Here is a 57671-nt window from a genome sequence, read left to right as displayed (position 1 = left end):
CGCCTCCCGGACCGGGAACCTGGTCAGCCGCCAGCTCACCCTCACCGAGGAGCTTCAGGACACCTTCGGCGGCGACGAGGCGCTGCTGGCCCAGCTGATGCGATCCGACCAGTTGACGGTGGGTATGCGACGCCAGATCGAGAACCTGCTCATCCTCGCCGGTGGCGAGATCCCCGACCCGCACACCGAGCCCATGCGCGTCGCCGACCTGCTGCGCGAGGCCGCCGCGGAGGTCGAGGAGTTCCGGCGGATCGAACGGCAGGCGCTGGACGAGATCAGCGTGGAACCCCGGGTGATCAGCCAGATCAGCCACCTCCTGGCGGAGCTGCTGGACAACGCCACCCGGTTCTCCCCGCCGCGCTCGAAGGTCGTCATCCGGGCGGAGCTGGTGGCCGACGGCCTGTTGGTCGAGATCGAGGACCGCGGTCCGCGTGTGACGGCCGCGACGTACGAGGAGATGAACGGCCGCCTGCACTCGGCTCCGCCGTACTCCGTCCTCGCGGAGAACGCGCACCGGCTGGGCCTCTTCGTGGTCGGCCACCTCGCCGACCAGCTCGGGGCCACCGTCACGCTGCGCCGCTCGGTGTACGGCGGCACCTCCGCCGTAGTGATCATCCCCCGAGAGCTTCTCGTCCCCACCGAGCGCGAGCGTGAGCCCGTGGCCGCCCCCGCCGTCCCGGCGGCACCGGCCACGCCCGCTCCGCGCCGCACCGACGAGGACAGGCCCGAACTGGTGCTGCACGTGGCGGACCCGCTGCCGGTCCGGCAGGCACCGGCCCGCCATGCGGCCCCCGCCCTCGATGCGGCGCCCCGCCGGGCACCGGCCCTGGAGGCACCGGACCGGCCGGCTCCCGACCGTCCCGCTCTGGACCGGGTGACCCGCGGCCTGACCCGTGACGGCGCCGCGCGCCCGGTCCTGCCCGAGCGCATCCCGCAGACCCATATGGCCGAGCAACTCCGCGAGCCCCGCACGACGGACACAGCGCCCCGTCCGGACGCGGCGACGCCCCAGGAGGTGGCCGACGCCTGGGACGACTACGAACAAGGCACCCGGACAGTGGAAATCGAACTCCGACAGGATCAGCCATGACGACGACGAACGACATGATCTACAGCGTTCTGGACAACAACCTGAGCCGGATCGCCGGCATCCAGGGAGCGGTGCTCCTGTCCAACGACGGGATCAAGCTGAGCGCCTACCTGCTGGACCGCCCCCAGGCGGAACGCATCGCCGCGGCGTCCTCCGGCATCGCGTCGACGATGAAGGCGATATCCCGGGAGATCGACGGCGGGCGGGTGATCCGCCAGCTGGTCGAGATGGACGACCGGTACCTGTGCATCGTCGGCTGCGGCGAGGGCAGCACGCTCATCGTCGTGACGTCCCGCAAGGCACGGCTCGGCGAACTGGGCGGGGAGGCCGTGCGTACCGCGCAGGCACTGGGCGAGTGGCTGGGCACACCGGAGCGCACCCAGGCTGCCACGTCGTAATGTCCGACGAGCCGCAGCGCGGAAGCCGTCGCAGGACGCGGCTGTACGCCTTGACCGATGGCCGTACAGCCGCGCCGCACACCGTTCTCACGATGGACACCACCATCACCGCGGCCGTCGCCGAGGACGCCCACGACGGCCTGCCGACCGAGTGGCAGGCCGTCCTCTCCATGTGCCCTCAGCCGAACGGGCGGGCGGTCGCCGAAATCGCCGCGAGGATGGGGATGCGTCTCACGCCGATGACGCTTCTCCTCGGTGAACTCGCGGACCGCGGGTTGATCCACCACCGGCCGCCCCTGGAGGGGGCCGAGACCACCAATGTCCACCTGCTCATGAGAATCAGGGACAACCTTGCCCGGATATGACACCCCTGCCCAGGAAGCGGCCCCCGTCAAGATCTTGATCGCCGGGGGTTTCGGCGTCGGGAAGACGACCCTGGTGGAGACGGTCTCCGAGATAGAACCCCTGCGCACGGAGGAGCGGCTCACGGCCGCGGGAGTCGGCGTCGACGACCTCGACGGCATCGAGTCGAAGACGGCGACCACCGTGGCGATGGACTTCGGCCGCATCACCCTCGACGACGCCGGGGTCGTGCTCTACCTGTTCGGCACGCCGGGGCAGGAACGTTTCTGGTTCATGTGGGACGAGTTGCTGAACGGGGCGCTCGGGGCGATCGTGCTGGTCGACACCCGGCGCCTGGACCGCAGCTTCGCGGCCGTCGACTTCTTCGAGAGCCGGGGGCTGCCGTTCGTGGTCGGCGCGAACTGCTTCCACGGCGAACAGCCCTACACGGAGCGGGAGATCAGGGCGGCCCTGCACCTGCGCGACCCGCGGACGCCCATCCTCATGCTCGACGCGCGTGCCCGCGCCGACGTCCGGGGCGCACTCCTCGCCCTCCTGGACACGGTCATCGCCAAGGCGAGGACGGCGGCGCCCGCCTGAGCCCGCTGGTGCCGGCGTAACCCCTCGCGCCCTCAGGGACTGTCCACGGCCGGCACCCGCCGGCCGTCCCGCAGGAAGGTGTAGGCCGGAACCCGGACCGGGGTGGTGGTCAAGGCCCCGCCACGGGAGTCACCGAACCGCTCGGACCAGGGTGCGCCGACGCCAGACGCTCGCCCAGCGTGGCGGCGAACTCCTCCGCCCGAGCCAGCTGGGTCCGCAGGTCCGCCACTCGCTGCTGCGCGGCCTGCTGGAACCCGTGCACGCGCTCCAGCAGGTCCTCCCGCTCACCGGCCGCCAGCTGAGTGCCGGAGTCGAGGCGGTCGGTGGCCTCCAGCAGGTCGCGCATCTGGTCCAGGGTGAAACCCAGCGGCTTCATCCGGCGGATCACCATCAGGCGGGCGACGTCGTTCTCGGTGTAGAGGCGGAAGCCGCCCTGGGAGCGTGCCGAGGGGACGACCAGGCCGGTCTCTTCGTAGTGCCGGATGGTGCGCAGGGAGAGCTCCGTGCGCGCGGCGACCTCGCCGATCTGCATGTGCTTGCCGTCCACGCCCGTGCTCCTCCGGCCCTTCTCCTCGTCGGCGTCTCGGCCCGGTGGGCACCGCCGAACTCTACTCTAACGTTAGGGTAGAGTTGCCGGTGGCGAGGGCGGCCAGCCGCTGCCCCGCCGTTGCCGTGTCGGGGCCGACGCCGCCCCCGGTGAAGATCGATTCTGCAGGAGCCAAGCGTGCGCGAGCCCATGACGCCCGACGCCGCCGCCTGCCCGCCGTGACGCGTCGCCCCCGGACATGAGGTGAGGCCGCCCACGCGCAGGCCCCCTCCGCTCCCCTCTCGACTTCCGGCTCCACGTTCATGGAGCCGCCCCGCGGGGTGCCGGCCCGGCCCCTCCGCGTCCTCCCGCACACCCCGGCTGCCATCAGGGGGGTGCCCGAGCACGACAGGTCCCGTCTCCCTTGTCTTCTGCTGCTACTGCTGTGTCCCCGGTCGCGCGCCTGCGCGGCCTGAAGCCCGACTGGATCTCCGATCCGAAGGTGTGGCGCACCGAGGTCCTGGCGGGCCTGGTCGTCGCCCTCGCCCTGATTCCCGAGGCGATCTCGTTCTCGATCATCGCCGGTGTCGATCCGGCGATCGGCCTGTTCGCCTCCTTCACCATGGCCGTCGTCATCGCGATCGTCGGCGGCCGACGGGCGATGATCTCCGCCGCGACCGGCGCCGTCGCACTCGTCATCGCCCCGCTCAACCGTGAGCACGGTCTGGGCCACCTGATCGCCGCCGTCATCCTGGCAGGCGTCTTCCAGCTGGTCCTGGGCGCGCTCGGGGTGGCGAAGCTGATGCGGTTCATCCCGCGCAGTGTGATGGTCGGCTTCGTCAACGCGCTGGCCATCCTGATCTTCATGGCCCAGATCACCGAGATGCGCGATGTCCCGTGGCCGGTCTATCCGCTGATCGCGGCGGGCCTGGCCCTGATGGTGTTCTTCCCGAGGATCACCACCGTGGTCCCCGCCCCGCTCGTCTCGATCGTCATCCTGACCGTCATCACGGTGGCGGCCGGCATCGCGGTGCCGACCGTCGGCGACAAGGGCGAGCTGCCGTCCTCCCTGCCGGTGCCGGGTCTTCCGGACGTGCCGTTCACGCTCGACACGCTGACGACGATCGCCCCCTACGCCTTCGCGATGGCGCTGGTCGGCCTGATGGAGTCGCTGATGACCGCCAAGCTGGTCGACGAGATCACCGACACGCACTCCAGCAAGACCCGCGAGTCCATCGGCCAGGGCATCGCCAACATCGTCACCGGATTCTTCGGCGGCATGGGCGGCTGCGCCATGATCGGCCAGACGATGATCAACGTGAAGGTCTCGGGCGCCCGCACCCGCCTGTCCACCTTCCTGGCCGGCGCCTTCCTGATGGTGCTGTGCATCGTCTTCGGCCCCATCGTCTCCGACATCCCCATGGCCGCCCTGGTCGCCGTCATGGTCATGGTGTCGTTCGCGACCTTCGACTGGCACTCCGTCGCACCCAAGACCCTCAGGCGGATGCCCACCGGAGAGATCGCCGTCATGGTGATCACCGTCGCCTGTGTCGTCGCCACGCACAACCTCGCCATCGGCGTCGTCGTCGGCTCGATCACCGCCATGGTCATCTTCGCCAGGCGCGTCGCCCACCTCGCCGAGGTCACCGCCGTCACCACCCCCGACGGCACCACGGTCGTCTACCGGGTCACCGGCGAGCTGTTCTTCGCCTCCTCCAACGACCTGGTGGGCCAGTTCGACTACGCCAGCGACGCGGACAAGGTCGTCATCGACCTGAGCGCGGCCCATGTCTGGGACGCCTCCTCCGTCGCCGCCCTCGACGCCATCGAGACCAAGTACGCCCAGCGCGGCAAGACCGTCGAGATCACGGGCCTGAACGACCCGAGCGCCGACCTCCACGGCAAGCTCACCGGCGAACTCGCCGGCAGCCACTGACACCGCACGCGCACAGCGGGAGGCCCCCGGGCCGGGCTCCGGGGTCCTCCCCTTGTTCTGCGGTACGGGTCCGGCAGTTCGACCCGGCGGCGAGCGGCCGGGTCGCGTCCGGCGACGTGCCGGCCACGGCGTCGGCTCCAGGTGGGGCGTACCGCTCCAGGGAGCGGACCGAGGCATGGCGGGAGCGGCCCGGCATCGGTGGGCCGGGGCTATGCCGGGCCGCGTGGCCGGGCAGGTGGTGCTCCTCAGAGGCCGACGTCCCTGGTGCGGAAGTCGGCCAGCGACTCGCGGCGGACGAGCAGCCTGGCGTGGCCCTCGGCGACGGCGACGACCGGCGGGCGGCCGACGAGGTTGTACGTGGAGGCCATGGACAGCTGGTAGGCGCCGGCGACCGGTACGGCGAGGAGGTCGCCGGGGTGGATGTCGCCGGGCAGTTCGACGTCCGCCGCCAGGACGTCGCCCGCCTCGCAGTGCCGCCCGACGACGGTGACCGTGCGGGGAGCGGCCGCCGGGAGCCGCCCGACGAGGCGGGGTGCGTAACGCACTCCGTACAGGGCCGGTCTGGGGTTGTCGCTCATGCCGCCGTCCACGGCGACGAAGACGTGCTCACCCGTGTGCTTGACGGCCAGGACCCGGTAGAGCGCGATGCCTGCGGGGCCCACCACGGCGCGTCCGGGTTCGATGAGCAGGCGGGGCACGGGCAACCGGGCTGCGGCGCAGCTGTCCGCCAGGGCCGCGCGGACCGTACGGGCGAGTCGGGCGATGTCGAGGGCCCGTTCGCCGGGGCGGTAGGCGACGGCGTGGCCGCCGCCCAGGTCCAGCTCGGGCAGGACGACGCCGTGGGAGTCGCGGACGCGCGCCATCAGGCCGACCATACGGCGCACGGCCGTGGCGTACGGCTTGACCGAGGCGATCTGCGAGCCGAGGTGGCAGTGGAGTCCGGTCAGTTCGAGCTCCGGCCGGTCCAGGATGCGGGCGATGGCGTGCTGCGCCGACCCGTCACTGATCGCCAGGCCGAACTTCTGGTCCTCGGTGCCGGTCCGGATCTTGTCGTGGCCGCCGGCGCTGATCCCGGGCACCACCCGGACCATCACCTTCTGGCGCCCGTCCGGCCCGAGGGCGGCGGCCAGGCGGGTTATCTCCGAGGGGCTGTCGATGACGACGCGTCCGACGCCGAGCCGCAGCGCGGTGTCGAGGTCGTGCGGGGACTTGGCGTTGCCGTGCAGCACGATGTTCTCGGGCGGGAAGCCTGCGGTGACCGCGAGCTGGAGTTCGCCGGCGGAGCACACGTCGAGGCCGAGGCCCTCGTCGTCGGCCCAGTGCACCATGGCGCGGGACAGGAACGCCTTGGCCGCATAGAACACGTCGGCGTCGGGAAAGGCGTTCCGGTAGACGCGGCACCGCGCCCGCACCTCGTCCTCGTCGAGGACGTACACGGGCGTGTCGAACCGGTCGGCTGTCGCGGTGAGCGGCACCCCGCCCACCGACAGGTCGCCGCCGGGCAGCCGCCGGGTGGAAGCGGGCCAGAGGGAGAGGTCGCTCTCTTCGGGCGTCGCCGTGGCGGCCGGGGGCGTGTCGAGGGTGGTCATGGGCGGTCCTTTCAGCCGGTCCGCAGGAGCCCGGCCCGTGGGGGGACGACGGCGGGTGCGGAGGTCGCCGCGGGTGCGGACACCGGGAGTGCGGGGGTCGCCGCGGGTGCGGAAGTCGCCGCGGGTGCGGTGAACCGGGGGTCCACGGTGACGGCGGTGGCGCCCAGGGGCGCGGTGAGCGTCCGCAGGACGGGGCCGGCCAGCCGAATCCACGCCTGATGGGGTCCGAGCGCGGCCGTGAGCCGGTGCTCGCTGGTGAAGCAGACGGCGGTGCGGCCGCCGGGCGGCGTGCGGAACAGCCGTACGGCGCACCCGAGGGGCCCCGGCCGGACGGGAACGTACAGCGGTCCGGCCGGGACGGGTTCGGATGGCTCAGGATCGTCGGCGCACGGGAGCTCTGCCATGGGTTCCTCCTGGAGGATCCTCGAAACAAGCGGGGGCCCCGGCGCGGGGAGGCCGCCGGGGCGTGCTGTCGACGGTATGCCCGACCGGCGGGGCCGGTTGAACGTCATTGACGTCACGCTGACGGGGCGCCGCCGAGCATTGACGTCATCCTGACGGGACGGCGGGATTGGCTGCTTCTGGGACCGACGTCGCCCGGCGAAGGCTCTACGATGGGCGCCCACGGGCCAGCGGCGGACGGAATGAGTTGCTTTGACCGGGACCGGGATTCTCACGGAACGTCAGCTCACCGCGCACCTCACCGAGCTGGGCGTCGAGCCGGGCGGGTTCCTGCTGGTGCACGCGTCGCTGCGGGCGGTGGGCCCCGTCGCGGGCGGCGCGGAAGCGGTGCTGCGCGCGGTACGGGGGGTGCTCGGGCCGGACGGCACGGTGGTGGTCCCGGCGTTCACGGCCCGCAATTCGGACACCTCGCCCGCCTATCGTGAGCGGGTGCGCGGGCTCGGTGAGGCCGGGCGCGCGGCAGTGCGTGCGGCGATGCCGCCGTACGACGCGGACACCATGCCGTGCGACGAGGGGCTCGGGGTGCTGGCCGAGGCCGTCCGGACGAGCCCGGGTGCGATGCGCAGCGCGCACCCGCAGACGTCGTTCGCCGCGCTGGGGCCGCACGCCGAGAAGGTCGTCTCCGGCCACCGCACGGACTGCCATCTCGGTGAGGACTCGCCGCTCGCCCGGCTGTACGACCTGCGGGCGCGGATCCTGCTGCTGGGGGCCGGGTTCGGCAGCTGCACCGCCTTCCATCTGGGCGAGTACCGGGTGGCACGACCGCCGCGCCGTACCTACCGCTGTGTGGTGCGGGACGACGGTGGCCTGCGACGGTGGTGGGAGTACGAGGACGTCGCCCTCGACGACGGTGACTTCGCCGCGCTGGGCGCGGACCTGGAGCGGTACGGCGGCGGCGCCGTACGGACCGGTGAGGTGGGGTCGGCGCGGTGCCGGCTCGTGGGGGTCGCCGAGGCGGTGGACTTCGCGCGGCTGTGGTTGGCGCGCAACCGGTGACGTGGCGCCCGCCCAGGCCCCGCCCCGCCCGACGGGTGACGAATGACGGGTGACGGGTGACGGGTGACGGGTGACGGGTGACGGGTGACGGGTGACGGGGAATCAGCAGCCCTACGGGGCAGCTGGTTCCCCTCGCAGGCCCCGAATGGTCTACGTTTCCTCATCCGTTCGCGACTGGCCGGTTCGTAGTCGACCCGGGCCGGGCAACTCTTCCGAGACCTGTGGGAGTTGCCCTGGACCGTGGGGGGACTGTGACCGTGCTGCGCGGCCGTGCGTTTCTGATGCTCGTTCTGGCGTCCCTCCTGGGCGCTTCGCTGGCGGGCGCTCCGCCCGCCGCCCCGGCGCCTGTGTGGCAGCGGGTCGCGCCGGGGGTGGAATACCGGTGGTTCGACCTTCCGTCCCCGCGTGGCACCGCGCGCGCCCATCTGCTGTCGGTGGACCTGGGCAACGCGCGTGTGTCGATGGGGCTGCTGTACCCGGGGGTGGTCGCGGCGCGCTCCCCGCTGTCCTCGCTGGCGGACAACGCCGGTGCGGTGGGCGGCGTCAACGGTGACTTCTTCCACCTGTCGGAGACGCAGCACCCGGGCGTGGAGGCCACCGGCGCCCCGGTGGGCCCCGCCGTCGCGGACGGGCGTCCCCTGAAGGCCGCGGTGCCGAACGGGCAGCGTTACGGGCCCGCCCTGCCACCCGGTACGAACACCCGCCACGTGCTGGGCGTCGGTGAGGACGGGCTGGCACGGGTCGGCGAACTGGCGCTGGACGGGACGGTGTCGTCGCAGCAGGGTGAGCTGCCGCTCGGCGGGCTCAACCAGTACGCGCTGCCGGTCGATGCGGTGGGGGTGTTCACCAAGGACTGGGGCGCCGCCTCACGTGTGCGTGCCACATGTGGCACGGACACACAGCGGGACGCGCCGTGCAGCACCGAAACCTACGAGGTGACGGTGCGCGGTGGTCAGGTCGTCGCGGTGTCGGAGAAACCCGGCCGGGGCGCGATCGCCCCGGGCACGGAGGTACTGGTCGGGCGTGAGGCGGGGGCGCGGGAGTTGCGCCGGATGGCGGTCGGTGACCAGGTGAACGTCAGGTACGCGCTCGCGGGCGGCACGTACCGCTTCGCGGTGGGTGGCTATCCGGTACTGCGCGCTGGGGAGCCGCTGAGCGGGATGGACAAGGTGACGCCCGCGGTACGCACGGCGGCGGGGGTCAGGGACGGCGGGCAACGGCTGCTGCTGCTGGCGCTGGACGGTTCGCCGGGGTTCCGCAGCGGGCTGACCGTCGTCGAGGTGGCGGACGCGATGCGGGACCTGGGCGCGTCGGACGCCGTCAATCTGGACGGCGGCGGCTCCTCCACCCTGGTGGCCCGGGAGGGCGGCGCGGCGAAGGTCAAGGTGCTCAACCATCCCAGCGGCGGCGCCCAGCGTGCCGTACCGAACGGCATCGGGATCTTCGTGCGCGGCGAGGAAAAGCCCTAGGGCTTGAAGTTGCTGACCACGTCGGCCGTGGCGGACACGCCGTTGTAGATGGTCGGCGCCAGGCTGGTGCTCGCGAGGAAGAACCCGAGCAGGCCGCACACCAGAGCGTGGGAGACCTTCAGCCCGCCGTTGCGCAGAAAGACCACCGCCATGATCAGCAGAAGCACCACCACGGAAATGGATACGGCCATGCGTCACCCTCCTCGGCCAGTCGCCGCACCTTTTGTGTGGCATTCGGCGGCCAGTCTGGCGGAGCCAAGGCGCCGTCCGGATGTACGGCATGTCGGCCGAACGGGTATTGCCGGACGGTGACCCGTTACTCGCGGTGGGCGCGGAGGAAGCGCGCGAGTCCGGCCAGGTCGTCGGTGTTGATGTGGTCGACGCGGGCGGTGAGCAGTTCGGCCCATACGGCGTCGCGGGCGGGCCCGGGCGCGTCGGGGGTGGCCCAGAACCGCAGGCGCCGGCCCTCGCGGTGGGCGGTGGTGACGAGTCGGTGGAGCGCGGCCCGCTCGGCGTCGGGGAAGGGGCCGGTGCCCTGCCAGCGGAAGGTGTGGGTCCAGTTGGAGCTGACCAGTGGGACGAGGGCGGCGGGGGCGGCGGTGCCCAGGTCGTCGAGGCGGCCGTCGTAGAAGGCGTACCGGAGGCCTTGCGCCTCCATGGGGGCGCGGGCCGCTCGGTCGCCGGAGACGACGGCCGTGACGGCCCCGGTCCGGACCGTGCCGTTGACACAGCTGCTCAGCATCCGCCGGTGGGCGGTCAGTTGGCGGTGCAGTTCCCGGTACGCGGCGACACCGTCGGCCTTGATGTCGATGAGGAGGTGCACGGGCCGGCGGTGGCCGGCGTACACGGAGCCGCGGTTGGCCTCCACACGGGCTGCCAGCGGGTCGAGGTACAGGGAGCGCAGAGTGCGCGTGGGGTCGAGCTGTGCGGGCTCGTGGGCGACGAGGAGCTCGCCGTCGACGAGGAAGACGTCGGCCTCGACGCTGGTGAAGCCGTGCGCCAGGGCGTCGTGCAGGGGCCGTCGGTGCAGGTAGTCGTTGTGCGCGTGGGCCCGGCGGAGGGGCCGCACGTGCGACGCGGGGGCGGGGCGCGCGGCCGCCCGCTGGACGGGCAGGGTGAGGGCGGTGGCGCCCGTGGCGAGGGTGACGACGGCGGAGCGGCGGGACAACGGCGCCATGGCTGCCTCCGGGGCACAGGGGTGGCGAGGACGGGAGGGATGGGAGGGAACGGGGACGAGACCGAGTATGCGGTCCCTGTCCACGAACCACCCTTGTCCTGCCGGGAGTTGGCCGATACGCCGCCGGTTCGTCGCCTCCGGTTCGTGTCACGGGCGCCGGCCGCGTGCCCCGCCCTCCGGAACTGCGTGTGACGGCCGCGCGCGGCCGCCCTCCGGCCGGCGCGGGATCAGCGCCGGCGGGCCCGCCTCACCTCGGGATGGCGGCCGGCGGCGTGCAGGTGCTCGAGCGCGTCGAGTACGACCGTACGGTCGTACCAGGTCAGCCAGCGGCCCACTTGGCGGCCGGTGTGCTCCAGCGCCTTGAGCTGGGCGGCGTGCAGGTCCTGGATGGGTTGCTCGAAATGGGCCGAGACCATTCCCACGCAGCGACCTCCGCTGACCAGCGGCACGCTGTGGGCCGCCCGGCTGCCCGCCTGCAGGATCGTCCGGCGGGCGTCCTCGGTGAAGACCGGGTCCGTGGCGACGTCGCGCACGGTGACCTGTGCGAGGTCCTTCGCCGCCTGCGCGCAGGCGGTTCCGTCCTCGCCGACGAAGTGGAAGAAGTCCACGAAGTCGTCGCTGAGCCCCTCGTGCTTCTCCAGCCACAGGCCGCCTGCCGTGTGGTCCCCGATCTGCACATTGCCCATGTGGGTGGTGGTGACCGCCATCGTCTGCGACAGGACCGCGCTCAGTACGGCGCCCCGGTGGGCGTGCGAGGCGTCGTCGATGGCCAGCGAGTCCAGTGCGGGGGCCGGGTGCTTCACCCGGCCGGGAAACCAGGTGTCGCTCCGGTCGCCGGGCCGTTCCAGCCGGACGACGGCGGCGGCCAGGGTGCGCAGCCTCACGTTGAAGCGCTGTGAGGCGAGCTGCAGCAGGGCGAAGGCGGCTTCGGCGTCCGCCAGGCGGTACCGCTCCTTGAGGATGCCCTGGGCCTCCGCGATCAGGGGCCGGTGACGAGCCTGGGCCTGGAGGTGACGGACCTGGTCACGCAGTCGCGCCAGCTCGTCGCCCGGGTCGCCCGTCTCCCACCCGTCGGCCTTGAACGTCTCGGTCATGGGGTGGCGCCTGCCCCCCGCGCTCCGGGTCACACCCCTCCGGCGGCACAGTCACCCCACTCCGTCGTCCGGTCGCACCAGCGCTCCAGCAGCACACGGTCATGGCCGACCGCGAGGAGGCCGGCCCCGTGGTCGCGGCGGTACGTCTCGACCACGGCGACCAGGGCGGCGGTGGTGGAGGCGTCGAGCATCGCGGTCATCTCGTCGCAGATCAGCCAGCGCGGGCGGAGCGCCAGGGCACGGGCGAGGCAGGCGCGCTGCAGCTGGCCGTCACTGACCTCGTGCGGGCGCCGCCCGAGCAGGTCGTCGGTGAGGCCGACCGTCGAGGCCAGTTCGGGCACCCGGTCGTCCACCTCGTCACGGCGGCCGGTCGCCCGCAGCGGCTCGGCGATCAGGTCGCGCAGCCGCAGCCGCGGGTCGGCGGACATGCGGGGCTGCTGGAACACCACACCGATCGCGGTGCGCAGGCTCCGGGGGGCGCGGTGGCGCCAGCCTCGTACCTCCTGGCCGTCCACGAGGACCCGGCCGGCGTCCGGCCGGTGCAGCAGGGCGGCGACCCGCGCGAGGGTCGACTTGCCGCAGCCACTGGGGCCGAGCAGGCCGACGGCCTCGCCGGGCTCGATGGTCAGGGACGCGGCGCGGAAGACGGGGGTACGGGGGTCGTACCCGGCGGTGATCGAGTCGAGCTCAAGCACGGACCGTCTCCTCGCTGTGGTGGCAGGCGACGCCGCCCTCGAAACGCGGCATCGTGCCGCAGGCGTCGCTCGCCCGGTCGCAGCGCGCGGCGAAGGCGCAGCCGTCGGGAAGGGCGCCCAGTTCGGGGGGCAGGCCCGGGATGGGGGTGAAGTCGCGTTCCGGGAGGGCGGCGAGCAGACCGCGGGCGTAGGGGTGCCGGGGGCCGGGGCCGCCGAAGAAGCGGTCGGCGTCGGTCAGTTCGACGATCCGGCCCGCGTACATCACGGCGACCCGGTCGGCGATCCGCTCGGCGGCCGCCAGGTCATGGGTGATCAGCAGCAGGGCGCGGCCGTCGTCGGCGTGGCGGCGCAGTTCGTCGACCGTGCGGTCGACCAGGTCGCGGTCGAGGCCGGTGGTCGGCTCGTCGGCGAGCAGCAGCGGGGCGTCGCCGATGAGCGCGAGGGCGGTGGCGGCGCGCTGGGCCTGGCCGCCGGACAGCTCGTGCGGGTGGTGGTCGAGGAGGCCGGCGGGGAAGGAGGCCCGTTCGGCCGCCGCCTCGGCCGCGGCGCGGAGGCCGGCGCGGGGGGTGCCGGTCAGCTCGCGCAGGGTCTCCTCCAGCTGGGCGCGGACGGTCCGTACGGGCGTGAGGTGGGCGGCCGGGGACTGCGGGACGAGTCCGATGCGCCGTCCTCGTACCGTACGGGCGAGGGTGCGCTCGTCGGCCGCGAGGAGTTCGATGCCGTCGATCGTCGCCGTACCGGTGGTCTGTGCGTTTCCGGGCAGCAGGCCGAGGAGGGCGGAGGCGAGGACGGACTTGCCGCAGCCGCTCTCGCCGACGAGGGCGAGGCACTCCCCCGCGGCGAGGTCGAAGCTCGCGCCGGTGACGGCGGCGATGTGGCGGCCGCCGCGCATCCGGAAGCGCACGGACATCTCTCGTACGGACAGAACGGGGCTCACAGCATCAGCTCCGATCGGCGGCGTGGGTTGAGCCGTTCCCGCCAGGCGCCGGCGAGGCCCGCGAGGGCGAGCGTCGGAATGATCAGGAACAGGCCCGGGAAGAGCGTCGGCCACCAGTCGCCGGCGAGCAGCGAACCGCGTGCCGTCTGCACCAGGTTGCCGAGACTGGCCTGGTGGGAGGGGAGGCCCAGGCCCAGGAAGGACAGCGCGGACTCGTGCCACATGGCGTGCGGCACCATCAGCACGGCTGCCAGGCCGGCTTGCGGCAACACCGCGGGCAGCAGGTGGCGGACCGTCACCCGCCACCGGGACGCGCCGCCGGAGATCGCCGCGTCGATGTAGGGGCGGGAGCGCAGCGAGAGCACCTCGGAGCGGACGATCCGAGCGGTGGACAGCCAGTGCGTGAGCGCGACGGAGACGATGACGGGCCATACGCCGGGGCGGAACATCGCCACGATGAAGATGCCGAGCAGCAGGTGCGGTACGGACGAGAAGGTGTCGACGAGCCGCATGACGAGCCGGTCGGTCCAGCCGCCGAAGGCCGCGGCCGCCGCGCCCACGGCAGTGCCGATGACGGTGGCGACGAGGGCCGCGACCAGACCGACGAGGAGGGAGACGCGCAGGCCGTAGACGCAGCGCAGCAGCAGATCGCGCCCCACGTCGTCGGTGCCGAACGGGTGCGCGAGCGACGGTGGCCGCAGCTTCAGCGACAGGTCGACGGCCTGCTGGTCGAGCTGGACGAGCGGCGGTACGACGAGCACGGCGATGACGACCGCCGCGACGATGACGGCGGAGACGGACACCCGGACGGTACGGGTGGAGCGGCGGGTGCGCCCGTGGGAGCGCCAGACGAGGTCAGCCATCGAAGCCCACCCTCGGGTCGGCGAGTCCGTACAGCAGGTCGGAGAGGAGGTTGCCGAGCAGAACCGCCGCCGTGGCGAGCACGGTCAGCGCGGCGAGCAGCGGGAAGTCGACGGAGGTGGCGGCCTGGACGGTCGCGGCGGCGATGCCGGGCCAGCTGAAGACGGTCTCCACGAGCAGCGCGCCGGTGATCAGTTCGGGCACGCGGGAGCCGATGAGGGTGAGCATCGGCAGCATGCCGGAGCGGAGCGCGTGCCCGAGGAGCACGGTGCGTTCGTTCAGGCCACGCGCGCGTGCGCCCCGCACGGGGTCCTCGTCGAGCGCGTCGGCGACGCCTTGGCGCACGTAGAGGAAGAACCACGGCAGTTGGGAGACGCCCAGGACGAGGGCGGGCAGCGCCAGGTGCGACACGACCTGGCCGAAGGTGACGGTCTCACTGGCGGTGTCGGTGAGGCCGCCGGCCGGCAGGACGTCCAGCTCCAGGGCGAAGAACCAGATGGCGAGCAGCCCGAGCCAGAAGGCGGGGGCGGCTTCCAGGGTGTACGCGGCCGAGCTGACGCACCGGTCGAGCCAGCCGCCCGGGCGGCGGGCGGCGAGGACGCCCAGCGCCGTACCGAGGAGGACGGCGACGGCGAAGGCGGTCGCGGCGAGCAGCGCCGACCAGCCGATGCGCTCGCCGATGACGTCGGCGACGGGCTGGCGCATGACGCTGGAGTCGCCGAGGTCGCCGGTGAGGACGGAGGTCAGCCAGTTCCACCAGCGCGGGACGAGCGGCTGGTCGACGCCGAGGTTGGCGCGCAGCTGGTCGAGGTTCTCCTGCGAGGCGGTGAGCCCGGCGGTGCCGGCGTACGCCTTGACGGGGTCGAAGGGGGAGGCGGCGGCGACGGCGAAGACGCCGAAGGTCACCACGAGGAGGACGGGGACGGCGAACAGGGCCCGCCGTCCCGCCATCCGCGCCATCGCCCCGAGGGGCAGGGCGCGGCTCACTTCTTCGGGGTCCAGTCCTCGACGTTCCACCACGGGCCGGCGGCGAGGCCGTGGTCGTGCGGCTCGACCTGGGTGGACAGCCCGTTCCACGCGTCGTCCACGACGTACACGTGGTCGATGTGGGTGAGGAAGGTATACCCCGGGTTCTTCACCAGCTCGCGCTGGACGGTGTCGTACGCGGCCTTCCGGGCTGCCTTGTCGTTGGTCGTGCGGCCGGTTTCGAGGGCCTTGTCGACGGCGGGGTTGTCGTACCAGGCCATGTTGTTGAAGCCGTCGCCGCCGAGGGAGGACGTGAGGAGCAGGTACTGGTCGAAGTCGGGGTCGCCGGGCGAGCCGCCGCCCGCGAGGACCGCGTCGTGCTTCATGCGCGGCTCGATGACCTCCCAGGTGCCGGCCTGGGTCTTGATGTCGATGCCGGCCTTCTTGGCGTCGGAGGCGTAGGCGAGGGCGTGGTCCTGGCGGAGCTTGTCGCCGGAGAGGTACCACAGGGGGAAGGTCGCGCGGACGCCGTCCTTGACGCGGATGCCGTCGGGGCCGGGCTTCCAGCCGGCGTCGTCGAGGATCCTCTTGGCCTTGGCGAGGTCGTGGGGGCGCTCGGTTCCCTTGGTGAACCACTCGCTGTCGGTGGGGACCGGGCCGTAGGCGGGCTTTCCGGCACCTTCGAGGATCTGGTCGACCATGGCCCGGCGGTCGACGGCGACGTCGAGGGCGCGGCGGACCGCGGTGTCGCCCGTGACCTTGTTGTGGGTGGGCAGGGTCACCAGGCGGTAGTCGTAGGTCGTCGCCTCGTAGGTCTTCTTGGCGCTGTCGCCCTTGAAGCCCTTGGCGAGGTTCGGGGGCAGGATCGCGCCGTCGAGGTCGCCGGAGCGGAGGCGGGTGGCGCGGACGTCGTCGTCCTTGATGATCGCCATGGTGAACTTCTTCACCTTGGGGGCGCCGCCCCAGTAGTGCGGGTTCGCCTTGAAGCTGATCTTCTCGCCCTTGGACCAGCCGGTGAGGACGTACGGTCCGGTGCCGACGGGCCTGGTGGTGAACGGGCCGCTGTTGACGTCCTGCTTCGCCGCGATGTGCTCGGGCGCGATGCCGAGGACGGTGCGCTCGGCGAAGGCGGCGTAGGGGTACTTGAGGGTGAAGACGACGGTGTCGTCGCCGGCCGCCTTGACGTCCCTCAGGGCGTCCAGCTCGGTCTTGGAGGCGTTGTTGGTCTTCTTGTCGAGGATGGTGCGGTAGGTGAAGACGACGTCCTTGGCCGTGAAGGGCTTGCCGTCGCTGAACTTCACGCCCTTGCGCAGCTTGTACGTGTACGTCAGGCCGTCCGCGCTCACCCGGGGCAGCGCCACCGCGAGGGCGGGCTTCAGCTTCATGTCGCCGTCGAAGGCGAGCAGCCCGTCGAAGATCTTGGAGTTGCCGTCCTTGCCGTAGCCGAGCAGGGGGCTGAGCGACTCGGGCTCGTACGCGATGCCGACGACCGCGCTCTCCCCCGCGGCGGAGCCGGCTCCGGAGGCGCCGGGGTTCGAGCAGGCCGCCGCGGTGATGGCCAGGGCACCGGCCAGCGTGGCGGCGGCCATGCCGCGTATGGATCGGGCGGTCATGGTTCCACACCCCTCGTGAAGCTAGTGAAGATCAGCTGCTGTTGCGAACGATTCGCAATTAAACAGCATGTAGAGGGGTGTGCGCCTCTTCCGGTCCTTACCGGATCATGCCGGGGCGGGGAGATCGGCCAGGTCGGCAACGGTGCGCTTGTGGTGCGCCACCGATCCCAAGGCGATCTGGCTGGATTTGGCCCGCTTCAGATAGAGATGCGCGGGATGTTCCCAGGTCATACCGATGCCGCCGTGCAGCTGGACGCACTCCTCGGCGGCGTGCACCGCCACGCGCGAGCAGTACACCTGCGCGACGGCCACGGCGAGCGGCGCCTCGGTGCTGCCGGTGGCGAGCGCGTCGGCGGCGTTGCGGGCGGCGGCTCGGGCGTTCACCACCTCCAGCCAGAGCTGCGCCATGCGGTGCTTGAGCGCCTGGAAGGAGCCGACCGGCCGGTTGAACTGGTGACGCTCGCGGGTGTGCCGGACGGTCTCCTCCAGGCACCACTCGGCGAGCCCGAGTTGCTCGGAGGCGAGCAGCCCGGCCCCGGCGAGCAGGCCCCGGCGCACCGCCTCGCGGGCGGCGCCGGAGTCCGCGAGGCGGGTGCCGCCGTCGTCGGCGGTCACGGTCGCGAGCGGGCGGGTCAGGTCGAGCGGGGTCTGCGGGGTGATCGTGGCGTCGGCGGCGTCGACCGCGTACAGCCCGTCGGGGCGCACCACGAGCAGGACGTCGGCGCGGTCGGCGTCGGCCACGCCGGTGACGGTGCCGGTGGCCGCCGGCTCGTGACCGGGCCCGGCGGAGAGCGGGACGGCGAGCACCGCGACCTTGCGCCCGGCGGCGAGCTCGCCGAGCAGGTCACCGGCCTGGACGGCCAGCAGCGTCTCGGTCGCGACGACGCAGCTGGTGAGGTACGGGACCGGCGTCACCGCGCGGCCGAGTTCCTCCAGCACGACGGCGGCCTCGCGGTGGGACGCGCCCTGGCCGCCGAGCTTCTCGGGGACGAGGAGCCCTGCCGTGCCCATGTCGGCGGCGAGCGCCTTCCAGAGGGCGGGGTCCCGGGAGCCGGTGTCCTCGACGCGGCCGGTCAGGTCCGCCGGGTCGGCGCGGCCGGCCAGGAGGGAGCGTACGGCGGCACGCAGGTCGCCCTCGGCCTCGAAGTACAGCAGGTCCGTCATCGCGCCAGGTCCTTCCATGCGACGTCCTTGTCGTTGCGCGGCTCGGCGGGCAGCCCGAGGACGCGTTCCGCGACGATGTTCAGCAGCACTTCGCTCGTACCGCCCTCGATGGAGTTGCCCTTGGAGCGGAGGTAGCGGTAGCCGGCATCGCGCCCGGTGAAGTCGACGTGCTCGGGGCGGCGCATGGTCCAGTCCCCGTACAGCAGGCCCTCCTCGCCGAGGAGTTCCACCTCCAGGCCGCTGATCTCCTGGTTGAGGCGGGCGAAGGCGAGCTTCATGCCGCTGCCCTCGGGGCCCGGCTGGCCCGCGACGAGCTGCTGGCGCAGCCGCTCGCCGGTGAGCCGGGCGACCTCGGCGTCCACCCACAGGTCGAGCAGCCGCTGCTGGAGGTCGTGGGTGCGCAACTCGGGCCGTTCGCGCCAGGTGCGCGAGACGGGGCCGATCATGCCGCCCTCGCGCGGGATGCGGGCGCCGCCGATGGCGACGCGCTCGTTGTTCAGCGTGGTCTGGGCGACCTTCCAGCCGTCACCGACCTCGCCGAGGCGGTGTGCGTCCGGGATGCGCACATCGGTGAGGAAGACCTCGTTGAACTCGGCCTCGCCGGTGATCTGGCGCAGCGGCCGGACCTCGACGCCCGGGTCGGTCATGTCGCACAGGAAGTAGGTGATGCCCCGGTGCTTGGGCAGGCCGGGATCGGTACGGGCGATGAGGATCGCCCAGCGGGCGACGTGGGCGCTGGACGTCCAGACCTTCTGGCCGTTGACGACCCAGGTGTCGCCGTCCCGGACGGCGCGGGTGCCGAGCGCGGCGAGGTCGGAGCCGGCGCCGGGCTCGCTGAACAGCTGGCACCAGACCTCCTCCCCCACCCACAGGGGGCGCAGGAAGCGCTTCTTCTGCTCCTCGGTGCCGTACGCGAGGATCGTCGGGGCCGCCATGCCGAGGCCGATGCCGATGCGGCGCGGGTCGTTGTCGGGGGCTCCGGCGGCTTCGAGTTCGGCGTCGACGACGGCTTGGAGGGAGCGGGGCGCGTCGAGCCCGCCGAGGCCCACGGGGTAGTGGACCCAGGCGAGGCCGGCGTCGAAGCGGGCCTTGAGGAAGTCGGTGCGGTCGGTGCCGGCGGGCGGGTACGCCGTGAGCAACTCCTGCGTACGGGCGCGCAGTTCCGCGGCGTCCGTCATCGTGCGGCTCCTTCCGTGACGGCCGGGGCGGCCGGGGCGGCCGGGAGGACGACCAGGCGGCCGGTGGTCGTGCCGTCGGCGACGCGCTGCACGGCGGCCGCCGCGCCCTCGAAAGCGACCCGGTCGCTGATCAGGGGCTTGATCAGGCCCTTGGCCGCGTACTCGGTGAGGGTGTCGTGGCAGCGGCGGATCGCCTCGGGGTCCTTCTGGTTGTACAGGCCCCAGTGCAGCCCCATGATCGAGTAGTTCTTGACGAGGGCGTGGTTGAGGGCGGGGGCCGGGATGTCACCGCTCGCGAAGCCGACGACCACGATCCGGCCCTCGAAGGCCACGCACTTGGCGGACTTGGCGTACGCGTCGCCGCCGACCGGGTCGTAGATCACGTCGGCGCCCCGGCCGCCGGTGGCCTCCTTGACGGCCGCGACGATGTCGTCGCCGCGCCGGTCGATGACGACGTCGCAGCCGAGCTCGCGCGCGACCTCCGCCTTCCCGGCCCCGCCGACGACCCCGATGACCTTCGCGCCGGCCGCCTTGCCGAGCTGCACGGCGGCGCTGCCGACACCGCCCGACGCGGCGTGGACGAGGAGCGTCTCGCCCTCCTTCAGGGCCGCCCGGCGGTGCAGTCCGAACCAGCCGGTCTGGTAGCCGATGTGGAGGGCGGCGGCCTCGGCGTCGTCGAGCGCGTCGGGCGCGGGCAGGACCGCCGCCTCGTCGGCGACCACGTACTCGGCGAGTCCGCCGTGGGGCAGGGCGGGCGTGGCGATCACCCGGCGGCCGTCCTCGGTCTCGCCGCAGACCTCAACGCCCGGAGTGAAGGGCAGCGGCGGCCGCACCTGGTAGTGGCCGCGGCACAGCAGCGCGTCGGGGAAGTTGATGTTCGCGGCCCTGACCTTGATCAGGAGCTGCCCGTCGCCGGGCGTGGGCCGGTCCACCTCTTCGCGCCGCATCACCTCGCTCGGCTCGCCGTTCCGGTGTACTCGCCATGCCTGCATCGAGGGCCTCCACAAAGAGTCGGGCAGTACCGCGCTGGGTCGCACTGGTCCGCATACTAAGCGGTCGCTTGCCGAGAGGGAACATGTTCTGGAGATCCCCGGGAATCGTCGGGGCGCCGGTGAGGTGCTCACCCCCGTGGTTGAACGTCGTCCGACCCGGATCCGTATGGATCGGCGGTCCGCACTCCCCCGTGCGGGCCTTCCTCGGGCAGGGAGGGCAGTTCCATGGCCGGCGACATCACCACGCTTTTCCGGGCGTCCACCGCACACAGCCCCTCGATCGCCATGCTCGACCGGGCGGGCGGCGGGGGCGCCGGCGGGGCACCCGGCCGGATCATCGACTTCTGTATCCCGTGCAACCCCTACTTCCCCACGCCCGCGATGTTCGAGCGGCTCGGCGGACGCCTCCGAGAGATCCTCACGTACTACCCGAGCGGTGCGGACACCATCACCGCCGAGCTCTGCCAGACCCTGGGACTCAATCCGCAGACCGTCGCGATGGGCAACGGCTCCACCGAGCTGATCACCTGGATCGACCACCTGCTCGTCCGGGAATCGCTCGCCGTACCCGTGCCGACCTTCGGCCGGTGGACCGATCAGCCCATGGAGACCGGCAAACGCGTCGACATGATGCTGCTGCCCGAGGCCCACGGCTTCCGGCTCGATCCCGACGCCTTCGTACGGTTCGTCCGCGCCAGACGGTCCCGAACGGCGGTCATCTGCAATCCGAACAACCCGGACGGCGGGCTGCTGGCCAAGGACCAGGTACTGGCGCTGTGCGACATCCTCCAGGACCTGGACCTGGTGGTGGTCGACGAGTCGTTCCTCGAATTCTCCGACGCGGCCGCCGGGACGAGCATCGTCGAGGAGGCGGTGCTGCGGCCGCATGTGATCGTGCTGCGCAGCCTCGGCAAGAACTTCGGTCTGCACGGCGTGCGTTTCGGGTACCTCGTCGCCAACCCGGCGCTCGCCGGGCGGATCCGCTCGATGCTGCCGAAGTGGAACCTCAACTCCTTCGCGGAGGCGGTGGTGTTCATGCTCAAGGAGCACCGCCAGGAGTACGAGGAGAGCCTGCGCCGGTCCCGGCAGGACCGGCAGGACATGACGGCCCGGCTCTCGGCCCTGCCCGGGCTGACCGTTTACCCCTCGCAGGGCAATTTCGTCTACGTACGGCTGCCGGTGGGCGTGGACGGGGTGGCGTTGCGCGACCGGCTGCTGACGGAACACGCCGTGCTGGTGCGCGAGTGCGGCAACAAGGTGGGCAGTTCCAGCCGGTTCCTGCGGCTGGTGGTCCGCCCGCCGCAGGAGGTGCGCCACCTGGTGTCGGCGCTGGAGCAGGTGTTGTACGGAGGCTCCGCGCAGCCGGCTCCCATGCCGGTAACGCCGCTGTCCGCACCGGCGGTGGCGCCGGTCGCGGGCGCCCCGCACGGTCTGCAACTCGTCCCCGCCTCGGCACCGGTCCTGGCGCCCGCGCGGGCGCCGATGGCCCCCGCCGCGACCGCCGCCGCCGTGCCGGTCGTGGGTCCCATGGCCATGGCCAGGGGGTACACCTCCTCCGGCACCGCGGCCGTCGACCGGCTCGTCAGCGGCTGAACAGCTCGAACGTCACGGCCCGACGCCCACCGAACCGTGGCGCCGCCGCCTGGGCGTTGCCGGTGAGGAAGGTACGGCAGTATTCCTCCGGGTCCTGATCGGTGAGCACCTCGATGTAGGCGCGGTGTTCCAGCAGCGACTGTACGGCCCGCTCCAGGCCGGGCGTCGCGTCGACGGCGTGCGTCGGGGAGGACGAACCCGCGACGGCCACCCAGCGCACACCGTCCCACGGTTCGAGGCCCTGCTCGATCAACTCCGGGAAGATCCAGCGGTTCCCGGCGTCGCCGGCCGCGTCCAGGGTGGCGCGGCCGACGGCCACGTGGTCGGGGGTGTTCCAGGCGACCCCGCCCCAGGTGTCACGGTGGTTGAGCGTGATGACCAACTCGGGCCGGTGGCGCCGGATCGCCGCCGCGATGTCACGGCGGAGCCCGAGACCGTACTCGATGACGCCGTCCTTGTAGTCGAGGAACTCCACCTCCGACACCCCGACCACCGCCGCGCTGGCCCGCTGCTCCCGCTCGCGCAGCGGCCCGCAGGTGGCGGGGTCGATGGTGTCGATGCCCGCCTCGCCGCGGGTCGCGAGGAGGTAGGTGACCTGACGGCCGTCGTCGGTCCAGGAAGCGACGGCGCCGGAGCACCCGTACTCCAGGTCGTCGGGGTGCGCGACGACGGCGAGCGCGCGCTGCCAGTCGTCGGGCATCGGCTGGAGCTGGTCGTTCTCATGATCGGTCATGGCGGCAGGATACGGTCGTGATCACCGCCGGGGCCCGGGTTTCCGGCTCCGGCCCGGGCGAGGGCGGGCCGCCCGCCTGCTCGTGCGCGCGTCCGGTACCCACGGACCCCCGCCCGCACGGGTGCTGCTGCGGGCGGGGGCGGCCGGGAGAGGCGACCGTGCTGGGCGGGTCAGCCGGTGGGGGACCTTTCCGCCGACCTGATCCGGTCACGGATCCACACACCGGCCGGCTTCAGTGAGCCGGTTCCGGCCCAGGGGCCGTTGTTCGCACAGGTGCCGACCCTGAAGACGGCGCCGGAACGGTGGTCGTCGGAGAAGTTCCAGTTGACCCAGCTGATCTTCTTCTTCGCCATCAGGTCGAGATAGCGCTGCGCCATGGCGAAGTCGTCGGCGCCTTCGCCCGCGTAGTCCTGCGTGCCGAACTCGGTGACGAAGACGGGCAGCTTGTCCGCCGCTCTGGAGAGGGTGTGCAGGTACTCGTCGCGGTGCGAGGCGGCGTAGAAGTGGAAGGTGTACATGATGTTGGAGGCGCGTACCGGATTGCTGACGACCTCCGTCTCGTCGGATCCCTCCGAGACGCCGAACGACGACCACGCGCGCGTGCCGACGAGAATCGGGCTGCGCGGGTCCTGGGCACGGATGACGGGGATCAGCTCCTCGGCGTAGCTCCTGACGCGGGACCAGCTGACGCCGCTGGGTTCGTTGGCGATCTCGTACAGCAGGTTCTTCTTGCCGCCGTGGCGCCGGGCGATCTCGGAGAAGAAGGTCTTGGCACGGCTCAGGTTGTGGTGGGGATCGCCGGGGCTGAGCATGTGCCAGTCGACGATGGCGTACATGCCGCGGGCGGTGGCCTGTTCGATGATGGAGTGCACGAGGTCGGTGTAGCCGCGCGGGTCGGTTTCGTAGCCGCCCTCCTGGATGTACAGGGAGATACGCAGGACGTCCGCGTTCCAGTCGGTGGCCAGGGCGTCCAGTGAACCGTTGGTGACGCACTGGCGGTACCACTGCAAGCCGTGCGTGGACATGCCGCGCAGCTGGACGGGGGTGCCGTCCTGGTTGCAGAGCTTGGTGCCGCAGACCTTGAGCCTGCCGTTGAGGGCGACCGGTGTCGCGGCGGTGGGGGCGGATGAGGTGTTCACGGTTCCCTGATCCGCGCCGGTCGTGGCGGCGGCGGGGACGGTGAGGGTGGTGACGGCGGCGAGGGCGACGAGGAGCGCGGCGAGGAGGGTGCCGGCGCTGCCGAGGGGACGTGTGCGGATCCGTGCCGGTCTCATGGGGGGCTCCGATGCGTTGACGGGAGTCGAGACTGGAAGGAAACTTTCCTAACTGGTGGATATCAGACGGGAGTTACCGCTCGCAAGGTTCATGACAATGTGTGGCGTTCACGGAGATGGACGACGCGGGCTCGGCCGTCGTCGGATTGCTCGGTTGCGGAGGCGGGCCCGGCCTGCCGCACCCGCATCTGCTCCGGGCGAAGGCCGGGTTCGCGCACTCGGTGATGGACACCCGCGGCCGGGGCAGCGGCCGGACCGGCCGGGGGATGCCCGGGGTGTGGACGCCCGTGCGACGGCCGTTCGGGGGAACGGCATACTGACCGACCGGGCGCGATCACTTCCGACATGCTAGGAGCAGCCATGGTTGACCGGATCGCCACGGAGAAGACGACCTTCAGGCCGGTCTTCGAGGTGGGATCGTCCTTCATGGAGCAGGCGCAGGGCATCGAGGCCCGGTTCCAGCACGCGATCGCCCCGGCGACGGTGGACTTCGACTTCGGCGAGATCAGCCGGGCGGCGAACGGTATCCCCGACAGCTCGACCGTCAAGATCATCCGCGGCTGGGGTCTCCAGGAGACCGCTCCCGTCAGCGTGATGGTCCTCTCCCTCAAGGAGGCCGTACGCCAGGCCCTTCCGGAACCGTTCGCCAACCCCGCCTTCTGGGACAAGGCCGAAGGGGCGCTCACCGACGCCTTCGTGGGGCTGTACGGCCAGACCGGTACCCACCTCTCCTTCTACCGGGAGGAACCGGACTACACCAGCTACTACTACAACCTGTTGTTCGCCCTCCAGGACGAGGAGACCGGGAACTCCGTCTACGCCGTCGCCTTCTGCGCCAATGTGACGGTCGCCCTGAGCCCGGAGAGCGTCCGGGACCTGACGGTCGAGGACACGGCGCAGTACACGATCCGCGTCAACGCCATCACCGTGCGGCGGACGACACCGCCGTCCGCCGGCTGACCGCGCCGCGGCCGGCGGTCGCCGCGCCCAGGGCGTGTCTTTTGGATCAGGCCGGATCAGCGAGCGGGGGCCGGTTCGTGCAGATGCAAGGCGGAGGTGGGGTCCCCCTCCCCTGCCTTCGGCAGGGGGAGGAGCCACTGCGGAGCATGGGCGACCGACGACAACGCAGCAGATGCGCGTGCCAGGGCTCGCGAGCCCGGCAGGATCCGAAAGACACGACCTACGCGCTCGGCGCGGGGCGCGGCGTCCCGGCGGGAGCGGTGACACGGTCGGGGAGGCGGTTGCCGACGCTCCGGTACGTGAGCGGCAGGCCGGCCAGCCGCTCGGGCAGCAGGCAGTTCTTCCCGTCCACGACCACCGCGGGCGGCGCCATGCGGGCGGCCATCAGGGACCAGTCGGCTTCGATGGCCTCCGGCCATTCCGTGAGGACGACCGCCGCCCGGGCGCCCTGAACGGCGGCCCGCAGGTCGGGGCACGGCTGGGCGCCGGGAAAGAGCTGTCGCAGGTGTTCGGGGTCCGTCGCCGGATCCCAGATGCGGACGGCGGCCGCCTCGGCGACCAGCTGGGGGACGAGGACCAGGCTGGGCGCCGCCCGCATGTCGTCGCTCCACGGCTCGTAGCGCGCTCCGAGGACGGCGATCTCGCAGTCGGCCAGCTGTTCGCCCAGCTCTTCGCGCAACATGTCACGCACCACACTCGGCTGTGCGCGGTTGACGGCGATGGTCGCGTCGAGCAGGGGTGTCGGCACGCCCCGGCCGGCCGCCCAGTGGGCCAGGGCCGCGGTGTCCTTGGGGAGGCATGAATCGCCGAAGCCGAGCCCCGGCTGGAGGAAGGCGTGACCGATCCGCGGATCGAGTCCCGCGCCCTGCATCACCTTGTCGATGTCGAGGTCCGGCGCGGCACACAGCCGTGCGAACTCGTTGGCGAAGCTGATCTTCATGGCGAGGAAGGTGTTGCTGGCGTACTTGATCATCTCGGCGGTATCGGGCGTGGTCACCACCCAGGGGCAGCTCAACTCCCCGTACAGCCGGTGCAGCAGCGGCAGTGCGCCCTGCGACCACAGCCCCACCACCGTGCGCGAGGGGGACGTCCAGTCGTCCAGGGCACTGCCCTGGTTGAGGAACTCGGGGTTGTAGGCATAGCGGTCGCGCATCTGCGGATGCGCCTGGAGGAGCCGGGCGCTGGTGCCGGGCGGCACCGTGGACTTCAGCACCACGGCCGGCGGCGGCAGCAGGGCCGCCACCTCCGCGAGGGCCGAGGTCACATGGGACAGGTCGGCGGCCCCGGCCTCGTCGGGCGGTGTGCCCACCGTGATCAGGACGACCTCGAAGGGTTGTCTCAGGTGGGTGTGCGCCAGGTCCGACGCGAAGGTCAGCCGCCCGGTCTCCCGCGCCAGCGTCAGCTCCTCCTGGAGCCCCGGCTCGGACACCGGCGTGCGGCCCGCCTCCAGGGCTGCCAGCCGGGCAGGCTCGCGCTCGATGCCCGTCACATGATGCCCCTGCCGGGCGAGGGCGACTGCCCCGGTCACTCCGACATAGCCCTGCCCAACGATGGCGACCCGCACGTGACTCTCCCGACACCCCGTCGATACCAGCGGAACCTGCTGCCGCTCCATACACGGAAACGCCAGCTTGCGACCCCCGGCACCGCCGGGCCACCGGTCCCGGCCGGACGGGTGACGCGGGTGACCGGCGACCGTGTCATTTCTGCTGTCGGCGAGCCAGGCGAATCCGCCCCCGCCCTCGTGGCCGCCGTCGTGACCGTGCTCCTGGCCCCCGCCCTCAGCGGGATCCGCGGAGTGCGGCAGCAGCCGGGGAGGCCTCGCACCAGCTGAAACTCCCCTGGCCGCCCTGCGGCTGCGCCTGGACAACCTGGAGCCCGATGTGGCCGTCCATGCCAGGACCGGCCTGACGGCGGTGATGACCGAGACGGAACGGCTGGCCCGTATGGTCGAGGGACCGCTGGCGATGGCACGGCTCGACGAGAAGGCCGTCATGCGTGTGCCCGTCGACCTCGACCGCCTCGCCGTCGACCGGGTGCAGACCTGGACCCCCGTGTTCCACGCCCCGCCCGTGACCGAGGCGCCCGTGTCAGTCCGCCCTGCGTGTTCCCTCCGGCAGGTGGACCACTATCAGCGCGAACGCCGCCAGCACGACGTAACGCAGGGCCGAGTCCAGGCCGTTCCAGTCGGAGGACTGCCACATGGCGAACCACTCTCCCCCGATGCCGAAGAAGCCGAGACCGAACAGCAGCAGCACCATCACCAGGCCCGCCGTGCTCGTCCGGCGGGCCCGGTCATAGGCCTTCCGCCGCAGCCCGACGACCCAGAGCCAGGTGGCGAGGAGGAGGACGGACGCGGTGAGGACCTCCCAGGCGATGATGGCGATGTAGGCCGCGTTCTGGAGGGCGGGTGAGGTGACCGCCCGCCACATCAATTGCGGGTCCTTGAAGGTGGTGTCCATGGCGAGGACGTGCTGGACGAACTGCTGGTTGGTCCCGAAGTCGGTGATGTTGCCGAAGGCCACCAGGGCCATGGACAACGCGACGGTGCCCGTCAGAGCGGCCGCCGCGACGGGCAGGGTGCCCAGCCGGAGAAGCCGGTCCATCGGGGTGCCGGTGCGTTCGGTGGTGCCTGACACGTGGAATTCCCCTCATCAGCCTGGTCATTGAGCGCAACCTCGCTCCGGATCTTTTCATCATCCTCCCTGCGACAGGTCAACACAGCAGTGAGGAACGGACGATGAAGCAGACGGCGACACCGGGGAGCGGCACGCGGACGGAACCGGACGGCGGCGGGACGAGCCGTCGTCGCCTCCTGGGGGCGGGCGCGGCCGCCGCGGTCTCCGGGGCGTTCCTCACGGGGATGGCGGGCACCCGGGCGACCGGCGCGGGAGCCGGAGCGGCGGGCAGGGCGGCGGGCGCGCCCCGCGCGGCGGACTGGGCGGCGCTGGCCAAGGGGCTGGACGGGACACTGGTCCGGCCCGGCGACCGCGACTACGACGTGGCCCGGACGCTGTTCAACCCCCGGTTCGACGCCGTGCGCCCCGCCGGGATCGCGTACTGCGCCCGGCCCGAGGACGTCCGGGGCTGCCTGGAGTTCGCCCGCCGGCACGGGGTGCCGGTGGCTGTACGCAGCGGAGGGCACTCGTACGCGGGCTGGTCGTCGGGACCGGGTCTGATCGTGGACGTGCAGCGGATGGCGTCCGTCTCGCTGACGGGCGGCACCGCGGCGATCGGCGCGGGGGCGAAACTCATCGACGTCTACGACCGGCTGACCGCCCGTGGCCGGACCGTGCCGGCCGGGTCCTGCCCCACCGTGGGCGTCGCCGGGCTGGCGCTCGGCGGCGGTATCGGTGTCGTCAGCCGCGCCTACGGCCTGACCAGCGACAGCCTCACGGGGGCCAGGATCGTGACCGCCGACGGCCGGATCCGGGACGTGGACGCCAAGCGCGACCCCGATCTGTTCTGGGCCCTCCGGGGCGGCGGCAACGCCCAGTTCGGCGTCGTCACCGAGCTGCGGATGCGGACGCACCCTGCGCCCGAGTGCACCACGTTCTTCCTCAGCTGGCCCTGGTCACGGGCCGCCGCCGTGGTACGGGAGTGGCAGCGCTGGGCGCCCCTCGCGCCCGACGGGATCTGGGCGAACCTCCACCTGGCCGCCCCGGTGGGCGGACGGCCCGGGTCGGTGCGCGTCGGCGGTCTCGCCCTCACCGGCCGGGCGGACCTGGAGAACCGGCTGGACCGGCTGGCCGACGCCATCGGGACGGCTCCCAAGGCCACGTCGATCCGTACCCTCCCGTTCATGGACGCGATGAAGGTGATGGGCGGGGTGTCCGGCTGGACCATCCCGCAGGCCCACCAGAAGGGGTCCCTGCCGGGCCGCACCCCGCAGGGCCGGGTGGCGCGCGAGTCGTACACCGCGCGCTCCGACTTCTACACGCGCGTCATCCCGGCCGCAGGCGTCAAGGCGCTCATCGCCCGGGTGGAACAGCTGGCGCGGCTCAGCGGGGGCGGGGCGGGCAGCGTCGCGCTGGACGCCATGGGCGGCGCGGTGAACCGGGTGCGGGCGGCCGACACCGCCTTCGTCCACCGTGACGCGCTGTTCCTGGCCCAGTACATCGTCTCCTGGCCCGACCGCGCCCCCGCGGCGACGGTCGCCCGGCACCGGGCGTGGCTGGACGCCACGTACGACGTGATGCGGCCGTGGGCGAGCGGTCAGGCGTACCAGAACTACACGGACCCGGCGCTGCGGGACTGGCGCCGGGCCTATTACGGCGCGAACATCGACCGCCTGGTGAAGGTGAAGGCGGCGTACGATCCCGGTCGGCTCTTCCGCCACGCCCACACCTTCTGAGGCACGGTCACGGTCACCGGTTCGTCCCCTTCCGGAGGGCGGATGTCAGTGGTGGGTGTCACGCTTCTGCCGTACGCGATTTCCGTGACACCCGCGAAACGAGGCAAGCGCCGTGATCACCACTGACTTCGCCCCCGGTTCCCCCTGCTGGCTCGACCTCGGCGCGCCCGACATCCCGGCGGCGGCCGATTTCTACGGCTCGGTGTTCGGCTGGGAGTTCCAGCCGTTCAGCCCCGAGGAGGGGGACTACGGTTCCTTCAAGCTGGACGGCAAGACGGTCGCCGGGCTCGGGAAGCTCACCGAGGAAGGCGCCCGGTCGGCCTGGATGATCTACTTCAACACCCCGGACGCCGACGCCACCACCGAGGCCGTGCAGCGGTCCGGCGGCAGGGTCCGGGTCGCCCCGATGGACGCCGGCGGCGAGGGCCGGATGGCCCAGTACACCGACCCGCAGGGGGGTCAGTTCGCCGTGTGGCAGCCTGGGTCGTTCAAGGGCGTGGAGGCGGTGGACGGCCCGGGGAGCCTGGGCTGGATCGAGCTGTACACGACGGACGCGGCCGCGGCCAAGGAGTTCTACGGGAACCTGTTCGGCTGGGAGACGCAGGACATGGACCTCCCGGGCGGCGGCGGGACGTATTCGCTGATCTCCCCGTCCGGCCTGCCTCCGGAGCGTATGCACGGCGGTCTGATGCAGCTCCCGGCCGACGCCCTCACCCTGACCGGCGGCCGTCCGTACTGGCACCCGGTCTTCGGCTCCACCGACTGCGACGCGACGGTCACCAGGGTCAGGGAGAAGGGCGGCACCATCCAGATGGGCCCCGAGGACGCGCAGGACGTCGGGCGCCTCGCCGTCTGCGTCGACCCGGCCGGCGCGGACTTCGTGGTCCTCACCCCTGTGCAGGGCTGAGCCCTGGGGCGGCGGTAGCCGGCCGGAGACCCGACGTGAGGTCCACCGGGCGGAAACCCGCCCGGAGGACCTCACGTCTCACGGTGCCGTTCACCGGCCGCCTTTCCGGCCTACGTCGTTCGCCCCGCTCCTTCGCCGCGGGCGTCCAGCCGCTGATGGACGAGGCGCGCGACGTCTGCCAGGGCCAGGCCCTTGCCCATGAGTTCGGCGGGCGAGATGGTCAGGTCGAAGCGGCTGCGGACGGCCACGAGGAGTTCGGCGCCCATGAGGGAGTCCAGTCCGTAGTCCTCCAGACGGCGGCGGGGATCCAGCTCTTCGCTGCTCATGTGCAGCACCCCTGCCAGCAGGTTCGCGAGCATGGAGGTGACGGCGGCCTCGGCGGCCTCGGGTGCCATGTGGGAGAGGTCCCGCAGCACGTCGGCCTGGGCCCGGTCGTCGTCGCCGGTGTCGCCCGGCACGAGCGTGCCGAAGCGCGGGCTTGCGAGCAGGGGGAGCAGGCCTTTGGCGCGCCCCCAGTCACAGCGCTCGACGCCGGCGACGGCGGTGCCGTCGGCCAGCAGCGGGCCGGCCGCGCTGAAGGCCTCGCGCGGTGTGAGGGGAACCATTCCGAGGCGTGCGACGGAATGCTCCAGGTCGTGTCGGGCGACATAGCCCGTCTCCCCGATGGCGCCCCAGGCGATCGTCGTGGCGGGCAGCCCGGCCGCCGCGCGGTGCCGGGCAAGTGCCTCCAGGTAGGCGTTGCCTGCCGTGTAGGGCGCCTGCGCCACGTTGCCGATGGCGGCGGTGAGGGAGGAGTACGCGACGAACAGGTCCAGCGGCCGGTCGCGGGTGAGCCGGTCCAGCAGGGCTCCGCCGGTGGTCTTCGGGGCCAGGACGGCGTTGACGCGGGCGTCGGTGAGCTCGGTGAGCGGCGCGTCGTCCAGGTGCATGGCACAGTGCACCACCCCGCGCAGCGCATGGCCCGTGGCGTCGATGTCCCGCAGCAGCCGCCGTACGGCGTCCGGGTCGGTGATGTCGGCGGCGTACGCGGTGGCCGTCACGCCCCGTTCGGTGAGCCGTGCCAGAACGGCGGCCGCTTCGGGGGCACGGTCGCCGCGTCGGCTCACCAGCGCCAGGTGCCGCGCTCCGAGGTCGGCCAGCCGGCTCACGGTCGCGGCGCCGAAGCCGCCGAGCCCACCGGTGACCAGGTAGGTGCCGGACGGGTCGAGGCAGAGCTCCCGGTTGTCCCGCGCGGTCACCGGTACCGGTTCGTCCAGGGGGTCGAACGTGACGACGACCTTGCCCATGTGGCGGGAGTGCTGGAGGAGGCGGAAGGCCTCGTCGACGCGAGCGGCCGGGTAACCGGTGTACGGCAGGGGCCGGTAGGTGCCCGCCGTCACCCGGTCCGCCACCTCGGCGAACAGGTCGCCGTTGCCCGGCGCTTCGGCGGGCAGGGTGTTGAGGTCGACACCGAAGAAGGCGATGTTGCGGACGAAGGGGCGCATCGAGAGCGGCTTGTTCTCGAAGATGTCGCGCTTCCCGAGTTCGATGAAGCGTCCACCGGGCCGCAGCAGGTCCATGCTGCGGGCGATGGCCTCACCCGCGAGGGAGTTCACCACGACGTCGACACCGCTGCCGTCGGTGATACGACGCACCTCGGGCGCGAAGTCCAGACTCCGCGAGTCCAGTACGTGTTCGACGCCTTGGGCGCGCAACCAGTCCCGCTTGGCCTCGGTACCCGCGGTGGCGATCACCCGGGCGCCGCAGGAGTGGGCGTACTGGAGGGTCGCCAGGCCGATGCCGCCGGCGCCGCCGTGGACGAGGACCGTCTCGCCGGGTGCGAGGCGGGCCAGTCGGTGCAGGCTGTGGTGGATCGTGGCATGCACGACGGGAAGGGTGGCCGCTTCCGCGAAGCTCATCTCCTCGGGGATACGGCCGAGGGACTGCTCGGACGTGACCGTGTGTGAGGCGAGCGCGGCGGGAGCGAGCCCGTACACCCTGTCGCCCACCGACCACCTGGTGACGCCCGGGCCGACTTCGGTGACGACGCCGGCGCACTCCAGCCCGGGCGCCTGGGCGGTGGGGGTGCCTTCGACCGCCTCCTGCGGCAGCAGCCCGTTGGCGGTCAGCGTGTCCCGGTAGTTGAGCCCGGCGGCGCGCACGGCGATGGTCACGTGTCCGGTTCCCGGCCGGGCGGGGGTGGTGCGTTCCCACGCGAGGTGGTAGCCGAGGCCGGGGTCGCACACGCGGAGCGTGAAGGCGTCGGAGGGTGTGGTCAGCCGGGTGAGGCCGGGGCGGGTGTGCGTCTCGCGGGGTACGAAGCGGCCGTTGCGGGTGAGCACGATCTCGTCCTCGTCGCCGGGGGCGAGCAGTTCGTCGGCCAGGCGCCGGGCGTCGGCCTCCGGGTCGCCGCAGCGCTCCAGGCTGATCCGGCGGACGCCGAGCCGGGGCTGCTCGTTGGCCAGGGTGCGGGCCATGCCCCAGACGGGGGCGTCACCGGGGAACGCGGGGTTCTCGGGGGCGGGGAACAGCCCGCTCGGCCGGGTGACCAGCCACAGCCGGGCGGTGACGCCTTCGGGCAGGCCGTCCTGGCAGGCGGAGGCGACGGCGCGCAGGAGGGCGGTTCTGCGGGTGGTCCGGGCGGTCAGCCGGCCCGGCTCGGTCTCCGGACCGGTCTCCGACTCCGTCTCCCGGCCGGTCTCCGGCTCCGTCTCCGGGTCGGCGAACAGGACGGCGAGTGCCACGTCCCGGGTGCCGGACGTCAGCAGGCGGGCGAAGGTCTCGGGGGCGGCGTCGGCTCCGACGGTCGTGACGGTGGCGGCGTCCTCAGCCGCCGCCTGCCGCAGCTGGTCGGCGACCGCCCGACCGGTCGCGGCCTCCTGCTCGCCCTCGACGGCGACGACCCAGGCGGTCCGATCGTCCCGGGCGCGCGGCGGAGCCGCGGCGGAGGGGCCGGGGGCGGCCGGCGTGGCGGCGAGCAGCACGGAGTAGTCGTCCCGCGCGGGTTGCCGGTCGTCGCCGCTGCGGACGATGTCGGTGAAGCCGCACTCCTCCAGGAGCGGCGGCCACTGATCGGGCGCGAGGAGGATCGAGTGCGGACGCAGGTGCGCGTCGCTGCGCTGCCAGAAGCTCTCCAGGGTGCCGAAGACACCACTCAGGTGCTCCGCGTCGTGGGGTTCCAGGGCCAGCAGCAGCCCGCCCGGTGCCAGGAGGGTGCGGACCCGGCGCAGCGCGGCGGCCACATCGGTGGTGGTGTGCAGGGCGTGCGCGGACACCACCAGGTCGAAGGCGCCTTCGGGGAAGCCTTGCGCGCCGGGGTCGGTGTCGAGGTCGAGGGTGCGGTATGCGACGAAGTCGTAGGCGGCGAAGCGGTGTTCGGCGCGGGTGAGGAAGGCCGGGGAGACGTCCGTGTAGGTGTAGTGGGTGCGTTCCGGCGGCAGGAGGGGCAGCAGGGCGGCCGTGGTGCCTCCGGTTCCGGCGCCGACCTCCAGGACCCGCAGCGGCCGGTCGCCCGGCCAGGCCTCGACGATGCCGCGCACCATGCTCTGGGCGACGCGGTTGTGGAACCGGCACACCGGTGCGAGGTCGTAGAACTGCTCGTAGGTGGAACCGTCGGAGGCCATCAGCTCCAAGGGGTCCTCCGTGCCGCGCAGGACCGCGTCCAGGTGCTGCCCCCGCCGGGCGAAAAGGGCCGCCTCGGCGCAGAAGGCCGGGTGGTCCGCCACGAACGCGCGCCGCAGTCCGGCGGCGCGGAAGGTGCCGGTCGTCAGACGCCACCGCCCGTCCGTGAGGGACGTGAGCAGACCGTGCCGCTCCATCATGGGCAGCACCAGCTCGACCAGCCGCCGGTGCCGCGCCTGCAAACCGCCCTCCGTGAGCGCCTCCAGGTCGAAGGCCGCGGCCGGGTCGGGGAGGAAGCCACTCAGCACCTCGCCCCACAGGTGGGCGAGGGCCTCCTTCCACGCGGCCGCGTACCTCTCGTAGGGCACTTCCCGCCAGGCGGTACGCAGCGCGGTGATCCGCTCGGCGGCCGCCGCCACGACCGAGGACGGTGTGGGCGCCGGACTCGTCGGCGGTGGGGAGCTCTCGGGGCGGGGGGCGGCGCGCAGCACGGTGTGCCGGATCGTGAGCGGGGCGGGCTCCGCCTCGGTGAGGCGGCGCAGGCGGCAGCCCTCCATCTCCACGGTCACGGTGCCGTCTTCGTCGGTCACGGTGATGTCCCAGCAGACCTCGGCCGCGGCACGGGACCGCTCCCGTACGTGCACCAGGCCGGTCGCGGAGGGGGTGCGCCAGACGCGTACGGCGCCGATGGACGACGGCAGGTAGGCCGCCTCGGCCGCCGGGTCGTCGTACAGCAGGGGTGCGCCGGCCTGCAAGGCGCCGTCCAGCAGGGCGGGATGGACCTCGTAGTGGGCCGCGTCGCCGTCCTCGTGCCGGTAGGCGGCCAGCACTTCGCCACTGCCCACCCGTAGCCCGGTCAGGACCTGGAACGCCGGCCCGTAGACCAGGCCTGCGCGGTCGCAGGTCCGGTAGTGCTCGGGTCCGTCGACGGTACGCGGGCATCGGTCGCGTACGGCGGCGGCGTCCAGGGGCTCGGGGCGCGCGTCGAGCAGGGCGCGTACCCGGGCCCGTACGTGGGTGCGGGGTTCGCCGCCACGGGCGTCGGTGCTGGTGACCGTGAGCACTCCGTCGTCCGGTGTCACCGCCACCTGTGTACGCAGCGACTCGGGGTCGGGCCAGGGCACCGCAAGGGGGCGGTGGATCTGCATGTACGCCACCTCGGCCGGGGAGTTCAGGACACGCCGGCCGGCGGCCAGGGCCATCTCGACGTAGCCGGTGGCGGGCATGACGACGGTGTCGCCCACTCGGTGGCCGGCCAGCCAGGGGACGAGGGCGGGGTCCACCGCGCCGGACCACAGGGGCTGCGGCGCGGGGAGCCGCTCGCCGAGCAGCGGGTGGTCGATCCGGCCGTCGCCGCCGGTGCGCAGCACCCAGTGCTCGGGGGCGCCGTTCCAGTGGCGCTCGCGCTGCCACGGGTACGCCGGCAGGTCGGCCGGCCGGCCCGGCTGCGGGAAGTGGCGCTCCCAGTCCACGGCGGCGCCCGCCGCGAGCAGTGCGGCCAGGGTGTCCGCCATGGCGGCCACGCCGTCGGTGTCGCGGTGCAGCGTCGGGACGTACGTGGCGGGCGCGTGCGCCGGGGACGGTGCCGCGCGCCGCAGGTAGGGGCGCAGCACCGGGTGCGGGCCGATCTCGAGGAGGATGCCGGCACCGTCGGTGAGGGCACGGTCGACGGCCTGGGCGAACCGTACGGGTTCGCGGACATTGCGCCACCAGTAGTCGGCGGTGAGCTCCTCGCCCGGCACCGGGGCGCCGGTGACGGTGGAGATCATGGGCAGCCGGGTCGCGGCGGGGGCCAGGCCGGTGAGGGCGTGGGCGAGCGGTTCGCGCAGCGCGTCCATGGCGGCGCTGTGGAAGGCGTAGTCGAGGCCCAGGTCGCGGAAGAAGACCTGGCGGTGGCCGAGTTCCTCCCCGAGGGCGGCGAGCGCGTCCGGGTCTCCGGCGACGGTGACGTCCCGGCCGCTGTTGATCCCGGCGATCTCCAGCCGGCCTTCGTACGGGGCGAGGGCCTCGCGGGCGTCGGCCTCGCCCAGGCCCACGGCAGCCATCCGTCCGCTGCCGGCGGTGGCGGCCTGGGCGCGGCTGCGCTCGGCGATCACGCGTGCGGCGGCCGGCAGGTCCAGTGCCCCAGCGGTGTGGGCGGCGGCGACTTCACCGACGCTGTGCCCGATGACGGCGGAGGGACGTACCCCGCGCTCCGCCAGGAGGGCGACCAGGGCGGCCTGCACGGTGAACAGCATCGGCTGGGCGATCTCCGTACGCTCCCAGTGGGTGTGTTCGCCGCTCTCCAACCGCTTGGCCACCGACCATCCCAGGTGGGGGGCGAGGGCCGTGTCCACGTCGTCGACGGCCGCCCTGAAGACCGGTTCGCGCGCCATCAGGTCGGCGGCCATGCCGGGCCACTGCGAGCCGTTGCCGGAGAAGACGAACGTCACCGTGCCCGTTCCGGCCTTCTCCCCGACCGCCCCGGCGGCGCCCGTGTGTTCGGGGTCGCCGTCGCCCCCGAACAGCTGCTTGAGCCGCGCCGCCGCCTCCCGGGTCCCGCCCGCGAGGACGACCGCGCGGTACGGGTGCGCCTCGCGGCGCAGGCACGCGGTGCGGGCCAGGTCGTAGAACTCCCCCGGGTCGGCGGTGGCGAGACGCTCCGACACACGGGCCGCCGCCTCGCGCAACGCCTGCGCCGACCGGGCGGAGACGAGCACGGGGAGCGGCCGGCCGTCCGGTCCCGTGGCCCGCCGGGGCGGTGGGACGGTGGCCGGCGGGGTGGTCAGGACGACGTGGGCGTTGGCGCCGCCGAACCCGAAGGAGTTCACGCCCACGGCGGACCGCTCGGTCACCGTGACGGGGAGGGGTTCGACGGCGGGGGCCAGACCCAGGCCCGGGAAGTCGATGTCCGGGTGGAGCGGGGCGGCGTGCAGGGACGCGGGGACGTGCCCGTGGCGGAGGACGAGCAGCGCCTTGAACAGGCCGGCCATCCCGGACGCCGGTTCGAGGTGCCCGAGGTTCGACTTGACCGAGCCCAGCGGCAGCGCGCCGGCGCTGCGGCGCCTCCCCAGCGCCCGGCCCACGGCGCGGGCCTCGACGGGGTCACCGGCCTGGGTGCCCGTGCCGTGTGCCTCGAAGTACACGAGGTCGTCGGGGTCCACTCCCGCCTCCGCGTAGACGGAGCGCAGCAGTTCCTCCTGCGCCGTCGCGCTGGGCAGGGCCACCCCCTGTGTCCTGCCGTCGCAGTTGGTGCCGGAGCCGCTGATCACCGCGTGGACGCGGTCGCCGTCGGCCAGCGCGTCGGTCAGGCGCTTGAGGACGACCACTCCCCCGCCTTCGGCGCGTACGAAACCGTCGGCCTCCGCGGAGAACGCCGCGCACCGTCCACGCCGCGACAGCATGGCCGCCTGGGAGAAGCCCACATAACCGAGCGGGCTGGTCAGGACGTTGACCCCGCCGGCCAGCACGGTCCGACCGCCGCCCTCCATGAGGAAGCGGTACGCCCGGTCCATTGCCACCAGGGAGGAGGAACAGGCCGTGTCGACCACCATGCTGGGCCCGCGCAGATCCAGGAAGTGCGACAGGCGGTTCGCCCCGAGGGCGCTCGCGGCACCGAGCATGGTGTAGGGATTCACGTCCGAGAGGAGGGAGAGCTGCAACGTGCCGTAGGAATGGTCGGACATTCCGATGAACACCCCGGTGTCCGAGCCGGCCAAGGAGGAAGCCGGGATTCCCGCGTCGTCCAGCGCCTCGACCGCCATTTCCAGCAGCAGCCGGTGCTGGGGGTCCATCTGCGCCGCTTCCCTGGGCGAGATACCGAAATAGGCGGCGTCGAATCCGGCGACATCGGAGAGGAATCCGCCCGCGGCCGTGTACGACTTACCGGCGCGTTGCGCCGCTCGGTCGACGAACCGCCGTCTCTCGAAACGGTCCTCCGGGACTTCACCGACCAGATCCCGGCCTTCGTCCAGGGCTCTCCACAGTGCTCCCAAGTCGGCGATGCCGCCGGGGAGTCGGCATCCGACACCGACCACGGCGACGGCGTTCTCGCGACCATCGACGTCGACACATCCCATGAGCAGACCTTCCGGAATCAACGGCCGTGGGGCATCACAGTCCTCGGACCTGCAACCTACGGCTGCCGACGGACGACATTCGGCGCACACGCCGGGCTCACCCGGATCGGGATATTTGCCTTCATGTGAGGGAAGAGGGAATCGCTGCGCCGCCGTTTCGTGACGTGGCCGGAGTGCGGTGTCATCCGGCTGTGACGGACTCCTCCCGGACGACCAGCCGGGACAGTTCGACGCGGGAGCGGACCCCCAGGAGCGCGAAGACGTTGCGCAGATGGTGGTCGACGGTACGGGGGCTGATGGAGAGCCGCAGCGCCACTTCGCGGTTGGTCGCCCCCTCGGCGACACACCGGGCGATCCGCAGCTGCTGCGGGGTGAGACACGCCAGTGGACCGGCCGTCTCGGGTGCGGCGGCCCCGCCGGTGGCCCGCAGTTCGGCCCGTGTCTGCTCGGCCCACACGGAGGCGCCGGAGCGTTCGAAGGCGTAGAGGGCGTCCTTGAGCCGGCCTCGGGCCTCGCGTGGCCGGCGCCGGCGTCGCAGCCACTTGCCGTAGAGCAGCAGGGTGCGGGCGCGCTCGAAGTCACCGCCCGCCCCTTCGTGACGGGTGAGCGCGTACGTGTAGAGCGCTTCGGTCTCCGCCGGCGGGGCCAGCAGGGCACGGCAGCGGGCGAGCTGCGCCGGGGCCTGCGGGTCGGCGCCCCGGGCCGTCCAGAGGGCGAACTCCTCGACCGCGGTGCCGGTGTCGGCACCCCGCTCCCCCGCGAGCACGGCGGCCTCGACGAAGCAGGGCGCCATGAGCATCCGTACGGCGAAGTGGCCGTGCCGGTGTCCCGGCCGTACCAGGGGACCCAACCGGGCGGCGGCGTCCAGGGCCAGGCCGCGGCTCAGGTCGGCGCGGGCGCGGGCCCATTCGGCGAGGGTGGCGGCCTGGGCGAGGCCGTGGGGGGCGGCGACCGCGAGGGCCGCGTCGACGTGGGCGGTGAGCGCCGCGCGGTCGCCCTCGATCGAGGCCACCAGGGCGAGGGCGGCGTGGTGGTGGGCCACGACATTGCGCTGGCCCGCGTGGTGCGCGGCACGCAGGCCCTCTTCGGCGTGGGCGCGTGCGCGGGCGTGGCGCCCGGCGCGCAGCTCGGCGTAGGCGAGGTGTTCGAGAGCCTGCGGTACGAGGGTGGTGAGGTCGCGCGCCCGGGCCGCCGCCAGCGCCCGGGCGTTGACCCGGCACGCGGCGGCGATGTCGCCGAGGACGAGCGCCGCGGCTCCGGCGCGCAGCAACGGCACCGGGTCGTCGTCGCCTTCCGCCTGTTCCAGCACCCGCCGCAGCGGTCCCCGCGCCTCGCCGAACCGGCCGCCCAGCGCGGCCAGCATCCCGGCCCGGAAGTCGTCGTGGCCGGCGAGGACGCCCCGGTCGAGGGCGGCCAGGCAGGACGGGACGTCACCCGCGGCCCACGCCGCCTCCATTGCGGCGAACCGGGCCCCGCGGGCGCTCTCCGGGTCGTACGGATCGAGCAGAGCGGCCGCCAGCAGCAGCGCCTCGTGCGCGTCACCCACCGGCCCGTCACGCAGGGCGAGGGTGCCGCGCACGAGTTCGGCGCCACCCCGCACCGCGTCGTGGCCGGCCGCCCCCTCCCGCGCCGCCGCCAGCAGCTCCCGCGCCCGGCGTGGACGGCCGCCCAGCCTGGCGTACTCGGCGGCGGCGGTCAGGCGGGCGGCCCGGACGCCGTCCGTGGCCGTGAGGTCGGCGGCACGGGCGAACGCCAGGGACCGCTGGAGGGGCTCCGCCCGTACGTCCGGGGCGGCCGCGGCGGACGCGAGCTCGGCGGCCAGCCGCGTGTCGGGACCATCGGCGGCCAGGGCGCGGTGCGACAGGTGGGCCAGCCGGTGGCGTTCTCCGTCGAGGACGGCGGCGAGCAGCGCGTGCGCCGCGCGCCGGCGGGCGAGCGGGGCTCCGCGGTGGACGGCACGGCGCACCAGCGGGTCGTCGAACCGGATGCGGTCTTCCGCGCTGCGCGCCACCCCCGCCCGTTCGGCGGGGTCCAGCGCGGCCGGGTCGAGGCCGGCGGCGCGGGCCGCGCGCAGTACCAGGGCCGCGTCGGCGCCGCAGCCGCTCGGGTGGTGCTCGTGGGCCGCGGCCACCAGGAGCAGCAGGTCGCGGGTGGCGGGCGGCAGTTCGGCCAGCCGTCCGCCCACGACGCGCATCAGAGCGGGTCCGTCCGCGAGCGGCCGGGGCAGCGGGGCGTGTCCGGAGAGCTGGGCGGCCGACAGGCGGGTGGTGAGGGCGGTGAGGAGGGCGGGGTTGCCCTCGGCCTCCTCCAGCAGTTCCTCGCGTACGAGGGGGTCGGCGGCACCGTCGGTCAGCTCGTCCAGCAGTGCGCGCGCCGCGTGGTCGGGCAGCGGGCCGAGACGGACGAGGGGAAGCCCGGCGAAGTCGGGCGCGCAGGCCCGGTGCCCGGCCACCGACAGCAGCAGGCCGACGGCGGGCAGGGAGTCGACGCGACGTGCGGCGAAGCCCAGGGCGGCGCGCGAGGGCTGGTCCCACAGGTGCGCGTCGTCGACGCAGACGAGGAGGGGCCGCTGTGCGCCGGTGCGCCGCAGCAGGTCCAGCAGGCCGGTGGGCGGCGCGCCGGTGCGCAGCAGGGCGAGGGGCGGAACGGCCGTGCCGGGGGCGGAGCTCAGGAGCGCGTGCACCCCGCTGTGCGCGAGGTGGCGCTCTGCGGGGGCGGCGCGGGTGTGCAGGACGGGACCGGCGGCGAAGTCGCGTACCGCCCGGTCGAGGAGGGCGGTTCGCCCCAGGCCCGGTTCCCCGGCGACGAGCAGCACTCCCGACCCACCGGCCGGCAGGCGTTCCGACAGGGCGGCCACGGCGCCCAGTTCGGCGTCGCGGCCGAACAGTCGCGTCGAGGTCCCGGCGGTCGTCTTCGTGGTCACACCGTCACGTTACTTACGCGTAACGAGCCCCGGAAGCCTTGCGTCCACCGGCGGCGTGACCCCCGTCCAACCCCTGTGACCTGCTGAAGCAGCCGGACGTCACCGCGCCGGATGGGCACGCCCCCAAAGGCGGCGCGGCAACTCTGTGCCCGTGCACAACGCCCGCCGGTGGCGGCCGCGCCCGTGGGTCGCGGCCGCCACCGGTCCGGACCGAGCCGGGGCTGCGGTCAGGAGGTGTGCGGGCAATTGCCCCGGTACTCCTCGATGGTGAGGCTGGGGCGCGGGAGCGGACACAGGAACTGCTCGTAGCGGGTGTCATTGTCGATGAACCGCTTGAGCCACGAAATGCTGTACTTCGCGATGGTGGTGTCCGAGGTGTTCGGCGTGAAGTGGGACGCGTTGTTCAGTTCCAGGTACGCCTTGTCGAGCGTCGACGGCAGCGACTCGTAGAACGGCTCGGAGTGCGAGGAGACGGGAGCCACCGTGTCGCCGTCCGCTCCCACGATCAGCGTGGGGGTTCTGAGTTCGGGCCACGTCTTGTCGGTGTTCCATCCGGTGAGCGGGATGGCGGCCTGGAGGGACGGCCGGCTCTTGGCCGCCTCCAGCGAACCGCCGCCGCCCATCGAGTGCCCCATGACGCCGAGTCTGGTGCTGTCGATCCGGTTCCTGACGGTGCTGCGCTGGGTCAGGTAATCCAGCGCGGCGAGGAGCTGGCGGCCCCGGCTGTCGGGCTGGTCGAGGGTGGAGAGCGTGTCGATGGTGATGACGACGAACCCCTGGGAGGCGAGCCGCGGGCCGAGCCAGGCGATGGACGACTGGGTCGCGGTGAAGCCGGGCGAGATCGCCACCGCCCCGAACGTACCGTCGCTGGTGGTGGTCGGGTAGTAGATCGTGCCGCCGTCGAAGCCGCTGACGCTCAGCGACGAGACGGTGGTCTGCGAGACCGCGTAGGGGCCGCGGACGGCCTCGATGCTCGCGGTGGTGGGGGCGGGGCCCCGCTCGTAGGGGTTGTCCGCCGCCTGGGCACCCGTGGTCATGCCAGTGCTGAGACCGGCGACGGCCAGGAGCGCCACCACGCCGGCGGTGAAGGGCCGGTGGCGTTTCCGCGCCACGGGGGCGGTGCCGGGAGTGGGGGTGGGGGATGCGGTGCTGCGGTGCTGCTGCACGACGGAGTCGTCCTCTCTGTCGTATCGGCGGGTGCGTCCCGGTGCGGCCGGGGCGCATCGCCGTGGCGGGTGGGGGTGCCCACTGTCACGGCGCCCGGGGCGGTACGGCATCGGTGTAATCGCCGGTCTCGGCCGGGCGATCGCCGGTGTCGACCGGACGGAAAACCGGCCGCGGCGCCCGTGCGGATTTGCGAAACCGACAGGGATGGACGACGTGGAGCGCTTCCGGACGGCGGCGGTCGCCTGGGCGGCGGGCGGGGCCGACGCCCGCGCGGCCGCGGCTCACGCGCGGGACCTGGCCGCCCGGACCCGGCCCAAGAAGGTCGTCCTCGTGGAGGGTCCCAGCGACCGGGTCGCGGTCGAGGCCCTGGCCGCGCGCCTGGGCAGGGACCTCGACGCGGAGGGGTTCCCGGTCGTTCCGCTCGGCGGCGTGACGAGCATCGGACGGTTCCTGGAGGTGCTCGGGCCACAAGGGCTGGGGCTCGGCGTGGCCGGCCTGTGCGACGCCGCGGAAGAGCGCTGGTTCCAGCGCGGGCTGGAGCGTGCCGGGCTCGGAAGCGCCCTCACCCGCGCCGACATGGAGCGGCGCGGCTTCCACGTCTGCGTCGCCGACCTGGAGGACGAGCTGATACGGGCGGTGGGCGCCGAGACGGTGCGCCAGGTCATCGTCGCCGAAGGCGAATGGCGCGCGTTCCGGACCTTCCAGAACCAGCCGGTGCAGCGGGAGTGGACCGTGGAGCGGCAGCTGCACCGGTTCATGGGGACCCACAGCGGCCGCAAGTCGCAGTACGCGCGGGCGCTCGTCCGGCGACTGGACCCGGCGAGCGTCCCCCGGCCGCTGGCACGCCTGCTCACGAACGCGGCGGTCTGACGACGACCGGCTCGATGGCCGGGTGCCCGTCGTCGAGCGCCTCGGGGATCACGGTGGCCGCGATCACGGCCGCAGTCGCCCCGGTGGCCACGGCCGTCACGGCGGTCGCCACGCCCCTAGGCAGCCCACGGCCACCGTTCAGCGCAGGAGACCGGCCGCCGTTTCCCCCTCCGTCCCCTCTCGTTGGTCTATGACAGCGGCACGAGACGGAGGGGGAGACGTGCACGGACGTCGGGTAGGGGTGTGTGGGCGACCCGCCGCAGTCGATCGGTGGGGAGGTTTCCTGTCGCTCGGACCGGATGGAGGAAATGGCGTCGGTGTTCCGCCGGCTGCCGCGCCGCCGGCTGGTCGTGCTGGACGGGGCCGGGTCCGGCAAGTCCACGTTCGCCGTGGTGCTGGCGCTGTCCCTGCTGCAGTCCTGGGGCCCGACGACGCGGTTCCGGTCCTGCTCTCCGCGGCCTCCTTCGACCCGGAGCGCGAGAGCTTCGACGGCTGGCTGTGCCGCCGCATCGCCGCCGACTACCCGGCCCTCGCCGATGAGGAGGCGTACGGCCCGAGCGCGATCGAGAACCTCCTGACCGGGCACCGGGTGCTGCCCGTCATCGACGGACTGGACGAACTCCCCGGCACCGCCCCTGCGGCCGTCCTCACGGCCCTCAACGAGGCCCTCGACGACCCGGCGCCGGTGGTCGTCACCTGCCGCACCGACGCCTACAGCTCGGCCGCGGCCGCCGCCGGCCCGCTGACCGGCGCGGCGGTCGTCGAACCCGCCCCCGTGGACGCGGCCGACGCCCTGACGTCGCTGCGGGCGGAACGGCCGGACCGGTGGGGCGGCCTGGCCTCGCATGTGGAGCAGCAGCCGCACGGGACGGTCGCCGAGGCGCTGACCAGTCCCCTGATGGTGGCCCTCGCCCGGACGGTGTACGCCGACGGGGACGCCGACCCGGCCGAACTCGAAGACCTCCCGACCAGGGAGGCCGTCGAGGACCATCTGCTGGACGCCCTCGTGCCCACCCTCTACGCCCGCGCCCAGCGCCAGGACCCCGGCCGCCCCCGCCCCTGGAGCCCGGAGCGCGCCCATCGGTAGCTCGCCCACGGCCGGCATGGAACGCCAGAACATCTACGACCTGTCCTGGTGGCGGCTCCACCGCTTCGTGCCGGTGCTGGCCCGGGCCTGGTCCCGCGCCGTCGTCTGGACGGTCGTCCTGCTCGGTCTCACCCTGCTGGATTACGGAGTCGGCGGCCTCCTTCCCGGGCTCCCGCCGCGTGAGCACGGTCCGGCGATCTGGTACGCGCTGGGCGTGGCCGTCGCCGTGCCGTGCATGTCCTGGTTCGCCGCGTGGTGGACCGCCCGCCGGGGCGAGGAGGCGCACGGGCTGACGGGCATCGTCCTGACGGCGGTGTGCGGTGGTGTCGCGTTCGCCGTTCCCGGTCTGACGTTCGCACCGGTGGACGAGGCGCCCGAGTGGTATGTGATCGGCTGCGTGTTGGTCCTGGGGTTCGCCTTCCTGCTGGTCCTCCGCGCCACGGGACTCCCGGTGCCGCCGCACCTGCCCAGCCGCGGCACGTTCACCGCCCGGCACTGGCGGCACCGTCTGCCGCGCGCGGTGGCCATGTTCGCCGGGACCACCATCCTGACCAGCGCCGCTCTGCGTCTGTACGCCCTCGTCGTGCCCCCGGGGCAGGATGCTCCCGGGGCCCCACGTCGCCGGCACCGGAGCTGCCGTGGACGTACGGCCTCACCATGGGCGCCGTCCTCGGCGTGGGGCAGGCCGTGCTCCACTGGACGCGCGGCACGACGGGCACCGACGACCGGATCACCCCGGACTCCGCCGTACGGGCCGACCGGCTGGTCACCCTTGTCGGGGTGGGTCTCGGAGCCCTCCTCGTCACGCTTCCGCTCGACATCGTGGCCGTGCTGGAGGCGAGTTCCCCGTCCCACGGACCGGCGGCCGTCGACATGCTCGCGGCCGTGGTGGTGCTGGTCCTGGGCGTGGGTCCGACGGGGCTGGTGCTCGCGTCGGCCTCCTCCTCGTGGCCGCACTACACCGCCGCGCGTCCGGTGCCGGCCGCGCGCGGCCGGCTTCCGTGGCGGCTGCAGGCCTTCCTCGCCGACGCCCACCGCCTCGGTGTCCTGCGCCAGGTCGGTCCCGTCCACCAGTTCCGCCACGCCCGCCTGCAGCAGCGCATGGCCCGGCACGGCCGGCTTCCCCGGCCGCGTACGCCTGCGGCGGAACCCGGTGCTCCGGCCCGTCGTTGACTCACCGCCCCCCCGAGCCGCTGGTCACCGGCGGTTTCCCGGAGCGGGGCGCGACGGGCAACAGGAAACCCGTGGACCCGGGGTGGTGCCGTGGACAGGCTGAAGTCGTCAGCACGCCGCAAGACCCACCAAGGGGGAAACGTGCGCAAGGTGAAGATGATGAGGACCGCCGCGGCACTCGCGCTCGCCGTCGGGGCGATGACCACGGTCAGCACCACGCAGGCCACGGCCGCCGAGGCCGCCACCAGCCACGGGTGCCCGTCGGGGTACGTCTGCATGTACCCGGGCGCGGGCTGGAACAACGACCGTCCGACCCACCGGTACTCCGCGTACGGGGCCCACAACCTCAGCAACATGTACGGGACGTACCGCATCTACAACAACCAGACCGGCGGTGCCACCATGCGCACCTGCACCGGCTACAACGGCACCGGCTGCCAGGGCTACCTCCCGGCCGGCTGGTACATCGACAAGGACATGACGCCGATCAACTCGATCACCCTCCAGCCGTAACCCCGAGCCTCCCGGCCTCGTGGACAGCTTCCGGAGTCGCCTCCCAGGCAGCTCCGGAAGTCCTGTTTCCGCCACACCGGACCAACGGCTTGGCCGAGTGTCGGCCCCCGGCTGTAGCCTGGGCCCCTGTCATCTCACAATCTGGGCGCACCTTGCCGTGGGGGATGCTTTGGGGGATCCGGACCGCGGACGGAAGACCGACCGTCCGCACGAGTTGCCCGACGACGCCGCGATGTCCTTCTCCGCGCGGCTGAGACGGCTGCGGCTGCAGCGCGGCCTTTCGCTGGCCGACCTGGCACGGCAGACGCACTACAGCAAGGGCTATCTGAGCAAGATCGAGACCGGTGCGAAGCGGGTGACCATCGACGTCGCACGCCGCTGTGACCAGGTCCTGCGGGCGGAGGGCGAACTGCTGCGCCTGGTGCGGGAGGCACCGGTGCCTCACCCGTCGCCCGCGGAGCAACCGGACGCCAACTGCCCCTACCGGGGCCTCTCGGCGTTCACCCCGCAGGACGCGGGGTGGTTCTTCGGCCGGGAGCGGGCGACGGCCGCACTGGTCGAGCGGGTCTTCGAACGGATCGGCAGTGGACCGCTGTTGCTGGTCGCCCCCTCGGGGGCCGGGAAGTCGTCACTGCTCAACGCCGGTCTCGTACCGGCTCTTCGGCGCAACGGCGGCTTCCCCATGCCGGGTGCCGACGGGTGGCCGGTGGTGATGTTCACGCCCACCTCGCAGCCGCTTCAGGAACTGCTGGACTGCGCCGCGAAGGCCCTCGGGAGCGATCTCGGGCTCGATGCGCGCCAATTGCGCGACCGGCCCGAGACACTGCTCGAAGCCGTCCACCGGCTGTCGGACGGACGGATGCCGGACGGACGGATGCCGGACGGACGGATGCCGGACGGACTCGCAGGGGGCGGCCCGGGGCCGGGAGACCGGCCGATGCCGGAGCCCGGCGTCCGGCGGCCACCGCCCGTCCGCCCGGTGCTGATCGTCGACCAGTTCGAGGAGCTGTTCACCCTCTGCCCCGACGAGGACGAGCGACGCGCGTTCGTACGTGTGCTCACCTCCGTCGCCACCTCCCGGCCGGAGTCCACCGGGTACGACGCCGCCGTCGTGGTGATCGGCGTGCGGGCCGACTTCACCGGGCGGTGCCTGGACCTCCCCGAGCCGGCGTCGCTCTTCACGGACGGGCTGTTCGTCCTGCCGCCGATGTCGGTGGCGGAGTTGCGCGAGTCCATCACCCGACCGGCACAGCTCGCGGGTGTCACGCTCGAACCAGGTCTGGTCCCCCTGCTGCTGAGGGACGCGGGTCTGCGCGACGAGACGGGTGCGGTGGGTCCCGGAAGCGCGCCCGAGCGGGCGCCGTCCGGTGCCCTGCCTCTGGTCTCGCACGCGCTGATGGCCACCTGGCAGCGGCGCGAGGGCGCCACGCTGACCGTCGCGGGGTACGAGGACACCGGCGGTATCCAGGGCGCGATCGCGCGTACGGCGGAGGACGTGTTCGCCCGCCTGTACCCGCCCGAGCAGCGGACCATTCGCCGGGTCCTGGTGCGGTTGGTCCACGTCGCCGACGGCACCGGGGTGACACGCCGGCGGATGAGCCGGACGGCGCTGCTGGAGCAGCTGGCGGACGCGGACGGCGCGGCGGACGCCCTCGACGCCTTCGTACGGGCCCGGCTGATCACCATGGACAGCGACACCGTCGAGATCACCCACGAGGCCCTGCTGCACGCCTGGCCCCGGCTGCACGGCTGGATCCACGCCGACCGGGCCGGGCTGCTGATCCACCAGCAGCTGGCGCACGCCGCCGAGGACTGGGAGCGCGAGGGGCGCGACCCGTCCGCCCTCTACCGCGGCACCCGGCTGGACACCGTGCGCTCTTGGGCCGAGGAGCTCGACGGCGCGAGCCGGCTCAGCCCCCGCGAAGCGGCCTTCCTCCGCGCGAGCGTGGCGGAGGAGGACGGCCGCGCGGCGCAGGCCAGGCGCCAGGTCCGGTGGCAGCAGCGGATGCTGGCCACGCTCGTCGTCCTGCTGGCCGTCGCCCTGACCGCCGGGGGTGTGGCGTACCAGCAGCGCGCGGGCGCCCTGGACCAGGAGCGCGTCGCCCGCTCGCAGGCGCTGGCCGTGCAGTCCACCTCCCTGGCCGCCGGTCAGCCGGAGGCCTCCATGCTGCTGGCCGAGGAGGCCTACCGTACGGAGGCGACGACCGAGGCGCGCGGGGCGCTGCTGAGCACCCAGTCGCAGGCCTTCTCCGCCCGGCTCGGCGGGCACGGCGGACCGGTCAACGCGGTGGCCTTCGCCCCGGCGAAGGGGCTGCTGGCGTCGGCGAGTTCGGACGGCACGGTACGGCTGTGGCGGGTGGCGGACCGCCGGACGGCCGCGACGTTCACCGTCCCCGGGCGGGTGCGCGCGGTCGCCTTCAACCCGGACGGGCGGACGCTCGCGGTGACGTCCACGGACGGGCCCGTGCGGCTGTGGGACACGTCCGCCCGGCGGGCGGAGGCGGGGATGCCGCTGCCCGGGTCCACCAAGGGCGCGCGAGCCGTGGCGTTCGCCCCGCGCGGGCGGACGCTGGCCGTGGCGGCTGCCGACGGCAGCCTCCAGGTGTGGGAGACCTCCCGGGGCGCCGCCGGTGTCCGGCCCCGGCTCGTCGCCTCGCTCACCGGCCACGCCGGGAGGGTCAACACCCTGGCGTACGCCCCGGACGGGCGGACGCTCGTGTCGGCCGGTGCCGACCGGACCGTACGGCTGTGGGACGCGGCCGGCGGCCGCCCGCCGGCCGTTCTGCGAGGTCACACGGACGAGGTGCTGGGGGCCGCCTTCGCGCCGGACGGGCGGACGGTCGTCACCGGAGGCGTGGACCGGACGGTGCGGCTGTGGGACGTCCGGGAGCGCCGCTCCGTGCGGGCGCTGACGGGGCACGACGACGACGTCAACGCCGTCGCCTACACACCCGACGCCACGATGGTGGTCAGTGCGGGCGGCGACGGCACGACCCGCTTGTGGGACGTGCGCAGCGGCCGGCCGGCCGCGACGCTGACCGGGCACACCGACTATGTGCAGGGGGTCGCGGTGGACTCGGCCGGCGCGGTGCTCGCCACCGCCGGGTTCGACCAGTCCGTGGTGCTCTGGGACCTCCGTGGTTCGGTGCTGACGTCGCGTCCGTTCACGGAGATCTGGCAGGCGGCGTACAGCCCGGACGGGAAGCTGCTGGCCACCGCCGGCGCCGATCACACGGTGCGGTTGTGGGACGTGGCGGGTCGCCGGGTGCTGGCGACCTTCACCGGTCATCGCGAGCGGGTGTTCTCGGTGGCGTTCGCGCCCGACGGGCGGACGCTGGCGTCGGGCGGTTCCGACGGCACGGTGCGCCTGTGGGGCGTGGCCGAGCGCCGGCCGCTGGCGACGCTCACCGGCACGAACGGGGATGTGTTCTCGGTGGCGTTCGCCCCGGACGGGCGGACGCTGGCGTCGGCGGGATCCGACCGTACGATCCGCGTGTGGGACGTGGCCGCGCGCCGCCAGCTGGCCGCGCTGACCGGCCACACCGACTTCGCCAACGACGTGGAGTTCAGCCCTGACGGGCGGATGCTGGCGAGCGCCGGTGACGACCTGGCCGTACGGCTGTGGGACGTGGCCGCGCGCCGACCGCTGGCCACGCTCAGCGGCCACACGGGCGCGGTCCGGGGCGTGACGTTCGGCCCGGACGGGCGGATGCTGGCGAGCAGCGGCAACGACGGGACCGTACGGCTGTGGGACACCCGGTCGCGCCGCTCCGCGGGGGCTTTCACCGGTCACACCGGTTCCGCGCGGGGCATCGCCTTCTCCCCCGACGGGCGGACGCTGGCGAGCAGCGGCAACGACCGTACGGTCCGGCTGTGGGACGTGCCGGGGCGCCGGCTCTGGGCGGTTCTGACGGGTCATACGAACGCGGTGTGGGGAATCGCGTTCAGCCACGACGGGCGGACGGTGGCCAGCAGCAGCAACGACGGCACCGTACGGCTGTGGAACCTGGACGTCGGGACCCGGCTGGCGGAGATCTGCCGGGTGCGGCAGCGCATCGGCCCGAAGGAGCGGGAGACGCTGATGCCGGGTCTCCCCGTGTCCCCGGGGCGTGCGTGCGCCGTTCGCTGACGCCCTGGTCACCGGGGGTTTCCCGGGTGTTTCCCGTTGCCCGTTCGGGTGGGGCGACGCGAGGCCCTCGACGAGCGGAGGCCACGGCCAGCAGGCTTCTGTCCGGCAGGCACGTCTACAGAGAACGAGGGTCCAGGATGCTTCGCCGCTCCCGTCTCATCGGCACACTCGTCGGGGTGGTCGCCTTTCTCCTCTGGGCACCGGCGCCCGCGTCGGCCGCCGCCGACGGCACGTGCGCCGTCCGCGCCCCGGGAGCCTCCCCGGCGGCCGAGCGCGCCGTGGCCGCCGCGTGCGAGCAGGTGGCCGCGGGCGTCTGGTACACGTGGGGCGGCGGGCACGGCCCGAAGCCCCGTCCCACGTACGGGCAGGTCGATCCGACCGACCCGGCCAGCGAACACGACCCGGAACGGCTCGGTTTCGACTGCTCGGGCCTGGTCCGCCACGCCTACGCCGAGGCGACCGGATCGGACATCCTCAACGGGACGGCCAGCGCCCAGTACTACACGCACCGCGCCGCCGAACGCTTCACCGCCGCCCAGGGCCTCGCTCCGCTGGTCCCCGGCGACCTGCTGGTATGGGGCACCCCCCAGAAGATCAGCCACATCGCCATCTACCTCGGTGAGGGCAAGATGGTGGAGGCGAGGCAGTCGGGCACCAGGCTCATGGTCAGCGACGTCCGCCTGCACGGCGGTTACCACGGCGCCGTCCGCGTCAACACCGGCCCGGTGACCGGCCATGTGTTCCAGACGTGGGGTACCGGTGTATGGACCAAGGCCGAGCCGTCCGGCAAGGCCGCGCGTGTCTACGCCTTCCCCGGGCCGACGACGATCCGCGTCCAGTGCCAGAAGCACGCGGAGACGGTCACCTCCGACGGCTACACCAACGACGCCTGGTCCTACCTGCCCGACTACAAAGCCTGGGTCACCAACATCTACATCCAGGGACCCGCGTGGCTGAAGGACGTCCCCACCTGCGCCTCCTGAGGCACGGACCCGCCGTTCGCACCAGTGACCGTCACGGGGGTCGGCCACTGGTGCGAACGGTGTTTCAGGGACGGTAGCGCAGCGGGTGGTCCGCGGGTACCTCGGTGAGCACGATGCGATGACCGTCCGGGTCGGCGATCCACATCTCGATCAGGCCCCAGGGCTCCCGCACCGGCTCCCGCAGCACCCGCACACCCCGTCCGGCCAACTCCTCGTGGGCCGCGGCGCAGTCGGCGACCTGCATCCACAGTTGCAGCGTGGTCGTCGGCGGCTCCTGGGAGCGGCCGGACACCTCGAGGAACCCGCCGCCCAGGAAGTAGACGGTCCCGCGTTCCGGGCCGGTTCCGAATTCCCGGTAGACGGCGAGGCCGAGGGTCTCGCCGTAGAAGGCGCGTGAGGCGTGCGGGTCACGGGGACGCAGCAGAACCCTGCTGCTCAGTACATGCACCATACCCGGACCCTACGCCCACGACCGGGCGGCGAGTGCGCTCGTCCCGTCCTCGTCGCCGACTCGGGGAGCGGGGGCTGCGCCCGGGGCCGGTCCCCCCTTGGTTCCGGCCCCGGGAGCGGGCGGGAATGTCAGGTTTCCCGCCGTTCAGGGGGGTGTCAGAGGGTCAGCCCGTGCCCGTACGGGAAGACGGGGTCTTCCGTGTCGTTGGGTACGTCGGGGCGGGAGGCCTCGACCGCCGCCATGGAACGTGGCAGCTCGAAGGGCAGGCGGCCCTCGGGCCGGGCGCGCCCGAAGGCGACGTCGAGGAGTGCTTCGTCACTCGCGCCGTAGTCGGCGACCAGGGCCGTGGCGTGCTCCGCGATCTCGGGGATGACGGCGGCGCGCTCCAGGTTGATGCAGACCAGGGTCGGCACGGTGTCCAGGAGCCGCAGGATGTCCCGCAACTCGCCGTCGGGGAAGGCGAGCGATCCGGAGTGGAAGAACGACTCGAAGCGGGTGGCGCGCGGCTCGTGGGGGGTGCGCAGGCGCAGCACCGCGAGGTCCGCCTCGGCCGGGTCGGTCACCACGTCGCCGTACCGGGCGGCCGTCTCCTCGCCGACTCCTTGGACGTACAGCCTGGGCCGGCCGGTCAGCGGCAGCAGGGCGTGGTTGGTCAGGACGGTGAGGGAGCGGCGCTGTGCCGCATCGCCGGCCGCCGTGAAGGGGCCGGCGCCGACGGTTTCCTCGGCGCGGTCGGGGTCGACGTACGGATCCTCGAAGAGGCCGAGGACGAACTTCTCGCGCAGCAGGCGCCGTACGGAGGTGTCGAGGCGCTCCTCGGTGATGCGGCCGGAGCGAACGAGTTCGACCACGGTCTCGGGGCACGTCTCGCCGCCGAACTGGTCGGCTCCCGCGTCGATGGCCTTCGCGGCGCGTTCGGCGACGTCGAGGTGTTCCACGCCCCAGGCGCGGGCCGGGTGCGTCTCACCGAAGATCGGGGCGTCGTTGAGCAGGCCCCAGTCGGTGCAGACGATGCCGTCGAAGCCGAGCCGTTCACGCAGAAGTCCGGTCACGACGTCCTTGTTGAAGCCGAAGCCGACTTCTTCCCAGTCGGTGCCGATGGGCTGACCGTACGACGGCATGATCTGGGCGCAGCCCGCGTCGATGGCGGCCTTGAACGGTTCGAGGTGGTGGTCGCGCATGCCGCCCGGGTAGACCTGCTCCTTGCCGTGCGGGAAGTGCGGGTCCTCGCCGTCCCTCTGGGGGCCGCCGCCGGGGAAGTGCTTGACCATGCAGGCCACGGATTCCGGGCCCGGCGCGGGTCCCTGGAGGCCGCGGATGTAGGCGCGGACCAGCTCGCTCGTCGTCCTGGCGCTGGAGCCGAACGTGCCGGACTGGCGTGACCAGCGGGGTTCGGTCGCCAGGTCGATCTGCGGGTGGAGCGCGACGCGGAAGCCGACCGCCAGGTACTCGCGGCGCACCGTGTCGGCGAACTGCTCGACGAGTGCGGCGTCGCCGATGGCGGCCAGCCCCAGCGGCTCGGGCCACGCGGAGAAGGCTCCCGCGTTGAAGGAGGCACCGGGATTGTCGGTGAAGGCGTGACGCGGGTCGGTGGAGAGGGTGACCGGGATGCCGAGGCGGGTGTGCGCGGCCAGCTCCTGGACGCGGTTGACCCACCGGGCCATCTCCCGGACGCCGTACTGGCCCAGCAGGTTGAAGTGCGTGAGGTGCTTGCCCTCGATCAGTTCCGGCGTGGTGAAGGGGAGCATCGACTGCCCCGCCTCGGTGACGAGGGAACCGTCCGGGTTCATCGTCAGCATGGAGTGGAAGAGCTGGCCGGCCTTCTCCTCCAGCGTCATGCGGGAGAGCAGGTCCTCGACGCGTTCGTCGACGGAACGCTGGGGGTCGCGGTATGCGGGGGTGGTGCTCATGGGAGGGCTCCGTACTGGTCGGCTGGGTGCTCGACGCCTACTTGACGCTGCGGATGAACTGCACGGCGGCGGCCCCGAGGACGCAGGCGATGCCGCCGAAGAGGAACAGGGCGCCGTAGTTGCCGCCCCCGCCGGTCGCCAGCAGCACCGGCGCGATGACGGGGACGAGGGACTGGGGCATGGCGTTGCCGACGTTCAGCACGCCCATGTCCTTGGCGGACTCCTCCGGGTTGGGCAGGACGGCGGCGGCGAGTGCCACGTCGACGGAGAGGTACAGCCCCTGGCCGAAGCCGAAGACCACCATGGCGGCGGCGAAGACCGGGAAGGTGTGCGCCGTCGCGATCAGCGCGAGGCCGGCGGCGATCACGAGGGAGGAGCCGAGGACGTACGGCTTGCGCCGGCCGGACCTGTCGGAGAGGACGCCGCCCAGCAGGGAGCCGGCGACGACGGCGGCGACCATGGCGATGGTGGCGGTGGTCATCTTTCCGGGGACCTCGGCCGGGCCGTATCCGAGCCGGTCCATCAGGAAGTACACCTGGTAGCTGGTCACGCAGGAGATGCCGATGAAGACCAGGAACCGTCCGGCGAAGTTCCACGCGAAGTCGGGGTGCTTCCGCGGGCTGACCCAGAAGCTGCGGAGGAACTCACGGAGGCTGTAGGGCGCGAAGGCTCCGGGCGTGGCCGGGCGGTCCTTCATCAGGACGGCGAGACACACCGCACCGGCCAGTCCGACGAGGGCCGGGACGACGAAGGCCAGGGCCATGACCGTGTGGAAGGCGTTGGCCAGGACGCTGCCGGCGACGATGGCGAGGGAGGTCGTCATGCCGACGATGCCCGAGACGCGGGCGCGCTGCCGCTCGGGAACGAGGTCGGGTACGCAGGCGGTGACCGCGCAGAGGGCGGCGTTGCCCCCGAGCTGGGCCAGTGCCCAGCCGAGCATCAGGGTGGGGACACCGGTGCCCAGGGCGACGATCGCGAGACCGGCGAGGGTGGCGACGGCACCGCCGGTCAGCCAGGGGCGGCGGCGGCCGAGGCGGCTGGTGGTGCGGTCGGACAGGGCACCGAAGACGGGATTGCCGAGCATCGCGAGCACGGCTCCGAGGGCCAGTACCTGGCCGAGGGCGGCGCCCCGGTCGGCCTCGGGGACGATCTGCGCCACGCGCAGGGCGAGGGTGACGGTCACCGGTGTCAGCAGGGCGAGCATGATCCCGAACTGCGCGAACGCGAGGCCGAAAATCAGCTTCCCCGGCGCCTTGTCCGGCTCGGGCACGGCGGGTGTGTCCGTCGGCCGCGGAAGTGGGGAGACGGCGTCATGCGTGACGGCCATGGCGGGCTCCAAAGGGGAGAAGGCGGCACGCTTGCCGCACAGCGAGCACACCGTAAACCTGAAAACCGAGTAGGTGGTAGGTTTGTTGAATGTGACCTGGATCACTGAAATCAGGTGTCCCGTGGACGGTCCGGATGGCCGGAAAGCGCTCCCGAGCAGGCCGTTAGAGTGACCCCATGAGCACATCCCGAGGGGGAAACGGGCGCCGGACCGCCGCCCGCGGTACGTACGCCGTGGGTGACGAGCGGCGTCTGCGCATCCTGGACGCCGCGGTCGAGCACTTCGCCCAGTGGGGCTTCCACGCCTCGTCCCTGGCCCGGATCGCCAAGGACGTCGGCATCACCCAGGGCGGCCTGCTGCACCACTTCCGCAGCAAGGAGAGCCTGCTCGTCGCCGTACTGGAGCACAGCGACGAGCAGGACGTCGAGAGGTTCTTCGGTACGGAGCCGGCGTCCGCCGCCGAGTGCTTCACCACGCTGACCCGCCTGGCCTCGCACAACGCCACCCGGCTCGGCCGGGTCAAGATGTTCAACGTCCTGCTGGCCGAGGCGTCCAACCCCGGCCACCCCGCCCACGCCTACTTCACCCGGCGCAACTCCGAGGTGCTGCGGCGCATGACCGGCAGTCTGCGGCGCGCCGTGGACAGCGGGGAGCTCAAGCCGGACGCCGACTGCCCGGCCGTCGCCCGGGAGGCGATCGCCGTCATGGACGGCCTGCAACTCCAGTGGGCGCTCGACCCCGAGGGCGTCGACATGGTCGCCCAGTTCCGCGCCTACGCGGACCGCACACTGCGCGCCATCACGGTGACGGGGCGGGGTCTGCCGGCTTGACGGCCGCCGCTCCGCGGACTTCGCGGAGCCGTGCGTGTTCGTCGTCCGTGACCTGCCGGCCCGAGGACGGCAGCAGCTGCGGGATGCCGTCGGTGACGGGGTACAGGCGGCGCAGGCGCGGGTTGTACAGGGCGTCCCCGGCGGGGACGAGGATGAGCGGACCCTTGTCGAGGGGGCAGACCAGGATCTTCAGCAGCGGGTCATCGGGCTTCATGGCGCGCCTCTTTCGGTGCTGGGGCGGACGTCGGTGCCGGGGCGGATTGCGGTTCCGGGGCGGATTGCGGTTCCGGGGCGGGGTCCTGCTCCGGAGCGGACTTCGGCTCCGCGGCGGACGGGATGGACAGCGCGAGGAGTACGGACACCGCCAGCGACGCCCCAGCCAGAAGCAGGACCAGGCGCAGGGGGTCCCCCGGCAGCGACTCGCCGAACGCGAGGGTGCCGAGGGTCGCGGTGTAGAGGCATGAGGTCGTGGTGCAGACGGGCACGACCAGCGAGGCCCGGCAGCGCTGCAAGGCCGTCTGGGACAGCACCAGCCCACCCGCACCGGTGACCAGCAGCAGGTACGGGTACGGAGTGGCCGCCAGCGAGAGGACGGAGGCGAGCGGCGCGTCCAGGGCGAGCCGCGCGGAGATGCCCTTGATCGCCAGGGAACTGACCCCGTAGATCAGGCCCACGGCGACGGCGTAGGCGATCCCCGTCGGGGGTGCCCCGTGACGGCGACGGGCCGTGCGGCGCTCGGTGCTGACGTACAGCCAGAAACCGGCGACCAGGGAGGCTCCGCCGAGGGCGAGGACGGCCCCGGCGGACGCCGTGTCCCCCACCACGTCCTCGTCGGGGCGCAGTGAGCCGACCACCATCAGCAGCGCGGCGAGGATGCCCGCCGTGGCGTATCGCTCACGCGGGGACAGGCGTTCGCCGAGGACCAGGGAGGACAGCACGAGCAGCAGGACGAGACCCGAGACGAACAGCCCTTGTGCGGCCGCCATCGGCAGGGTCCGGTACACGACGAGCTGCGCGCCGAAGCCGGCCGCCAGGGCCAGGGAGCCGCCGATCCACAGCGGGCTGCCGAACAGCAGCCGCACCAGGCGCAGGGGGTGGCGGACGCTCAGCGACGGGATGCCGGACAGGGCGCGCTTCTCCAGGACGAAACCGGAGCTGTAGAGGACGTTCGCGGACAGCGCGGCCGCCACGCCCCACCACATCGCGCTCGTCACCGGGCGCGCCGGGCGTGGGCCAGCAGGATCGAGGCCGCGCTCGGCATCGCGCAGGCCAGACGGTCCACCGGGCGCAGCACGCGCGGTACGCCGTGGAAGGGGGCGCCTGCCACGCGGACGACCTCGAACCCGGAAGCGGTGAGGAACCCCTTGAGGGCGCGGGCGGTGTAGAGGCGGAGGTGGCCGACCACCTCGGAGCCCGGGCGGCCGTGGATGCCGCGCAGGCTGACCTCGGAGAACACCGGCTGGACCCCGGCGAGGAGCAGGGCCCGGTTGTACCAGGCGGCCAGGTTCGGGGTGGACAGCATCAGGTGGCCGCCGGGCGCCAGGACGCGGCGCAGCTCGTCGAGGGCTCCGTCCGGGTCGACCAGGTGTTCCACGACCTCGCTGAACAGGACGGCGTCCGCCGACCCGTCGGCGAACGGAAGCCCGCCGCCGCCCAGTTCGCCTCGCACGACCGTCCCGATGCGGGGTGCCGCCCGGCGCAGTGCGTCCTGCGACCAGTCGACGCCGATGATCCGGTGGCCGGGGAGCAGGCGGGCGGCGACGGACGCCGCGGTGCCGTCACCGCAGCCGACGTCGAGCACCGTGGCACCGGTCCGGCCGTGCAGGGCGTCGGCCAGCATCCGCGCCTGGCGGCGGCTGCGGGCGTCTCCGGACGCGACGGGAACGGCAGGGTTCTCGTAGAAGTCCCGCAAGCCCCCCGGGGGCCGGACAGTGGTGGTCATGGGGGTGGCTCCCTCGTCCGGTGGAACGTTCACACGCGTGAGCCGGCTGAGCCGGTCGGGCCGGTCGGGCCGGTCGCCTCGAGGTACTGGGCGAACAGGTCGCGCAGCCGGGTGCCGTCGTCCGGGCCGAGCAGCGCGGCCGACCAGCGCAGCGCGAGGTGCAGCCGGCCGCCGGTGCTGGCCGTGGTGACCGTCAGCCCGCGTGGCATGCGGGCCGGGGCGGAGAACCAGACGGCCCGCGCGGCACCCACCCCTGCGCCGAAGTCGAGCGGGTAGGGGACCCGGCCGATGTTGCTGAGCAGGGTGGTGGACGTCCAGGGGGCCAGCGCGCGGCGTGCCGCGCGTGCCATGGCCGCGCGGAGGGCCACCGGCAGGACGGGCGCGGTCAGCAGGGTGGCGCCACGGCCGAGCTGGGGGCGGTGAAGGGCCTTGAGGGCACGGGTACGGGCGGCGGTCAGCCGGAGCAGGTCGGCGGTGGGCAGTCCCAACTCGGCCGGGGTGAAGGGGACTTCCACCAGGCGGGTACCGTTGCCGATGGGCATGTCCATCCCGCGCGTCCGGTCGTCCACGGGCATGGTGATCCGCAGCGGCCGTGCCGGTCCGCCCCGTCTCTCGTTCCACCGGGCGATCGTCCGGGCGGTGGCCACCATCAGCTGGTCGTTGACGGTGTACGGAGCGCCCTTGGGCCGGCCGGGCACGTCGAGTTCGGCGACCTCCACGCACGAACCCTGCGAGTTGCTGTGCCTGCTCTTCTGCCATACGACGCCGTGAAGCTCCGTGGCCGCCATGCCGTTGTACACGT

47 protein-coding genes and 2 pseudogenes (1 of these 49 running past the window's edge) are annotated in these 57671 nt (G+C 73.0%); 20 read left to right on the top strand and 29 right to left on the bottom strand.

Annotated elements, in window-relative coordinates:
- The 4 genes in view from ABT360_RS05630 to ABT360_RS05615 are tightly spaced (each overlapping or abutting the next) and all read left to right on the top strand, a layout consistent with a single transcriptional unit that may run on beyond the window.
- Window positions 1-1090, top strand: partial view of a sensor histidine kinase gene (locus ABT360_RS05630; protein ID WP_351811155.1) — the 3' portion only. 1244 nt of this gene lie to the left of the window's left edge; the window shows 1090 of its 2334 coding nt (coding positions 1245-2334); the start codon falls outside the window, past its left edge; its stop codon occupies window positions 1088-1090.
- Entirely contained in the window at window positions 1087-1488 is a 402-nt protein-coding gene (locus ABT360_RS05625; protein ID WP_351811152.1) for a roadblock/LC7 domain-containing protein, read from the top strand. Before ABT360_RS05630 ends, ABT360_RS05625 begins: the two co-directional genes overlap by 4 nt.
- Window positions 1488-1853, top strand: coding sequence for a DUF742 domain-containing protein (locus tag ABT360_RS05620; protein WP_351811149.1), 366 nt, complete (start codon window positions 1488-1490; stop codon window positions 1851-1853). Before ABT360_RS05625 ends, ABT360_RS05620 begins: the two co-directional genes overlap by 1 nt.
- Window positions 1840-2430, top strand: coding sequence for a GTP-binding protein (locus ABT360_RS05615; RefSeq protein ID WP_351811146.1), 591 nt, complete (start codon window positions 1840-1842; stop codon window positions 2428-2430). The genes ABT360_RS05620 and ABT360_RS05615 overlap by 14 nt, the downstream gene beginning before the upstream one ends.
- A gap of 109 nt (window positions 2431-2539) precedes the next feature.
- Here ABT360_RS05615 and ABT360_RS05610 read toward each other — a convergent pair whose 3' ends face one another.
- Window positions 2540-2977: a MerR family transcriptional regulator gene (locus tag ABT360_RS05610; RefSeq protein ID WP_351811144.1), complete on the bottom strand. Its 438-nt coding sequence runs from the start codon at window positions 2975-2977 to the stop codon at window positions 2540-2542.
- A 424-nt stretch (window positions 2978-3401) separates the two neighbouring features.
- Here ABT360_RS05610 and ABT360_RS05605 point away from each other — a divergent pair, with 424 nt between their 5' ends.
- Window positions 3402-4892 (top strand): SulP family inorganic anion transporter, encoded by a 1491-nt coding sequence (locus ABT360_RS05605; RefSeq protein ID WP_351811142.1) that lies wholly within the window; start codon window positions 3402-3404, stop codon window positions 4890-4892.
- 245 nt (window positions 4893-5137) lie between these two features.
- Here the strand turns inward: ABT360_RS05605 and lysA are convergent, their stop codons facing one another.
- Together lysA and ABT360_RS05595 are read right to left on the bottom strand one after the other, a co-directional pair.
- Window positions 5138-6481, bottom strand: coding sequence for a diaminopimelate decarboxylase (lysA, locus tag ABT360_RS05600; protein WP_351811139.1), 1344 nt, complete (start codon window positions 6479-6481; stop codon window positions 5138-5140).
- Window positions 6482-6492: 11 nt separating this feature from the next.
- Window positions 6493-6885 (bottom strand): SAV_915 family protein, encoded by a 393-nt coding sequence (locus ABT360_RS05595; RefSeq protein WP_351811136.1) that lies wholly within the window; start codon window positions 6883-6885, stop codon window positions 6493-6495.
- Window positions 6886-7135: 250 nt separating this feature from the next.
- Here ABT360_RS05595 and ABT360_RS05590 point away from each other — a divergent pair, with 250 nt between their 5' ends.
- Both ABT360_RS05590 and ABT360_RS05585 read left to right on the top strand, forming a co-directional pair.
- The gene (locus tag ABT360_RS05590; RefSeq protein WP_351811133.1) at window positions 7136-7939 is read left to right on the top strand and encodes an aminoglycoside N(3)-acetyltransferase; all 804 of its coding nucleotides are present in this window, start codon (window positions 7136-7138) and stop codon (window positions 7937-7939) included.
- A gap of 281 nt (window positions 7940-8220) precedes the next feature.
- A complete protein-coding gene (locus ABT360_RS05585; protein ID WP_351811429.1) occupies window positions 8221-9408 on the top strand; it encodes a phosphodiester glycosidase family protein in 1188 nt (395 codons plus the stop codon).
- Here the strand turns inward: ABT360_RS05585 and ABT360_RS05580 are convergent.
- From ABT360_RS05580 to ABT360_RS05530, 11 genes are all read right to left on the bottom strand, one after another.
- Entirely contained in the window at window positions 9405-9599 is a 195-nt protein-coding gene (locus tag ABT360_RS05580; RefSeq protein WP_351811130.1) for a hypothetical protein, read from the bottom strand. The genes ABT360_RS05585 and ABT360_RS05580 overlap by 4 nt on opposite strands.
- A 125-nt stretch (window positions 9600-9724) precedes the next feature.
- Window positions 9725-10585, bottom strand: coding sequence for a phosphatidylinositol-specific phospholipase C/glycerophosphodiester phosphodiesterase family protein (locus ABT360_RS05575; RefSeq protein WP_351811128.1), 861 nt, complete (start codon window positions 10583-10585; stop codon window positions 9725-9727).
- A gap of 227 nt (window positions 10586-10812) precedes the next feature.
- Window positions 10813-11679 carry an ANTAR domain-containing protein gene (locus ABT360_RS05570; protein ID WP_351811126.1) on the bottom strand — a complete coding sequence of 289 codons (867 nt, stop codon included), beginning with the start codon at window positions 11677-11679 and terminating at the stop codon, window positions 10813-10815.
- 29 nt (window positions 11680-11708) lie between these two features.
- On the bottom strand, window positions 11709-12374 hold the full coding sequence (locus ABT360_RS05565) for an ABC transporter ATP-binding protein (protein ID WP_351811123.1): 666 nt from the start codon (window positions 12372-12374) through the stop codon (window positions 11709-11711).
- The gene (locus tag ABT360_RS05560) at window positions 12367-13284 is read right to left on the bottom strand and encodes an ABC transporter ATP-binding protein (RefSeq protein ID WP_351811426.1); all 918 of its coding nucleotides are present in this window, start codon (window positions 13282-13284) and stop codon (window positions 12367-12369) included. Before ABT360_RS05560 ends, ABT360_RS05565 begins: the two co-directional genes overlap by 8 nt.
- A 23-nt stretch (window positions 13285-13307) precedes the next feature.
- Window positions 13308-14174, bottom strand: coding sequence for an ABC transporter permease (locus ABT360_RS05555; RefSeq protein WP_351811120.1), 867 nt, complete (start codon window positions 14172-14174; stop codon window positions 13308-13310).
- Window positions 14167-15132: an ABC transporter permease gene (locus tag ABT360_RS05550; RefSeq protein WP_351811422.1), complete on the bottom strand. Its 966-nt coding sequence runs from the start codon at window positions 15130-15132 to the stop codon at window positions 14167-14169. Before ABT360_RS05550 ends, ABT360_RS05555 begins: the two co-directional genes overlap by 8 nt.
- A 23-nt stretch (window positions 15133-15155) precedes the next feature.
- The gene (locus ABT360_RS05545) at window positions 15156-16751 is read right to left on the bottom strand and encodes an ABC transporter substrate-binding protein (protein WP_351811117.1); all 1596 of its coding nucleotides are present in this window, start codon (window positions 16749-16751) and stop codon (window positions 15156-15158) included.
- 105 nt (window positions 16752-16856) lie between these two features.
- A complete protein-coding gene (locus ABT360_RS05540) occupies window positions 16857-17933 on the bottom strand; it encodes an acyl-CoA dehydrogenase family protein (RefSeq protein WP_351811114.1) in 1077 nt (358 codons plus the stop codon).
- The gene (locus ABT360_RS05535) at window positions 17912-19093 is read right to left on the bottom strand and encodes an acyl-CoA dehydrogenase family protein (RefSeq protein WP_351811111.1); all 1182 of its coding nucleotides are present in this window, start codon (window positions 19091-19093) and stop codon (window positions 17912-17914) included. Before ABT360_RS05535 ends, ABT360_RS05540 begins: the two co-directional genes overlap by 22 nt.
- Window positions 19090-20085 carry an NADPH:quinone oxidoreductase family protein gene (locus ABT360_RS05530; RefSeq protein ID WP_351811108.1) on the bottom strand — a complete coding sequence of 332 codons (996 nt, stop codon included), beginning with the start codon at window positions 20083-20085 and terminating at the stop codon, window positions 19090-19092. Before ABT360_RS05530 ends, ABT360_RS05535 begins: the two co-directional genes overlap by 4 nt.
- Window positions 20086-20310: 225 nt before the next feature.
- Between ABT360_RS05530 and ABT360_RS05525 the strand changes: the two genes are divergently transcribed.
- Window positions 20311-21678, top strand: a complete 1368-nt coding sequence (locus tag ABT360_RS05525) for a pyridoxal phosphate-dependent aminotransferase (protein WP_351811106.1) — start codon at window positions 20311-20313, stop codon at window positions 21676-21678.
- On the opposite strand, the gene ABT360_RS05520 is transcribed toward ABT360_RS05525, so the two are convergent.
- The gene (locus ABT360_RS05520) at window positions 21668-22411 is read right to left on the bottom strand and encodes a PIG-L deacetylase family protein (protein ID WP_351811103.1); all 744 of its coding nucleotides are present in this window, start codon (window positions 22409-22411) and stop codon (window positions 21668-21670) included. The genes ABT360_RS05525 and ABT360_RS05520 overlap by 11 nt on opposite strands.
- 170 nt (window positions 22412-22581) lie before the next feature.
- Window positions 22582-23685, bottom strand: coding sequence for a glycoside hydrolase family 5 protein (locus ABT360_RS05515; RefSeq protein ID WP_351811101.1), 1104 nt, complete (start codon window positions 23683-23685; stop codon window positions 22582-22584).
- A gap of 137 nt (window positions 23686-23822) precedes the next feature.
- On the opposite strand from ABT360_RS05515, the pseudogene ABT360_RS05510 reads away from it, so the two are divergent.
- Window positions 23823-23951 (top strand): annotated as a pseudogene (locus ABT360_RS05510) (acetylxylan esterase); the annotation flags it as partial.
- A gap of 94 nt (window positions 23952-24045) precedes the next feature.
- Window positions 24046-24645 (top strand): Type-2Aa cytolytic delta-endotoxin, encoded by a 600-nt coding sequence (locus tag ABT360_RS05505; RefSeq protein WP_351811098.1) that lies wholly within the window; start codon window positions 24046-24048, stop codon window positions 24643-24645.
- Window positions 24646-24865: 220 nt separating this feature from the next.
- Here ABT360_RS05505 and ABT360_RS05500 read toward each other — a convergent pair whose 3' ends face one another.
- Window positions 24866-26209, bottom strand: a complete 1344-nt coding sequence (locus ABT360_RS05500) for a UDP-glucose dehydrogenase family protein (RefSeq protein WP_351811095.1) — start codon at window positions 26207-26209, stop codon at window positions 24866-24868.
- A 239-nt stretch (window positions 26210-26448) separates the two neighbouring features.
- Here ABT360_RS05500 and ABT360_RS05495 point away from each other — a divergent pair.
- Window positions 26449-26705, top strand: a pseudogene (locus tag ABT360_RS05495) (histidine kinase dimerization/phospho-acceptor domain-containing protein); the annotation flags it as partial.
- Window positions 26706-26735: 30 nt separating this feature from the next.
- Here ABT360_RS05495 and ABT360_RS05490 read toward each other — a convergent pair.
- Window positions 26736-27251: a DUF2165 domain-containing protein gene (locus tag ABT360_RS05490; RefSeq protein WP_351811419.1), complete on the bottom strand. Its 516-nt coding sequence runs from the start codon at window positions 27249-27251 to the stop codon at window positions 26736-26738.
- A gap of 134 nt (window positions 27252-27385) precedes the next feature.
- Here ABT360_RS05490 and ABT360_RS05485 point away from each other — a divergent pair, with 134 nt between their 5' ends.
- Both ABT360_RS05485 and ABT360_RS05480 read left to right on the top strand, forming a co-directional pair.
- On the top strand, window positions 27386-28999 hold the full coding sequence (locus ABT360_RS05485) for an FAD-binding oxidoreductase (RefSeq protein ID WP_351811092.1): 1614 nt from the start codon (window positions 27386-27388) through the stop codon (window positions 28997-28999).
- A 112-nt stretch (window positions 29000-29111) separates the two neighbouring features.
- Window positions 29112-29906 (top strand): VOC family protein, encoded by a 795-nt coding sequence (locus ABT360_RS05480; RefSeq protein ID WP_351811089.1) that lies wholly within the window; start codon window positions 29112-29114, stop codon window positions 29904-29906.
- Window positions 29907-30016: 110 nt separating this feature from the next.
- Here ABT360_RS05480 and ABT360_RS05475 read toward each other — a convergent pair whose 3' ends face one another.
- The 3 genes from ABT360_RS05475 to bdeA form a co-directional block, all read right to left on the bottom strand.
- A complete protein-coding gene (locus tag ABT360_RS05475) occupies window positions 30017-37564 on the bottom strand; it encodes an SDR family NAD(P)-dependent oxidoreductase (RefSeq protein ID WP_351811086.1) in 7548 nt (2515 codons plus the stop codon).
- Between the two features lie 181 nt (window positions 37565-37745).
- A complete protein-coding gene (locus ABT360_RS05470) occupies window positions 37746-40487 on the bottom strand; it encodes a helix-turn-helix transcriptional regulator (protein WP_351811083.1) in 2742 nt (913 codons plus the stop codon).
- Between the two features lie 227 nt (window positions 40488-40714).
- Window positions 40715-41653 (bottom strand): bis(hydroxyethyl) terephthalate hydrolase, encoded by a 939-nt coding sequence (gene bdeA, locus ABT360_RS05465; RefSeq protein ID WP_444852180.1) that lies wholly within the window; start codon window positions 41651-41653, stop codon window positions 40715-40717.
- A gap of 205 nt (window positions 41654-41858) precedes the next feature.
- On the opposite strand from bdeA, the gene ABT360_RS05460 reads away from it, so the two are divergent.
- Window positions 41859-42524 (top strand): ATP-dependent endonuclease, encoded by a 666-nt coding sequence (locus ABT360_RS05460; protein ID WP_351811080.1) that lies wholly within the window; start codon window positions 41859-41861, stop codon window positions 42522-42524.
- Here the strand turns inward: ABT360_RS05460 and ABT360_RS05455 are convergent.
- Complete coding sequence (locus ABT360_RS05455) at window positions 42505-42636, bottom strand: hypothetical protein (RefSeq protein ID WP_351811077.1); 132 nt, start codon at window positions 42634-42636, stop codon at window positions 42505-42507. The two genes, ABT360_RS05460 and ABT360_RS05455, sit on opposite strands and share 20 nt — an antisense overlap.
- Window positions 42637-43113: 477 nt before the next feature.
- Between ABT360_RS05455 and ABT360_RS05450 the strand changes: the two genes are divergently transcribed.
- From ABT360_RS05450 to ABT360_RS05430, 5 genes are all read left to right on the top strand, one after another.
- On the top strand, window positions 43114-43611 hold the full coding sequence (locus ABT360_RS05450) for a hypothetical protein (protein WP_351811074.1): 498 nt from the start codon (window positions 43114-43116) through the stop codon (window positions 43609-43611).
- A 657-nt stretch (window positions 43612-44268) separates the two neighbouring features.
- Window positions 44269-44784, top strand: a complete 516-nt coding sequence (locus tag ABT360_RS05445; protein ID WP_351811071.1) for a hypothetical protein — start codon at window positions 44269-44271, stop codon at window positions 44782-44784.
- Between the two features lie 141 nt (window positions 44785-44925).
- On the top strand, window positions 44926-45297 hold the full coding sequence (locus ABT360_RS05440; protein ID WP_351811068.1) for a hypothetical protein: 372 nt from the start codon (window positions 44926-44928) through the stop codon (window positions 45295-45297).
- Window positions 45298-45466: 169 nt separating this feature from the next.
- Window positions 45467-49426: a WD40 repeat domain-containing protein gene (locus ABT360_RS05435; RefSeq protein WP_351811065.1), complete on the top strand. Its 3960-nt coding sequence runs from the start codon at window positions 45467-45469 to the stop codon at window positions 49424-49426.
- A 137-nt stretch (window positions 49427-49563) separates the two neighbouring features.
- Window positions 49564-50409 carry a C40 family peptidase gene (locus ABT360_RS05430; protein WP_351811062.1) on the top strand — a complete coding sequence of 282 codons (846 nt, stop codon included), beginning with the start codon at window positions 49564-49566 and terminating at the stop codon, window positions 50407-50409.
- 64 nt (window positions 50410-50473) lie between these two features.
- On the opposite strand, the gene ABT360_RS05425 is transcribed toward ABT360_RS05430, so the two are convergent.
- The 3 genes from ABT360_RS05425 to ABT360_RS05415 form a co-directional block, all read right to left on the bottom strand.
- Window positions 50474-50860: a VOC family protein gene (locus ABT360_RS05425; RefSeq protein WP_351811060.1), complete on the bottom strand. Its 387-nt coding sequence runs from the start codon at window positions 50858-50860 to the stop codon at window positions 50474-50476.
- 155 nt (window positions 50861-51015) lie between these two features.
- On the bottom strand, window positions 51016-52770 hold the full coding sequence (locus ABT360_RS05420) for a glycoside hydrolase family 3 protein (protein ID WP_351811057.1): 1755 nt from the start codon (window positions 52768-52770) through the stop codon (window positions 51016-51018).
- A gap of 37 nt (window positions 52771-52807) precedes the next feature.
- Complete coding sequence (locus ABT360_RS05415) at window positions 52808-54097, bottom strand: MFS transporter (protein ID WP_351811054.1); 1290 nt, start codon at window positions 54095-54097, stop codon at window positions 52808-52810.
- A 176-nt stretch (window positions 54098-54273) separates the two neighbouring features.
- Between ABT360_RS05415 and ABT360_RS05410 the strand changes: the two genes are divergently transcribed.
- Window positions 54274-54927: a TetR/AcrR family transcriptional regulator gene (locus ABT360_RS05410; protein WP_351811051.1), complete on the top strand. Its 654-nt coding sequence runs from the start codon at window positions 54274-54276 to the stop codon at window positions 54925-54927.
- On the opposite strand, the gene ABT360_RS05405 is transcribed toward ABT360_RS05410, so the two are convergent.
- From ABT360_RS05405 to ABT360_RS05390, 4 genes are all read right to left on the bottom strand, one after another.
- Window positions 54896-55141 carry a Trm112 family protein gene (locus ABT360_RS05405; RefSeq protein ID WP_351811048.1) on the bottom strand — a complete coding sequence of 82 codons (246 nt, stop codon included), beginning with the start codon at window positions 55139-55141 and terminating at the stop codon, window positions 54896-54898. The two genes, ABT360_RS05410 and ABT360_RS05405, sit on opposite strands and share 32 nt — an antisense overlap.
- On the bottom strand, window positions 55128-56141 hold the full coding sequence (locus ABT360_RS05400; RefSeq protein WP_444852179.1) for a hypothetical protein: 1014 nt from the start codon (window positions 56139-56141) through the stop codon (window positions 55128-55130). The genes ABT360_RS05405 and ABT360_RS05400 overlap by 14 nt, the downstream gene beginning before the upstream one ends.
- A complete protein-coding gene (locus tag ABT360_RS05395; protein ID WP_351811046.1) occupies window positions 56138-56869 on the bottom strand; it encodes a class I SAM-dependent methyltransferase in 732 nt (243 codons plus the stop codon). The genes ABT360_RS05400 and ABT360_RS05395 overlap by 4 nt, the downstream gene beginning before the upstream one ends.
- Window positions 56870-56898: 29 nt before the next feature.
- The coding region (locus ABT360_RS05390; protein ID WP_351811043.1) for a DUF397 domain-containing protein at window positions 56899-57671 on the bottom strand (773 nt) is incomplete at its 5' end.

This window comes from Streptomyces sp. NPDC000229 (assembly GCF_040300825.1).
In the GTDB taxonomy this organism is placed as follows: Bacteria; Actinomycetota; Actinomycetes; order Streptomycetales; family Streptomycetaceae; genus Streptomyces.
This window is presented reverse-complemented; position numbering and strand designations above follow the sequence as displayed.

Bases quoted from the DNA above. Each gene is read 5' to 3' on its own strand.
- ABT360_RS05625 (WP_351811152.1), top strand. From the start codon at position 1,087: ATGACGACGACGAACGACATGATCTACAGCGTTCTGGACAACAACCTG.
- ABT360_RS05620 (WP_351811149.1), top strand. From the start codon at position 1,488: ATGTCCGACGAGCCGCAGCGCGGAAGCCGTCGCAGGACGCGGCTGTAC.
- lysA (WP_351811139.1), bottom strand. From the start codon at position 6,481: ATGACCACCCTCGACACGCCCCCGGCCGCCACGGCGACGCCCGAAGAG.
- ABT360_RS05595 (WP_351811136.1), bottom strand. From the start codon at position 6,885: ATGGCAGAGCTCCCGTGCGCCGACGATCCTGAGCCATCCGAACCCGTC.
- ABT360_RS05585 (WP_351811429.1), top strand. From the start codon at position 8,221: ATGCTCGTTCTGGCGTCCCTCCTGGGCGCTTCGCTGGCGGGCGCTCCG.
- ABT360_RS05580 (WP_351811130.1), bottom strand. From the start codon at position 9,599: ATGGCCGTATCCATTTCCGTGGTGGTGCTTCTGCTGATCATGGCGGTG.
- ABT360_RS05575 (WP_351811128.1), bottom strand. From the start codon at position 10,585: ATGGCGCCGTTGTCCCGCCGCTCCGCCGTCGTCACCCTCGCCACGGGC.
- ABT360_RS05570 (WP_351811126.1), bottom strand. From the start codon at position 11,679: ATGACCGAGACGTTCAAGGCCGACGGGTGGGAGACGGGCGACCCGGGC.
- ABT360_RS05560 (WP_351811426.1), bottom strand. From the start codon at position 13,284: ATGTCCGTGCGCTTCCGGATGCGCGGCGGCCGCCACATCGCCGCCGTC.
- ABT360_RS05555 (WP_351811120.1), bottom strand. From the start codon at position 14,174: ATGGCTGACCTCGTCTGGCGCTCCCACGGGCGCACCCGCCGCTCCACC.
- ABT360_RS05550 (WP_351811422.1), bottom strand. From the start codon at position 15,132: ATGGCGCGGATGGCGGGACGGCGGGCCCTGTTCGCCGTCCCCGTCCTC.
- ABT360_RS05545 (WP_351811117.1), bottom strand. From the start codon at position 16,751: ATGACCGCCCGATCCATACGCGGCATGGCCGCCGCCACGCTGGCCGGT.
- ABT360_RS05540 (WP_351811114.1), bottom strand. From the start codon at position 17,933: ATGGAAGGACCTGGCGCGATGACGGACCTGCTGTACTTCGAGGCCGAG.
- ABT360_RS05535 (WP_351811111.1), bottom strand. From the start codon at position 19,093: ATGACGGACGCCGCGGAACTGCGCGCCCGTACGCAGGAGTTGCTCACG.
- ABT360_RS05530 (WP_351811108.1), bottom strand. From the start codon at position 20,085: ATGCAGGCATGGCGAGTACACCGGAACGGCGAGCCGAGCGAGGTGATG.
- ABT360_RS05525 (WP_351811106.1), top strand. From the start codon at position 20,311: ATGGCCGGCGACATCACCACGCTTTTCCGGGCGTCCACCGCACACAGC.
- ABT360_RS05520 (WP_351811103.1), bottom strand. From the start codon at position 22,411: ATGACCGATCATGAGAACGACCAGCTCCAGCCGATGCCCGACGACTGG.
- ABT360_RS05515 (WP_351811101.1), bottom strand. From the start codon at position 23,685: ATGAGACCGGCACGGATCCGCACACGTCCCCTCGGCAGCGCCGGCACC.
- ABT360_RS05505 (WP_351811098.1), top strand. From the start codon at position 24,046: ATGGTTGACCGGATCGCCACGGAGAAGACGACCTTCAGGCCGGTCTTC.
- ABT360_RS05490 (WP_351811419.1), bottom strand. From the start codon at position 27,251: ATGGACCGGCTTCTCCGGCTGGGCACCCTGCCCGTCGCGGCGGCCGCT.
- ABT360_RS05485 (WP_351811092.1), top strand. From the start codon at position 27,386: ATGAAGCAGACGGCGACACCGGGGAGCGGCACGCGGACGGAACCGGAC.
- ABT360_RS05475 (WP_351811086.1), bottom strand. From the start codon at position 37,564: ATGGGATGTGTCGACGTCGATGGTCGCGAGAACGCCGTCGCCGTGGTC.
- ABT360_RS05460 (WP_351811080.1), top strand. From the start codon at position 41,859: ATGGACGACGTGGAGCGCTTCCGGACGGCGGCGGTCGCCTGGGCGGCG.
- ABT360_RS05445 (WP_351811071.1), top strand. From the start codon at position 44,269: ATGGGCGCCGTCCTCGGCGTGGGGCAGGCCGTGCTCCACTGGACGCGC.
- ABT360_RS05430 (WP_351811062.1), top strand. From the start codon at position 49,564: ATGCTTCGCCGCTCCCGTCTCATCGGCACACTCGTCGGGGTGGTCGCC.
- ABT360_RS05425 (WP_351811060.1), bottom strand. From the start codon at position 50,860: ATGGTGCATGTACTGAGCAGCAGGGTTCTGCTGCGTCCCCGTGACCCG.
- ABT360_RS05420 (WP_351811057.1), bottom strand. From the start codon at position 52,770: ATGAGCACCACCCCCGCATACCGCGACCCCCAGCGTTCCGTCGACGAA.
- ABT360_RS05415 (WP_351811054.1), bottom strand. From the start codon at position 54,097: ATGGCCGTCACGCATGACGCCGTCTCCCCACTTCCGCGGCCGACGGAC.
- ABT360_RS05410 (WP_351811051.1), top strand. From the start codon at position 54,274: ATGAGCACATCCCGAGGGGGAAACGGGCGCCGGACCGCCGCCCGCGGT.
- ABT360_RS05405 (WP_351811048.1), bottom strand. From the start codon at position 55,141: ATGAAGCCCGATGACCCGCTGCTGAAGATCCTGGTCTGCCCCCTCGAC.
- ABT360_RS05395 (WP_351811046.1), bottom strand. From the start codon at position 56,869: ATGACCACCACTGTCCGGCCCCCGGGGGGCTTGCGGGACTTCTACGAG.